The following is a 57,671-nucleotide window of genomic DNA, read 5'->3' on the forward strand; positions in this document are numbered from 1 at the left end:
CATGATGCGCTGCGTCAAATCGATGCTGTCGAAAATCTCGGCTACTGAATATTTCAGCGGCGCGTAGACGTTACGGTGCCAGTGGAACTCGTCACCGCCCTCATCTGCGGCATCGGCTGCACGCTTCAGTTCACCCGCCACAATGGAGAGCTGCATCGAGAGGCGCAGGGTCGAGAATTCGCGCTGGCGAATGTAGTAGTCGGTAATGCCGATGCCCAGTGGCGTCAGACGATAGATGGCATTCCCTTCTGCCAGCTCGCTGGTAAAGCGGTTCAGCAGACGTTGACGCACCATATCGTTAATCGCGTTATTGGCACGCACATTAATGGTTTCGCTGGTTTGCTCAAACGCATCACTGACATGGCGGAACGCATCCACCAGTTCGCCCTCGCTCATTTCTCCATCCAGCCGTTCGCTGTTCAGCGTGGCGACCGCCAGCAGAAAAGAGAGTCTGTCTACCGGCAGCGAGAGGGAGAAATCGTTTTTTCGGGCCCAGGCAACCAGCTCGGGGACTGTCTGGGAAAATTCACTCATAAGTTATCCTTGCTCTGCGGCTTGCGCGCGGTGACGTGAATGTAGCGACCAAGGCTAATATAAGGCTCCTGGCGGCAGTACCGCGTCTCTAATTCTGTCAGGGCGTCAAAGCACTCATGCTGCTTCTGTTTATCGCGCAGATAATCATGAAACACCCTGATGCCGGTTTTCCCGGTAATCTGCCAACCGGAGGTTTCCAGCCAGCCATAAACCTGCTGCGGGTCGCGCGGAAAGTCCGGTGACAGCGTACGGCGTTTCTTCTTGTACATGCCCTGCTGTACATAACCGAAATTCCCCACCAGCACGTTACGCATTAACAGGCCGTTAGCGTTGTAAAACATCAGCGACAGCGCGCCGCCGGGGCGCAGTATCGACCAGAGCGTCTTCAGCAGCGCCTGGGGTTCGGCTACCCATTCCAGCACCGCATGAGACAATATCAGATCAACCGGGCTTTCCAAATGTTGAGCGATCTCCTGAGCGGCACAATGTATAAATTGCATGTTATCGCTCACATCTTTCTCCACCGCGGCACTTTCAGCGCGGGCGATCATTTCAGCAGAGAGATCGCAAAGGATAACGTGGTGCCCACGCTCAGCCATTTTTATCGCCGTCTGGCCTTCACCGCCGCCAGCGTCGAGGACACGCAGTTTCTTGTCGCCAAATCCGGCCAACAGGATGTCCAGATCCTGCCAGAGGATCGTCTGCCGTAGACGGCCTTTGGTCGTGCCGTAAATATTGCGGGCAAACTTTTCCGCGATGTCATCAAAATTGCGATCCCGCATTGGGAGAGCTCCACCCACTCACAACAAAACCGCTATTTTGTCACAGCCGGGCGGAGAATGAACCTCTCTGGTGTAATATCGCTGACAATCATCAGCTATATGGTCAAAAAAGGAGCCAGAAAGGATGCTTTTTACTCTAAAAAAATATATTGGCGGCATGATGCTTCCCCTCCCTCTTCTTCTGCTGTGTATCGCGCTGGGCCTGGGGTTGCTGTGGTTCAGCCGCCATCAGAAAAGCGGCAAAATTTTGGTTACGGCAGGCTGGCTGGCGCTGACGCTGCTGAGCCTGCAGCCGGTTGCGGATGGGCTGTTACGTCCGGTCGAAGACAAATACCCCACCTGGCAGGGAAATGAGAAGGTTAAGTACATCGTGGTGCTCGGCGGGGGCTACACCTGGGATCCACAATGGGCTCCCAGCTCCAATCTGATCAACAACAGCCTGCCGCGCCTCAATGAAGGCATGCGGCTGTGGCTGGCGAATCCCGGGTCGAAGATGATCTTCACCGGGGCGGCAGCACAAAGTAATCCGGTGAGTACCGCCGAAGCGGGCGCGCGCGTGGCGCAGTCTTTGGGCGTGCCGCGCGAGGCGATCATCACTCTCGACAGTCCAAAGGATACCGAAGAGGAAGCCGCCGCGGTGAAGCAGGCGATAGGCGATGCGCCCTTCCTGCTGGTGACCTCAGCCTCCCATCTGCCGCGGGCGATGATCTTCTTTGAACGCCAGGGTCTGCATCCTCTACCCGCGCCCGCGAACCAGCTGGCGATTAGCGCCCCGCTTAACCCCTGGGAACGGATCATTCCGTCCCCGGTATGGCTGATGCACAGCGATCGCGTGGGCTATGAAACGCTTGGGCGCGTCTGGCAGTGGCTGAAGGGCCTGTCAGGCGAGCCAGGGGAGCAGTGATTTCGAGGCCAGATCGAAGTTGGCGCGGCTAAAATGCCCGGTATTCACCAACTGCGCCACTTCGTCCCACAGCGTATAGAGCCAGCGCCGCCAGAGGAACGACTCTGAGACCGGCGCGCGCCGCAGGTAGTGCCAGAGTAAATCCTCCGCCTGCCCGCTCTGGCTCAGGCGAAACAGTTCATACTCCCGGGGGGCCCACAGCATCACGCCGGGCCCGACCATCGCCAGCAGCTGATCGCTGCGGGGATCCTTGAGCATACTGCGCAGCGTAAAATTGCCGTGGATCAGCACGCTGTTGTCATTGAATCCTTCAAACAGGGTGGGCAGGCACTCGCGGGTACGAAACAGGATCCGTTTATCCTGCATGGTCAGGCCGGTGTTGTGATACTGGTTTAGCGTCCCCCACAGCACCTCAACCCGCTGGCGGTACCAGAGTGGCCAGAGATTTTCCTGGGTGCTGTCCACCGAGCCGACCAGCCCTCCGCTGTCCAGCCGGTGCCAGGCCAGCAGCGCTTCAACTATCTGATCTTTTAGCTGCTCCCAGCGTTCAGGCGTGCGGGCTGGCGCTTCCACCGGGACACCGCGCAGACGCTCAATCAGCAGGACATCCGGGCCCGGATGTTCTTCGTGGGTCATCACGCCATACACGGTCGGCATTCTTACCGTGCCGCTGCGGGCCAGCATGGAGATTTTCCACGCCAGCTGTCGGGCCACATCCGGTGAAGAGAAGCTTCGCGCCAGTAACGGCATGGGGTTTCCCTGGCTGTCGTACAGCGACCATAGCGTGGTATCCGCCTTTTCATGCACGCATTCCACACGGCTCAGTTTTTCACCCAGCAGATGGCTGAGTTCGGCTCGCAGCTGTTCCATTTGAGATTACCCCCATTAAGACTACTGCTTTTATAATGAGCGTGTGGCGGGCGGATGTCACTCTTATGAGAAGATTCTGTAGCAGAAATTCAGAAAAATGAGACAAAAAAATCCCCTCAAAAGAGGGGATGGCGGGGATTAGCGAAGTTCAGCGCGAACGCGGGCCAGATCTTCTGGCGTATCGACGCCTGTACCCGGAACCTCGTGCGCGACGGCGACGTGGATCTTTTCGCCGTACCACAGCACACGCAGCTGCTCGAGCATTTCGATGTTCTCCAGCGGGCTCGGCTGCCAGTTGACGTAACGGCGGATAAAGCCTGCACGATAGCCATAAATGCCCAGATGACGCAGGATGCTATCACCAATGTTATCCCGGGATTCGGCAAAGCGATCGCGATCCCAGGGGATAGTGGCGCGGGAGAAATAGAGCGCATAGCCTTCAGCGTCCAGTACCACCTTCACCGCATTCGGGTTGAATGCCTCTTCTGCGCTATGAACCGGCACGGCCAGGGTCGCCATACCCACCTGACGCTGGGCCAGGTTTTCCGCCACCTGACGAATAATGACCGCCGGGATCATCGGCTCATCGCCCTGCACGTTAACAATCACCGTGTCGTCGCTGAAACCGCATTTTTCCACCACTTCGGCCAGACGCTCAGTGCCGGACTGGTGATCGGCGCGGGTCATGCAGACTTCGCCGCCCGCCGCTTCAACTGCACGCGCCACCTCTTCATGATCGGTGGCGACAATGATCCGCTCCGCGCCGGACTCACGGGCACGTTCGAGCACATGCACGATCATCGGCTTGCCGTTGATATCCACCAGCGGTTTGCCCGGCAGACGCGTGGAGGCAAAGCGCGCCGGAATAATGACAACAAAACTCATGGTTTGCTCTCTTCAGGCGCCAGGGCGCGGGCTTCGGTTTCCAGCAGGACGGGAATGCCGTCGCGCAGAGGGAAGGCAAGGCTATCCACTTTGCAAATCAGCTCCTGCTTATCCTGGCTGTAGTAGAGTTTGCCGTTGCACACCGGGCAGGCAATAATTTCCAGTAAACGGTGATCCATAGTTCCTCCGTATCAATAATCGGTAAAGTTTACCATATTCCTTTTTCAGACCGCGTCTATTTCCCAGCCCGTTCGACAGGTGTGAAAAAGTCCGTCAGGAAGATGGCCCAGCGCGATGCGTGTCGCTCCCTGCCAGCCCGCAAAATCGCTGATTGCCGTGGCGAGTCCCTTCTCCAGCGCGACGCTTATCCGAACACCCTCTTCCAGATAAAGGGCGATAACCTGTAGCTCGCCGGTTTTGCGGTGCATTTTGGCATCCATCCGCCCCACCAGCTGCCCTCTATGCAACAGCGGCAGAACGAAATAGCCATACTGACGTTTCGGCGCCGGGGTATAACATTCCAGCCGGTAGCTGAAGTTAAAGAGCTGTTCCGCACGCTTACGATCCCAGACCACCGGATCGAAGGGTGAGAGAACGGCGGTATGGGTTGCGGTGAGTTTCCCTTCCTGCGCTTCGTTAAGCAACGGCAGCAGATCGGCATGCAGCCACATCTCCCCCAGCGTCTCCACCTCGACGCGGACCACCTGCTGCTGCGCCTGCCAGCGCTCAAGCAAGGGGGCCAGCGCGGGCTGACGCAGGCGGTAATAGTCGGCCAACCACTGGGGGCGGAAAATGCCTAAGCTGCGGGCGCTGTTTTCCAGCATTATGGCTTCTGCCGCCGCCTGGGTCAGCATATCCCGGCTGTCATCCCACTCCGGCATCACCCGATGTGTGAGATCGTAAACGCGCTGAAAGTTATGCCGTTCCACCACCATCACCTTGCCAGCGGTGAACAATCCCTCAAGATGGCGTTTATGCGGCTTCCACTCCCACCACCCGCTCGTTCCTTTGTGGGGATGTTCAAAATCGGCGGAACGGACAGGGCCTTTCTCCTGAATATGGGCGATAAGCTCCTCTATTTCATCCGCATGTTCCTGCATCCAGGCCTGGCGGTATTTCCAGCCCATTTTATCGGGCGCGAGCATTCTGTGACGCACCAGCGCAAAGTCGCTGCGCGGCAGGAAACACGCCTCGTGCGCCCAGTATTCCATCAGCTCTCCCTGACGCAGGGCGTTATCCAGCCAGTCGGGCGAATAGGGGCCGAGACGGCTGAACAGCACCAGGTAAGGGCTGCGGGCAACAATATTAATGGTGTCGATCTGGAGCAGCGACATGCGCTTGATGGTGGTAAGAATATCGGTGGGTCGGGCGCGACGACGGGGCTTTTTTAAAAGCCCCTGGGCGGCAAGATGCAGATGACGTGCGGCTGAAAGCGTGAGTTGCGGTAAAGCCATGCCTTGTCCTGTCAGTTAGTGCGCGGGTGAGGCCTCTCCTGCCAGGGCAATCAGTTCCTGGAGCAGTTGTTCAGGCTGTTCGCCCTGCAGTTGGGCATCAACCGGTAAATACCACCAGTTATCCCGGGCAAAGGCGCGGCATTTCACCGCATCTTTTTCGGTCATGATCAACGTCTGACCAGGCGCAGTAAACGCCGCAACCTGCTCCAGGCTCAGCGCCTGGTGGTCGGCCAGCGGCACGCTACGCTGAAGTTTGGCGCCGCAGGCTTCTAGGGTGGAGAAAAAGCGCGGAGGATGACCGATACCGGCCATCGCCACCAGATGGTTAAGCTCAGCAACGTCGCGCCGTTCGCCGGTCAGCAGATTCACGGCAAGTCCTGGTTGCAGCTGCATCGGGATCTCCCCCGCCTGCGCCGTACCACCGTTGACGATAACCGCATCCACGGACCGCAAACGCGACGCGCGCTCGCGCATCGGTCCGGCAGGTAACCACCAGCCGTTACCAAAGCGGCGAACGCCATCAATCACCACGATCTCTTTATCCCGGGCCAGCGCGTAGTGCTGCAGGCCGTCGTCAGTGATCACAATCTGGACATTCGCCTGCGTCAGCAGTGCCTGCACCGCCTCGCTGCGCACCGGCGAAACCGCTACCGGCGCACCGGTACGCTGAAAGATCAGCACCGGCTCATCACCCGCTTGCGCCGTGGTGGTTTGCGCGGTCAGCAGCAGCGGATAGCGCTCCGCCTTGCCGCCGTATCCCCGGGAGACAACCCCCACGCGAATCCCGCGTTTTGTCAGCTGTTCCACCAGCCAGATCACCACCGGCGTTTTACCGTTGCCGCCAGCGGTAAGGTTGCCCACCACCACCACCGGCACCGGCGCGCGCCAGGCCCGTTTGAGCCCCACTTTATAACTCAGGCGGATCAGGCCGCTGACCAGGCCATACAGCCAGGAGAGCGGCAACAGCAACAGCCAGAGCGGAGACTCACCGGACCAGATGCGAGCGATCATTCGCCAAACTGCATTTTATGAAGCTGGGCATACACACCCTGGTGCGCCAGCAGGTCGGCATGGCTGCCCCGCTCGACGATGTAGCCATCTTCCACCACCACGATTTCGTCGGCTTTTTCAATCGTCGACAGGCGGTGGGCAATCACCAGTGAGGTACGGTTCTTCTGCAGCTCATCCAGCGCAGACTGGATAGCGCGTTCGGACTCGGTATCCAGCGCCGAGGTAGCTTCATCGAGGATCAGGATTGGGCTGTCACGCAGCAGCGCGCGCGCAATAGCAATACGCTGGCGCTGACCGCCGGAGAGCAGGACACCGTTTTCACCGATAATGGTATCCAGCCCGTTATCCATCTTATTGATGAAGTCCATGGCGTAGGCCATCCGCGCCGCCGCTTCGATCTGCTCGCGGCTGTACTCTTCATTACGGGCATAGGCGATGTTATTAGCCACAGTGTCGTTGAACAGGTGCACATTCTGAGAGACCAGCGCGACCTGATTACGCAGCGACCGCAGGGTGTACTCGCGCAGATCGTGGCCATCAATCAGGATCTCACCCTCATCAATATCGTAGAAGCGGGTGATCAGGCTGGCGATGGTTGATTTACCCGAGCCAGAGCGGCCCACCAGGGCTACAGTCTTGCCTGCCGGAATTTTCAGATTGATATTGCGCAGAGCAGGCGTATCGCGACCCGGATAGGTAAAGGTCACATTGCGGAACTCCACGTCGCCGGTTGAGCGCTCAATCACGCGTTTGCCTTCGTCTTTTTCCTGTTCGGAATCAAGGATCGCAAACAGCGTCTGGCAGGCTGCCATCCCGCGCTGGAACTGGGCATTAACGTTGGTTAACGATTTCAGCGGGCGCATCAGGGCAATCATCGACGAGAAGACCACGGTGATGGTACCGGCGGTGAGGGTTTCCATCACGCTCGGGAAGCTGGCGGCATAGAGCACAAACGCCAGCGCCAGGGAGGCGATGAGCTGAATGATCGGATCGGAGATGGAAGAAGCAGACACCATCTTCATCCCCTGCAGACGCATCTTATTGCTGACCTTATCGAAGCGCTTGGTTTCGAGTTCCTGGCCGCCAAAAATCAGCACCTCTTTGTGGCCTTTCAGCATCTGCTCGGCGCTGGTAGTCACCTGCCCCATCGTGTTCTGCATGTTCTTACTGATGCTGCGGAAACGCTTCGAGACGACGCGGATCGCAATCGACACAATCGGCGCCAGCACAATCAGGATCAGCGACAGCTGCCAGCTGTACCAGAACATCAGGGCGAACAGACCAATAATCGACGCCCCTTCACGCACAACGGTAATCAGCGCGCTGGAGGAGGAGGAAGCCACCTGCTCGGAGTCGTAAGTAATGCGCGACAGCAGGGTGCCGGTCGACTGCTTGTCAAAAAACGCGACCGGCATGCCCATCATATGGCTGAACAGGCGGCGGCGCATGGTCATTACCACTTTGCCCGAAACCCAGGAGAGGCAGTAGCTGGAGATATAGCTGGTGATGCCGCGTAAAATCATCAGGCCGATAACCACCAGCGGCATCCATAGCAACACTGAGCGATCCGTTTTACCAAAACCGTCGTCCAGTAACGGTTTGAGGAGCGATAACATGAAGGTATCGCTGGCTGCGTTGAGGATTAACGCTACGCCCGCCACGATTAGGCCCGTTCTGAAGGGTGCAATCACCGGCCAGAGTCGGCGGAAGGTCTGCCACGTGGAGAGATCTTTGTCGTTATGCATTCAAAAAACCAGCATTTGTTGAAATAGCCGCATATTCTACCCGTTATCTCCGGGCGCGCCAAACCACTGATGATACCAACGGGGCAAAATTTGATCCCGTAAGCTATGGATTTGCCAGCCATGTTGCGAAAATGAAACCGTGATTTGTCCAGATCGGGGTGTTGTTAGCCAGCGATACCCCTCCTTTCGGTAGCGGCGAGCTACTTTGATCGAAGGCAGTCGCCACGCGTTATAGCGGGAGGCAGACACCAGGGCGATCTGCCCACCCACGCGCTGCACCAGAGGGAGTGACGAGGAGGTATTACTGCCATGGTGCGGCACCTGGATAAGTGTAGACGCAAGATATTGCCAGTGACGACTGAGCATCGTTTTTTCTCCCTTCGCTTCAATATCGCCAGTTAACAACACGCTATGGGTACCGTCCTCAACTTTAACCACGCAGGAACCGTTGTTGCCGCGCTGCGGTTTGTTGGCGAGGGGCCAGTGCGCACTGAAGGTCAGCCCTCGCCACTGCCAGTGCTCCCCGCGCGCACAAGGGTCATGCCCGGCCCAGCGCAGCGGGCTTCTAATCCACATAGTCGGCCACGCCTTACGTAGTGACAACAACCCGCCGATATGATCGAGATGTTCGTGGCTGATAATCACCCCCTCCGGGCGTAAATGGTGCCACCGTAACCATGGAATGATCAGCTGTTGCGCACTGTCCCCGCCCGGCCAGGCGGGGCCGGTGTCATAAAGGATCGCTCTCCCCTGCCGCTCGATCACCATTGCCAGCCCCTGTCCGACATCCAGCATATGCACGGCCCAGCCCTCGGTTTTATCAGCCCGCCATAGTGGATTGGTTGCCAGCACCAGTGCCGAGACACAGACCACCGGACAGGTACGCGCCCCGCGCAGCCGCCAGGCGACGATGGCGGCCCAGGGCAGCAGGGTCAGCCACAGCCAGCGTTTATCGACCGGGATCCAACCGTCAGGGAGCGCGGTTAAAAATCTGAACAGCAGCGACAGTGAGCCATCCGCAAACGTCCAGACCATATTTTCCGCCGCCGGCCACATCCAGAGGTGCAGCCCCATCCCCAGTAAAATCAAAGGCACCGAAATAAAGGTCACCAGCGGCACCGCCACCAGATTCGCGATCAGTGAAGAGAGGCTGAAACCATGGAAGACGACAATCTGTATCGGCAGCAACAGCAACAGCATGCCTAGTTGCAGGTGCAGCAAGCTAACCACAGCCCTGACGACCCAGGGGCCGGAAAAGCGCGGAGCAGGCACCCACTGATACCAGAAAATCAGCACCGCCACGGCAAAAGCGGACAGTAAAAGACTGTGCGACAGCACGGCCAGCGGATCGGCCAGCAAAATGGCAGCAATGCAGACTCGCCATACCTGCCAGGGTGACCAGAGACGACCGCTTAATTGCAACGCCAGACAAGCGCCCAGTGAGACGACGGTGCGCAACGCAGGAGGTTGCATTCCGGTAAGCCAGGCGTAAAAGGCGGCAAAGCAGAAACCTGCCACCAGCGGGGCTCGCCAGCTTACCCAACGCCCCGGGATGAAAAACTGTATGCCCCGCACCAGCAGCCAGACAACCGACGCCGCCAGGGCTATGTGCAAACCTGAGATCGCCATCAGATGCCCGGTGCCGGTTTCCCGCATCAGATTTTTTATCTCTGACGTTACCGCCAGCCGCTCCCCCATGCCCAGCCCCAGCAGAACCGGCCCCCAGGTATAGGTAGAAAGTGTGGCCGTCAGCGAGGTGAGATAGCGGGCGCGTAAGCTACAGCGATCATCTGTTACATCGGCATGGGTAAAACGCCCGGTCAGGGGTTGATGCTGTGCCAGGGCATAGCGCTGGGAATCGAACCCGCCATCGTTGAGTTGCCCGTGAACGGCACGTAATGACAAGGTCATCGCCCAGCGCTGCCCGGCGCAGCCCGGTTGCGGCAGAGTGTTGCCATACAGCGTGACGCCTACTGCTGGCACCATCGCTTTGCCGTTGAGCTGGATGATGCGGGCCCGATAGGCCGCCTCGTTTTCAACCGCTACGATCTCTATCTTCGCTTTCTGCGGACCCCGGGTCAGATTCTGCATTGGCCAGACCGCACTTTGCGCGGCCAGCACTCCCCAGGCAAAGAAGAGCAGCCAGAAACCACTGTAGCGGGCCACGTTATGACGAATTAAGGCGAGCAGAAATCCGGCACACGCTATGGCCTGGATAACCGGCAGCGCTGGCAGAGCGGGCAGCCAAAGAAGTGGCAGGATAGCCAGAATCAGACATGTCGCTAACGACGTTAAACGCATTTACACCTCCCTGTGTCAGGGCAGTGTGCGTTCAGACATTCAGTCTGTCAGGTGCGAAATTGTGCGGTTGCGACGCAGGCTGGCATAAATCAACGGCGTGCAGCAAAGGGCCGGGAAATTTGCGGCGCAGCTTCCGGATAAAAAGGAGAAAAACAAAAAAAGCACCCGCAGGTGCTTTTCTTGTGGTCACTCAGTTTTGCCCGCAGGCTAAACTCAGTTGCCGTAAATATTGGCGCGATCGCGCAGCTCTTTACCCGGCTTAAAGTGCGGAACGTATTTACCTTCCAGCTCTACTTTGTCGCCAGTCTTCGGGTTACGCCCGGTACGTGGAGCACGATAGTGCAGAGAAAAACTACCGAAACCGCGGATTTCAATGCGCTCGCCCTGTGCAAGAGTGGTAGCCATATGCTCCAGCATCTCTTTTACGGCGTCTTCCACTGCTTTCGCAGGTATATGCGATTGCTGGCTGGCAAGTCTTTCAATCAATTCTGACTTGGTCATGATTCCTCCGGTTCCTTCAAACCAATTAGCTAAACAGCTTAAACAAGGGCGGCCGTAGCCGCCCTTTGTTATTGATTACAGGACGAATCCTGCAATCTGTCAAGTCACTCTACGAGTAACTTATTCGCCTTTAGCTGCTTTGAAAGCTTCAGCCATTGCGTTGTTAGAGAAGTTTGCATCTTCCTGTTTGTTAACAGTTGCGATTGCATCTTTCTCATCAGCTTCGTCTTTAGCACGAACAGACAGGCTGATTGCACGGTTCTTACGATCAACGCCGGTGAATTTAGCTTCAACGTCGTCGCCTACGCTCAGAACCAGAGTTGCATCTTCAACGCGGTCACGTGAAGCTTCAGAAGCGCGCAGGTAACCTTCAACGCCGTCAGCCAGTTCTACGGTTGCGCCTTTCGCGTCAACTGCAGTCACTTTACCGTTTACGATTGCGCCTTTCTTGTTCAGTGCAACCCAGTTGTTGAACGGATCTTCTGCGAGCTGTTTAACGCCCAGGGAGATACGCTCACGCTCTGCGTCAACCTGCAGAACAACTGCTGCGATTTCGTCGCCTTTTTTGTATTCACGTACTGCTTCTTCGCCTGCAACGTTCCAGGAGATGTCAGACAGGTGAACCAGGCCGTCGATGCCGCCGTCCAGGCCGATGAAGATACCGAAGTCAGTGATAGACTTGATTTTACCTTCAACACGGTCGCCCTTGTTGTGGGTTTCCGCGAACTGCTGCCATGGGTTGTTTTTGCACTGCTTCAGGCCCAGGGAGATACGACGACGTTCTTCGTCGATATCCAGAACCATAACTTCCACTACATCACCAACGTTAACAACTTTGGATGGGTGGATGTTTTTGTTGGTCCAGTCCATTTCGGAAACGTGCACCAGGCCTTCAACGCCTTCTTCGATTTCAACGAAGCAGCCGTAGTCGGTCAGGTTGGTAACGCGACCAGTCAGTTTAGTACCTTCTGGGTAACGTTTAGCGATAGCTACCCATGGATCTTCGCCCAGCTGTTTCAGGCCGAGGGATACACGAGTACGCTCGCGGTCGAACTTCAGCACTTTAACAGTGATTTCGTCGCCCACGTTCACGATTTCGCTTGGGTGCTTAACGCGTTTCCACGCCATGTCGGTGATGTGCAGCAGGCCATCAACGCCGCCCAGGTCAACGAATGCGCCGTAGTCAGTGAGGTTCTTAACGATACCTTTGACTTCCATGCCTTCCTGCAGGTTTTCCAGCAGCTGATCGCGTTCTGCGCTGTTTTCGGATTCGATAACGGCACGACGGGAAACAACAACGTTGTTACGCTTCTGGTCCAGCTTGATTACTTTGAACTCAAGCTCTTTGCCTTCCAGGTGCAGGGTGTCACGAACTGGACGAACGTCTACCAGTGAACCTGGCAGGAACGCACGAATACCATTCAGCTCAACAGTGAAGCCACCTTTAACTTTGCCGTTGATAACACCGACCACAGTTTCAGCTTCTTCGTAAGCTTTCTCCAGCGTGATCCATGCTTCGTGACGTTTCGCTTTTTCACGAGACAGCAGGGTTTCGCCGAAGCCGTCTTCTACTGCGTCCAGAGCAACGTCAACTTCGTCACCAACCTGGATTTCCAGCTCGCCCTGAGCGTTTTTGAACTGCTCTGCCGGAATGGCAGACTCAGATTTCAGACCGGCGTCAACCAGTACGATATCTTTGTCGATAGCAACAACAACGCCACGAACGATGGAACCCGGACGGGTTTCGATTTCTTTTAAGGATTCTTCAAACAGTTGAGCAAAAGATTCAGTCATGTTTAATCTTCAGGTTAATATTAACGTCCACCTGGCTCCGTGCCGGATGGGGTTGTTTCACATACCCGCCGTCAATCCATTGCAGCGGGGGTACTGCTAAATCGGTCGCGATTACGCGAGAGCCAATTTCTGGCGCGCATATTGTAGCGCTTTTTCAATCACTTGCTCAATAGTTAAACTGGTAGAATCCAGAACTAATGCATCATCTGCGGGAACAAGCGGTGCAACGGCGCGATTACGGTCGCGATCGTCACGCTCTTTTATCTCAGACAAAAGACGTTCAAAGTTAACACTAAAGCCCTTTTCCTGCAACTGCAGCATACGGCGCTGCGCGCGCTCCTCCGAGGAAGCGTCAAGGAAAATTTTCACCGGCGCATCAGGGAAGACCACGGTTCCCATGTCGCGTCCGTCGGCGATCAGGCCCGGGGCGTCACGGAACGCGCGCTGGCGACGTAAAAGCGCCTCGCGAACGCGCGGAAACGCCGCGACCTGAGAGGCGGCGTTCGCCACTTCCTGAGTGCGGATCTCAGCGCTGACATCTTCCCCTTCGAGGATCACTTCCAGGTTGCCGTTGGTGGAGATGAAACGTACATCCAGATGGGCGGCCAGCGGCACCAGTGCCTCTTCAGAGGCGACATCGACATGATGATGCAATGCAGCCAGCGCCAGCACACGATAGATTGCGCCCGAATCTAAAAGATGCCATTGCAGTGCTTCCGCCATGGCTTTGCATAGCGTGCCTTTACCTGCGCCACTCGGCCCGTCAATGGTGATTACCGGGGCAATTGCCGTCATCTTTTTCTCCTTAAATTAGGCATACCGTTGTGTAAACGCCGCGCATTATACGCGCCAATGTGCACAACTGTTACCTTTGCGTGCAAATTACGGAATGATTGAAGCTGAGTGTAGAAGAAATGGACGATGATGACGTCAGGAAGCGTAAGGAAACGCCGCATCAGGTGATGCGGCGCAGCAATATCATGCAGGAGTGCTAATACGCGCCAGCTGCTCGAAGTAGTCGGGGAAGGTTTTCGCGGTACATTTCGGGTCAAGGATGGTGACCGGCGTATCGGAGAGCGCCACCAGCGAGAAGCACATCGCCATACGGTGGTCGTTGTAGGTGCCAATTTCCGCCGCCTGGAGCCTGGCCGGTGGCGTTACGCGGATATAGTCCTCGCCCTCTTCCACTTCGGCACCAACTTTACGCAGCTCGGTCGCCATGGCAAACAGGCGATCGGTCTCTTTCACGCGCCAGTTATAGATGTTGCGCAGCGTGGTGGTGCCTTTGGCAAACAGCGCCGCCGTGGCAATGGTCATCGCCGCGTCGGGAATGTGGTTCATGTCCATATCAATGGCGTTCAGCTCCCCGCGGGTGCAGGAGATGTAGTCATCGCCCCAGGTCACCACGGCGCCCATCTTCTCCAGCACATCAGCAAAGCGAATGTCGCCCTGCACGCTGTTGCGACCAATACCGGTCACTTTAACGGTACCGCCTTTAATGGCGCCCGCTGCCAGGAAGTAAGAGGCCGACGAGGCATCGCCTTCTACCAGGTAGTTGCCCGGTGTCTGGTACTGCTGCCCGCCGCGCACCACGAAACGCTGGTAGCTGTGGTTTTCCACCTCAACGCCAAAGGTCTTCATCAGGTGCAGCGTGATATCGATATAGGGTTTGGAAACCAGCTCGCCTTTAATGGTGATAGTGGTGTTTTGCGGCGCCAGCGGTGCGGTCATCAACAAGGCGGTCAGGAACTGGCTGGATACGCTGCCGTCCACCGCCACTTCACCGCCGGTAAAACCTCCACGCAGACGCAGCGGCGGATAGTTTTCCTGCTCCAGATAGTCAATCTGCGCGCCGCCCTGACGCAGCGCATCAACCAGATGGCCAATCGGACGCTCTTTCATGCGCGGCTCGCCCGTCAGCACGATGTCATTGCTGCCCAGGCAGAGGGCTGCCGCCAGCGGGCGCATAGCCGTGCCGGCGTTGCCGAGGAAGAGCTCCAGCGCGTCGGCGGAGTGCAGCGCACCCGCATTGCCCGTCACTTCACAACGGGTACGATCCGCAGACAGGGTGTAGTGGACTCCCAACGCTTTCAGCGCATTAAGCATATGGCGAACGTCATCGCTGTCCAGCAGGTTAGTGAGAACAGTGGTGCCGTTTGCCAGCGCAGCCAGCAGCAAGGCGCGGTTCGAGACACTTTTTGAACCAGGCAGATTGATGGTGCCATCTACCCGCGCGATAGGGTGTAACGTCAGGGATTCCATGAAATTTAAGTCTCAACTCAACATAATAAAAACCCCGCAGCCAGGCTACGGGGGAATAAACACGAGCGCAATTAACCGTGGCGACGTTCGAAGTCAGTCATGAAGTCGGTCAACGCCTTAACGCCTTCGATCGGCATGGCGTTATAGATGGACGCACGCATTCCGCCAACCACGCGGTGGCCTTTCAGCGCATGCAGGCCAGCAGCGAAGGACTCTTCGAGGAACAGCTTATCGAGGTTGCTGTCAGCCAGCTGGAACGGCACGTTCATGCGGGAGCGGTTCGCTTTGGCGACGTCGTTGCGATAGAAGTCGCTGCCATCGATCACGCTGTAGAGCAGCTCAGATTTCTGCTGGTTGATCTTATCCATCTGCGCCACGCCGCCGTTGTTTCTCAGCCATTTAAAGACCAGGCCAGAGAGATACCAGGCAAAGGTCGGCGGGGTGTTGAACATGGAGTCGTTATCGTTCAGCACGCTGTAATCCAGAATCGACGGGCAGGATTTGTGGGCTTTACCCAGCAGATCTTCGCGCACGATCACCAGAGTCAGACCGGCCGGGCCGATGTTTTTCTGCGCGCCAGCGTAGATCACGCCGTAGCGGCTGACATCCAGCGGCGCAGAAAGAATGGTGGAGGAGAAGTCCGCCGTGACGACCACATCCTCGCCAAAGTTTGGCTCTTCGTGGATGGCGATGCCGTCGATGGTTTCATTTGGGCAGTAGTGCAGATAGGCCGCATCGCGGGAGAGCTGCCATTCGCTCATCGGTTTTACCGCGCGTAAGCCGTCAACGGTGACTTTGGCATCAATCACGTTCGGGGAGCAGTATTTGTGCGCTTCTTTTACCGCGCTGGCAGCCCAGTAACCGGCATCAACATAGTCAGCGGTGGTTTTGTCGCCCAGCAGGTTCAGCGGAATACCCGCAAACTGACCGCGTCCGCCGCCGTGACAGAATAATACTTTGTAATTTGAGGGGATATTCAGCAGGAAACGAAAATCTGCTTCTGCCTCTTCCGCCACCTGAATAAACTCTTTACCACGGTGGCTGACTTCCATCACCGACGTGCCAAGACCGTTCCAGTCGCACAGCTCCTGTTGAGCCTGTTTGAGCACATCCGCCGGTAACATTGCCGGACCTGAACTAAAATTAAAGACCTGAGCCATTTCCCCTCACCACGCTAAAAGCCATAAGTTATAACTGTGGCTATCGGTTTTATCATTCAGTGACACGCGCCGCAATGTCTAAAACTTATGACCCGGGAAATGTGCCCGCCGTCACACAATACATTCTGCCAGCGGGCTGTCACAAAACCGACAAAATCGCTGTCAGGTGATGCGTTTGGCCCGGCTAACCTTCGTCCATTCCGGATTCGTGCAGCGTGGACATAATTGATGCGCCCCGGCCTGCAGAGACTCAACATGGCCACAGCGTCGGCAGGCGTAGTCACCGACTTCCGGTATCGTCATAAAACGTTCTACAAATTCATCCGGCAATATGCACAATCCGGGTTTAACCTGGTCATCATCGTAAAAATAGACGCTTATCTGCCCGTTGGTCTCCATAATGGCAAGCTTAACCTGCCCAAGCTGCTCGACGCCGCTCACCCGCAGTTCCATAAAGAACTCAAACTCGGTCATATTGGCGCGCTTTACTTTTTCCCAAGCCAGTTTGCCCTCTTCGACAATGGCGACCGGTTTGCCCTCAAGCAGATCTTCCAGCTTTTCACTTTTCGACATCAGCCACATCACCAGCCGGTAGAGCAACGCCAGGGTGATGAAAACAACAAAGACGGGAATCATCGGCACATCGTCATAAAACGCCACGTCCCCCGCCGCCGACCCTAGGGTCAAAATGATTAACACTTCGAAGAGCGACATCTGACGCACGCCGCGTCGTCCGGTAAGTTTGAGGAACAGGAAAACCAGTACAAAGGTATAGAGACTTCGCAGCGCTACCTCGCCTAAAAACTCAACGGGTACTTTATCAAAGGCCATTCGTTGAAGATCGAATGCTTTCATTTTTATATTCCTTTACAGTAGGTTACTGGATATAAGCATAGCCCAGCCTTTTATTTTCGCCGAAACCGCCGGGAAGATAGCGCCTGTCATGCAAAACCCGTATCATTGCGCGCTTTCCGTACGATATAAGTGATCGCCATGACTCAAACGTTTATCCCCGGCAAAGACGCCGCCCTGGAAGATTCCATCGCTCGCTTCCAGCAAAAACTGACCGACCTGGGTTTTAACATCGAAGAAGCCTCCTGGCTCAACCCGGTTCCCCACGTCTGGTCCGTGCATATTCGCGATAAAGAGTGCGCGCTGTGCTTTACCAACGGTAAAGGCGCGACCAAAAAAGCGGCGCTGGCCTCTGCGCTGGGTGAGTATTTTGAGCGTCTGTCTACCAACTATTTCTTTGCTGATTTCTGGCTGGGCGAGACCGTGGCGAATGGCCCGTTTGTTCACTATCCGAATGAAAAATGGTTCCCGCTGACCGAAGATGACGAACTGCCGGAAGGGATCCTCGACGATCGCCTGCGCGCGTTCTACGATCTGGACAATCAGCTGACCGCCAGCATGCTGATCGATCTGCAGTCAGGTAATGAAGATCGCGGTATCTGCGCCCTGCCGTTTACCCGTCAGTCTGACGAGCAAACCGTCTACATTCCGATGAACATCGTTGGTAACCTCTATGTCTCCAACGGCATGTCCGCGGGTAACACCCGCAACGAAGCGCGCGTACAAGGCCTGTCCGAGGTCTTTGAGCGCCATATCAAAAACCGCATTATTGCGGAATCCATCAGCCTGCCGGAGATCCCGGCTGACGTGCTGGCCCGCTACCCGGGCGTGGTGGAGTCCATTGCCAAACTGGAAGCCGAAGGTTTCCCAATCTTTGCCTATGACGGCTCTCTGGGCGGTAAATACCCGGTGATCTGCGTAGTGCTGTTCAACCCGGCGAACGGTACCTGCTTCGCCTCCTTCGGCGCGCACCCGGACTTTGGCGTGGCGCTGGAGCGTACCGTTACCGAGCTGCTGCAGGGTCGCAGCCTGAAAGATCTCGACGTCTTTACCCCGCCAACCTTCGATGATGAAGAAGTGGCTGAGCATGCCAACCTGGAGACGCACTTCATCGACTCCAGCGGCTCTATCTCCTGGGATATGTTCAAGCAGGACGCGGATTATCCGTTTGTTGACTGGAGCTTCTCCGGGACCACGGAAGAAGAGTTCGCCACGCTGATGGCTATCTTCACTGCCGAAGGGCAGGAAGTGTACATCGCCGATTATGAACACCTGGGCGTCTACGCCTGCCGTATTCTGGTGCCGGGTATGTCCGACATCTATCCGGTGGAAGATCTGTGGCTGGCCAATAACAGCATGGGTAGCCACCTGCGCGAAACCCTGCTGGCGCTGCCAGAGAGCGCATGGGAGAAAGAGGACTACCTGAACCTCATTACTCAGCTGGACGACGAAGGCCACGATGACTTTACCCGCGTACGCGAGCTGCTGGGCCTGGCAACGGGTAAAGACAATGGCTGGTACACCCTGCGTATTGGCGAGCTGAAGGCGATGCTGGCGCTGGCAGGCGGCGATCTGGAACAGGCACTGATCTGGACCGAATGGACCATCGAATTCAACGCCTCGGTATACAGCGCAGAGCGTGCGAACTACTACCGTTGCCTGCAGACGCTGCTGTTGCTGGCGCAGGAAGAAGATCGTCAGCCGCTGCAGTATCTCAACGCCTTCACCCGTATGTACGGTGCCGAAGCGGTAGAGAACGCCAGCGCGGCCCTGAGCGGCGAAGCGCCGTTCTATGGCCTGCAGGCCGTGGACAGCGATCTGAAAGCCTTCCCTGCTCACCAGTCCTTGCTGAAGGCCTATGAGAAACTGCAGAAAGCCAAAAGCGCGTACTGGGCTAAATAACGTTACATACCATTACAAACAGTAGGCGAATACAATCGCCTACGTTATATTACGGGGCAATTTTATTGCCCCGTTTTTTATTTGCGCGGTAATAAATTTTAGTTGTAATAATAAAGTTAAATATTGGTAGCTATAATAATTCCAGCTTGCCGAGTATTGTTACTATTTATATGAAATACTCCATTTTAATTAACTGTCCGGGAGAGGGTCAGGAGAAAAAAATCAACTCATTTTGTAACTTTTAAAATTTATTTTTATCAGGATAATCAAGAACTTAATCCGCATTTGCTATAAAACCACGCAGTTTGCGGGCCTATAAGCCAGGCGAGATATGATCTACATCAATTTCTCTTCTATAATGCTTTGTTAGTATCTCGTCGCCGACTTAATAAAGAGAGAGTTAGTGTGAAAGCTGACAACCCTTTTGATCTTTTACTCCCAGCTGCGATGGCAAAAGTTGCCGAAGAAGCGGGTGTCTATAAAGCAACAAAACAACCGATGACGACGTTCTTCCTGGCGATTACCGCTGGCGTGTTCATCTCCATCGCTTTTGTTTTCTATATCACTGCCACTACCGGTACCGCCGCAATGCCTTTCGGTATTGCCAAGCTGATTGGTGGCATCTGTTTCTCGCTGGGTCTGATTCTCTGCGTCATCTGCGGCGCCGATCTTTTTACCTCGACGGTACTCATCGTCGTGGCGAAAGCCAGCGGCAGAATCACCTGGGGTCAACTGGCCAAAAACTGGATTAACGTTTATATCGGTAACCTGATTGGATGTTTACTGTTTGTCCTGTTGATGTGGTTGTCCGGGGAGTATATGACAGCCAACGGCGGCTGGGGTCTGAATGTCCTGCAAACCGCCGACCATAAAATGCACCACACATTTATTGAAGCCGTTGCCCTTGGCATCCTGGCGAACCTGATGGTCTGCCTGGCCGTCTGGATGAGTTACTCCGGCCGCAGCCTGATGGACAAAGCCATGATTATGGTACTGCCCGTCGCCATGTTCGTCGCCAGCGGCTTTGAACACAGCATTGCAAACATGTTTATGATTCCTTTCGGTATCGTAATCCGTGACTTTGCCAGCCCGGAGTTCTGGACCGCTGTTGGTTCAAGCCCGGAGAATTTCTCTCACCTGACCGTTATGAACTTCATTACTGATAACCTGATCCCAGTCACAATCGGGAACATTATCGGCGGTGGTCTGCTGGTTGGGTTGACATACTGGGTCATTTACCTGCGTGGCGATAACCATCATTAACGGTTGTCTCAGGCAGTAAATAAAAAATCCACTTAAGAAGGTAGGTGTTACATGTCCGAACTTAATGAAAAGTTAGCCACAGCATGGGAAGGTTTTGCCAAAGGTGATTGGCAGAATGAAGTCAACGTTCGTGACTTCATCCAGAAAAACTACACCCCATATGAAGGTGACGAATCCTTCCTGGCCGGTGCCACCGACGCAACCACTGCCCTGTGGGATAGCGTTATGGAAGGCGTTAAGCAGGAAAACCGCACTCACGCGCCTGTTGATTTCGACACCTCCATCGCGTCCACCATCACTTCTCACGACGCGGGTTATATCAACAAGTCCCTCGAGAAGATTGTTGGTCTGCAAACTGAAGCGCCACTGAAACGTGCGATTATCCCGTTCGGTGGTATCAAAATGGTTGAAGGTTCCTGCAAAGCGTACAATCGCGAGCTGGACCCAATGCTGAAAAAAATCTTCACCGAATACCGCAAAACCCACAACCAAGGCGTGTTTGACGTATACACCAAAGACATCCTGAACTGCCGTAAATCTGGCGTCCTGACCGGCCTGCCAGATGCGTATGGCCGTGGCCGTATCATCGGTGACTACCGTCGCGTTGCGCTGTACGGTATCGACTTCCTGATGAAAGACAAATACGCCCAGTTCCAGTCTCTGCAGTCTGACCTGGAGAATGGCGTAAACCTGGAAGCCACTATCCGTCTGCGTGAAGAAATCGCTGAACAGCACCGTGCGCTGGGTCAGATCAAAGAGATGGCAGCGAAATACGGTTGCGATATCTCCGGCCCTGCAACCAACGCTCAGGAAGCGATCCAGTGGACCTACTTCGGTTACCTGGCTGCTGTTAAGTCTCAGAACGGTGCAGCAATGTCCTTCGGTCGTGTATCCACCTTCCTGGATGCGTACATCGAACGTGACCTGAAAGCAGGCAAAATCACTGAACAAGACGCTCAGGAAATGATTGACCACCTGGTCATGAAACTGCGTATGGTTCGCTTCCTGCGTACCCCAGAATATGATGAGCTGTTCTCTGGTGACCCAATCTGGGCAACGGAATCCATCGGTGGTATGGGCGTAGATGGCCGTACTCTGGTAACCAAAAACAGCTTCCGCTTCCTGAACACCCTGTACACCATGGGTCCTTCTCCGGAGCCGAACATCACCGTTCTGTGGTCTGAAAAACTGCCACTGAACTTCAAGAAATTTGCCGCTAAAGTCTCCATCGATACCTCTTCTCTGCAGTATGAGAACGATGACCTGATGCGTCCTGACTTCAACAACGATGACTACGCTATCGCTTGCTGCGTAAGCCCAATGGTTGTTGGTAAACAAATGCAGTTCTTCGGTGCGCGTGCAAACCTGGCGAAAACCATGCTGTACGCAATCAACGGCGGCGTTGATGAAAAACTGAAAATGCAGGTTGGTCCTAAATCTGAGCCGATCAAAGGCGACGTGCTGAACTATGACGAAGTCATGGATCGCATGGATCACTTCATGGACTGGCTGGCTAAACAGTACGTCACCGCGCTGAACGTTATTCACTATATGCACGACAAGTACAGCTACGAAGCCTCTCTGATGGCGCTGCACGACCGTGACGTAGTGCGCACCATGGCATGTGGTATCGCAGGTCTGTCCGTTGCGGCTGACTCCCTGTCTGCTATCAAATATGCGAAAGTTAAACCAATTCGTGACGAAGATGGTCTGGCTATCGACTTCGAAATCGAAGGCGAATACCCGCAGTTTGGTAACAACGACGCTCGCGTTGATGACATGGCGGTTGACCTGGTAGAACGTTTCATGAAGAAAATTCAGAAACTCACTACCTACCGTAACGCTATCCCGACTCAGTCTGTTCTGACCATCACCTCTAACGTTGTGTATGGTAAGAAAACCGGTAACACCCCAGACGGACGTCGTGCTGGCGCGCCATTCGGACCAGGTGCTAACCCAATGCACGGCCGTGACCAGAAAGGTGCTGTTGCCTCTCTGACCTCCGTAGCAAAACTGCCGTTTGCTTACGCTAAAGATGGTATCTCTTACACCTTCTCTATCGTTCCAAATGCGCTGGGTAAAGATGACGAAGTGCGTAAAACCAACCTCGCGGGTCTGATGGACGGTTACTTCCATCATGAAGCGACCATCGAAGGTGGTCAGCACCTGAACGTGAACGTCATGAACCGTGAAATGCTGCTCGACGCGATGGAACACCCTGAGAAATATCCTCAGCTGACCATCCGTGTATCTGGCTACGCAGTACGTTTTAACTCGCTGACTAAAGAGCAGCAGAAAGACGTTATTACCCGTACTTTCACTCAGTCCATGTAAGTGGATTTGACTGAAATCGCGCAGTAAAAGGCGTACAATAAAGGCTCCACGCAAGTGGGGCCTTTTTAACACCTCCCGCTCCGTAGTCTCTTTTGCCCGCTATCTATAATGAATGGATAACAGCCAAAACAGACTCGACACAGCCTCCGAGTTGTGCACATAAACAGGCCCCGGAAGGGCCGAACCTGGAGATATCACCGCAATGTCAACTATTGGTCGCATCCACTCCTTTGAGTCCTGTGGCACCGTCGATGGCCCGGGCATCCGTTTTATTACCTTCTTCCAGGGCTGCCTGATGCGCTGCATGTATTGCCATAACCGCGATACATGGGATACCCACGGCGGCAAAGAGGTCACCGTTGAAGAATTAATGAAAGAAGTGGTGACCTATCGCCACTTTATGAACGCCTCTGGCGGCGGCGTAACCGCATCCGGCGGGGAAGCGATCCTGCAGGCCGAGTTTGTGCGCGACTGGTTCCGCGCCTGCCGTAAAGAGGGTATTCATACCTGTCTGGATACCAACGGCTTTGTTCGTCGCTACGATCCGGTGATCGATGAACTGCTGGAAGTCACCGATCTAGTGATGCTCGACCTTAAGCAGATGAATGATGAAATCCACCAGAACCTGGTGGGGGTCTCCAACCACCGCACTCTGGAGTTCGCAAAATACATCTCCGCCAAAGGCATCAAAACCTGGATCCGTTATGTCGTCGTTCCAGGCTGGTCAGATGATGATGACTCTGCCCACCGCCTGGGTGAGTTCACGCGCGATATGGGTAATGTCGAGAAAATTGAATTGCTGCCGTATCACGAGCTGGGCAAACATAAATGGGTGGCGATGGGCGAAGAATACAAACTTGATGGCGTGAAGCCGCCGAAGAAAGAGACCATGGAACGCGTGAAAGGCATTCTGGAGCAGTACGGTCACAAGGTCATGTATTAACAAAACGCCCGGTCTTTACCGGGCGTTCTATTTATTAGTCAAAGACACCATTAATAATGGTCGTCACAATTGCCGTACTCAGCGCAATTAAGACCAGATCCTTGCCGACTACCCGCCATTCATAACCAGGGTAAGAAGGCAATTGACCTAACATTGAAGCCGGTACGGTCTTTTTCGCAATTCCCGGCGGCAGCGGTTTACCGCGGGCGAGGTTTTTCGCAATCCCCGGCGGCAGTGAGTCATAACCTGTTAAACCATAGTTTAACGCCAGATGACGGGCATGATCGTAACTGACACGTGCATCCACATCCTCTCTTACGCTTTTATTTGATTTGCCGGAAGTGTGGTTACCGTTATTTTGTTTATTACCATGATTATCGGAATTCCCCTTCCCGGAATTTCCGTTCCCATGATTACCGCTATTACCTTGCCCACCGCCATTGCCGTGGCCATTTCCATTCCCATTGCCTGGATTAGCCATAACAGGTGCAGTTGCAAATGATAAAGACAACACTACTGCCAGCGCGGTAGTGGTAAAACGACGAGTAGACATGATCGCTGCCTTTTAGTGGTAGAACGCATCTGAATTATCGCCTGGCATGATAAACAAACAATGCGTAAAACTCTTAGATGTGACAGAGACAAAAAAGCCTGTCATCGACAGGCTTTTATTTGTTCAGGCATGCGCCACTGGCGTCGGGTGTTCGCCCGCTTTGCGCAGCAACATTAAGAGATAAATAAACGACACACTGGCGATCATAATAAACAGCAGATTGTCAGAATAATTCTGCATCAGCATGGCGGTAAAGGTCGGCCCCAGCAAACTGCCGATGGTGTAACTCAGCAGCAGCGCCTGGTTCATCGCCACCAGCTGATGATGCTCCACTTTCTCACAGGCCCAGGCCATCGCCACCGGATAGAGGGTAAAGCCCGCCGCGCCCAGAATAAACAGTGCAGGCGCCATGGCGGCATTACTGAGCATGGCAAAGCACCCCATGATCACCACGAAGACCTGAACGCGCAGCACCAGCAGGCGCCCAAAGCGGTCGGCAAGACGCCCCACCGGCCACTGTCCAACAATCCCGGCGCTAACCATCACCGCCATCCAGAAACCGATACCGGAATCACTCACCCCCTGATGGTTGAGATAGAGCGGCATCAAGCCATACAGCGAGCCCAGTACAATCCCGGAGATGATGCAGCCATTAACGCCCAGACGCGCCTGGCGCAGTCTCAGCATCGGCCAGACGTGGGTCGCTTCCTGGTGCTCGCTGCTCTGATTCACAATGCGCGTAAAGAGCAGCGGCAGAATAGCGGCCAGCACCATACCGGTGACCCACGGCAGGACGCTCATCAGGTCGGTTGGCAGCTTGCTGACCATCAGCTGACCCAGGACTGTCCCGACGTAATAGACCATCATATAGGCCGCCAGCAGACGCCCACGGTTGCGGGAGGTGCCGCTGCACATCAGGGCGCTTTCCACGACCACCCAGATCATGGCGCAGCCTACGCCGGCAATAAAGCGCCAGACCATCCAGCTCCAGAAGCCAACCATCAGCCCCAGCCCGGCACAGCCGGCAGCAAAAATAAGCGACGCCAGATAATAGCTGCGGTTAAAGCCAAAGCGTTTGATCAGGCTTCCCGTCATTAATGTTCCCAGCAGGTTGCCGGTAAAAAAGGACGAGCTGACCATGCCAACCTGCCAGGTCGGTAAATTTTCATGGGCGAGCCACAGCGGGACGAGCGTATTTAACACCGCGATCGCGAGGGTCAGCAAAAGCAGGCCACAGAGCAACAGGAGCACTGGCCGGGTATAGGTCGACATGGATTAAAAACCGTGAGGAAGTTCAGATTTCGTGCGCATCATGCCACTGGCAAAAACAAAGTCAATCCACCCTCTTGAGCCGCAAGCACGATATGATCCTCGTCGATTGAAAAAACTCATCCTGCTAATGGAATGGCGGCTATCAATAATATTTATGTGTTTGTTTTTGTTTATATAGAGACAAAATTGAAGCCAAACGACAGTAGAAAAATTTCATGATCGAAAATAAAAAAAACCGGGCACTAAGTCCCGGCTTTCTATAACAAAGATTAGCGTTAACTGGCGACAGCCATTCCAACAGTCATATGCAGACCGTAGAATACGCCGCGACCCAGTAATTCGCCCGCCAGCACCAGCACAAATGCCAGCGACAACAACGGTAACGCAGGCTGATAGCCTTTAAGCTGCGGCACAATCCAGCAGGCCAGCGCGGCCGCTAACAGCACCACGCGCCAGGCCATCAGCGAGCCGTAATCCGGCACCAGAGCTGACGCCTGCTGAATGGAGCTGCTGATGGTTGCCAGCTCCGCCCCCTGCATCAGGGCAACGAGGGCGCTCACCACCAGCGCCAGCAGGGAGACGGCAGGCAATAAACGCATGGCCCAGCCATCCACACCCGCCACGCGCAGCAGCAGGAAACCGAGCAGCGGCCCGCCGATAAACATCGTCAGGAAGAAGCTCATTGGGGTCCAGACGCTGTACCAGGTAGACACGGTGTCGATTGTGTTATAGACCCGAACCATCATCCAGACGAACACCACACCCAGCACCATCGTGACAATCAGCCACAGGCTACGCAGCCCGGCAGGCAGTTTCTTCATTGCGGCGAGCAGCCAGCCCAGACCACCAACAGCAAAGAAGATCGCCCCGCTGGCGATCTCATTACTGAGTGACGAAGCACCCACGCGGTTGAGGGAGTTGAACGCGCGCATCGGTGAGCCCAGATGCAGCGTAGAGGCGATAAAGCCGATCCCCATCAGCACCCACAGGCCAAACATGCTCAGCACCAGACGTTGCTGTTGTTCAGAATTCAGATCACCTTTTAACAGCGCCAGCGCGAGCACAATAAAACCACCCGCCACACATTGTCCGAAGACGGTAAAAATCATTAACGGCCATTCATGCCATCCGCTTCCCATCTCACACCTCCTTTGGATTGGCCAGATAGCCGGTGGTATCACCCGTTGGTCGGCTGTTGGCATTGGGTTTAATGACGATACTCGGCTTCGTAAAGTGTGCCGACGGCAGCGGCGCGACCGCAGCCAGCTTGCCGTACTTCTGGCGCAGCTCAGCAATCGGACCGAAATCCAGCGCCCGTAGCGGGCAGGATTCAACGCAAATCGGCTTATGGCCTTCAGCCACACGATCATGGCAGCCGTCGCACTTGGTCATATGACCTTTGGCGGCGTTGTACTGCGGCGCGCCGTACGGGCAGGCCATATGGCAATAACGACAGCCGATGCAGACATCTTCATTCACCACGACAAAACCGTCGTCGCGCTTGTGCATCGCGCCGCTCGGGCACACCTTGGTACAAGCGGGATCTTCGCAGTGGTTGCAGGCAATGGAGAGATAGTAAGCAAAGACGTTCTGATGCCAGACGCCGTTATCCTCCTGCCAGTCGCCGCCCGCGTACTCGTAGATACGGCGGAAGCTGACATCTGGCGTCAGATCCTTATAGTCTTTACAGGCCAGCTCGCAGGTTTTACACCCGGTGCAGCGGCTGGAATCAATAAAAAATCCATACTGAGTGGTCATCGGCTACTCCTTACGCCTTTTCAACCTGAACAAGGTTACTGTGAGACGGATTGCCTTTCGCCAGCGGCGACGGGCGTTGCGTGGTGAGCACGTTAATGCAGCCAGCCTGATCGACGCGGTTGGCGTCCGGGTTGTACCAGGCGCCCTCACCTAGCGCGACGACGCCCGGCAGAATACGCGGCGTCACTTTGGCTTCAATGTGTACTTCGCCACGGCTGTTAAAGATCCGTACCCGGTCACCGTTGGCGATCCCGCGGGCATTAGCATCCAGCGGATTGATCCACATCTCCTGACGACAGGCCGCCTTAAGGACATCAACGTTGCCATAGGTAGAGTGCGTACGTGCTTTGTAGTGGAAGCCGGTCAACTGCAGCGGGAAGGTTTTGACCTGCGGATCGTCGTAGTTTTCGAAACCCGGGCTGTAAACCGGGAGTGGATCGATCACATCGTCTTTCTCGAGCTCCCACGTCGCGGCGATCTGCGCCAGTTCAGCGGAGTAGATCTCAATTTTGCCTGACGGGGTGGTCAGCGGATTGGCAACAGGATCGGCACGGAAGGCTTTATACGCCACGTGATGCCCTTCCGGGTCACGCTTTTTGAACATGCCTTGCTGGCGGAGTTCATCAAATGAAGGCAATTCCGGAATGGCTTCGCGGGACTGCTCGTACAGGTGGCGCATCCACCCTTCCTGGGTGCGCCCCTCGGTGAACTGTTGCTCAACGCCCATACGTTTCGCCAGCTCTGTGGTCATCTCATAGATGGTTTTGCAGCCGAAGCGCGGTTTGATCGCCTGGTCCGCAAAAATCACGTACGACATATTGCCGCAGGAGGCATCAAGGGCGAAGTCCATCTGTTCCGAGGCGGTACAGTCTGGCAGCAGGATATCGGCATACTTCGCCGAAGAGGTCATATGGCAGTCCACCACCACAATCAACTCGCATTTTTTGTCATCCTGCAGGATCTCATGGGTACGGTTGATCTGCGAATGCTGGTTGATCAGGCAGTTCCCGGCGTAGTTCCAGACCATCTTAATTGGCACGTCGAGTTTATCTTTGCCGCGTACCCCATCACGGGTGGCGGTCATTTCCGGGCCGCGCTCGATGGCATCGGTCCACATAAACATTGAGATGCTGGTCTTAACCGGGTTTTCCAGGGTCGGCATGCGTACAAACGGCAGTGAATATGAGCCTTCACGCGCGCCGCTGTTGCCACCGTTAATCCCCACGTTGCCGGTTAAAATTGCCAGCATGGCGATAGCGCGGGAGACCAGTTCACCATTCGCATGACGCTGCGGCCCCCAACCCTGAGAGATAAACGCGGGCTTCGCCCCGGCGATTTCACGTGCCAGTTTGATGATTCGCGCCTCAGGAATACCGGTGATGGCCGCAGCCCAGGCCGGAGTTTTGGCGATGCCGTCATTGCCCTGGCCGAGAATATAGGCTTTATAGTGGCCGTTCGCCGGTGCCCCTTCAGGAAGCGTTTTTTCGTCGTAGCCGACGCAATATTTATCGAGGAAAGGCTGGTCGACGAGGTTTTCAGTGATCATGACCCACGCCAGGGCAGAGATCAGCGCTGCATCGGTGCCGGGACGGATGGGGATCCACTCATCTTCGCGCCCTGCCCCGGTGTCGGTATAGCGCGGGTCAATGACGATCATCCGGGCTTGCGACTTTTCCCGGGCCTGTTCAACGTAGTACGTCACCCCGCCGCCGCTCATGCGCGTTTCGCCAGGGTTATTGCCGAACAGCACTACCAGCTTGCTGTTTTCGATATCCGACGGGCTGTTGCCATCTGCCCAGCCGCCGTAGGTGTAGTTCAGGCCAGCGGCAATCTGTGCGGTTGAGTAGTCACCGTAATGATTAAGATACCCCCCGCAGCAGTTCATCAGACGGGCGATCAGGGTTTTTCCCGGCGGCCAGGAGCGGGTCATGGTGCCGCCGAGGGTGCCGGTGCCGTAGTTCAGATAGATGGATTCGTTACCGTAATCCTTAATCAGACGCTGCATCGTACCGGCGATGGTATCAAAGGCCTCTTCCCAGCTGATGGGTTCGAATTTGCCTTCTCCGCGTTTACCCACGCGCTTCATCGGCTGCTTCAGGCGATCCGGATTGTAGACGCGGCGGCGCATCGAGCGGCCACGCAGGCAGGCGCGAACCTGATGTAATCCTTCGTAGTTATCATCCCCGGTATTGTCGGTTTCAACGTATTTAATTTCACCGTCAACGACATGCATGCGCAGCGGACAGCGGCTGCCGCAGTTCACCGTGCAGGCGCTCCAGACCACTTTCTCATCAGGTTTAACGGTCTCAGTGGCTTGTGCAGCCGATGCCAGACGTGAAAAAGGCAATGTGAATGCGCTACTGGCAACAGCCAGGCCGCCAATCGCCGTGGTTTTCATCAATCCACGTCGACTCACCTCAGCAGCCAGCAGAGCTTCAGGCGTTTTTATTTTCATAGATTCTCACTTTGGTTGCTCACAAAGTTCAAAGGTGCGGCAGTCACCGCTATATAGTTTTTTATGTAAGGATAGCGTGCGTTAGCAGACGTTTACGCTAACCAACTGTTTGGCAAGTATTACTACTTTAGAGGGAGGGGTTATTGCCTGACATCAAAAGCGGGGCATAAAAAAAGCGCCCGCAGGCGCTTTTTACTTAAAAACAAATCAACCGATGTACTGCTGGCCTTTCATGTACGGACGCAGCACTTCAGGGATTTCGATACGGCCATCGGCCTGCTGGTAGTTTTCCAGCACCGCGACCAGCGTGCGCCCCACTGCCAGGCCGGAGCCGTTCAGGGTGTGCACCAGGCGGGTTTTCTTGTCGGATTTACTGCGGCAGCGAGCCTGCATGCGGCGCGCCTGGAAATCACCTACGTTAGAGCAGGAGGAGATCTCACGGTAGGTGCCCTGCGCCGGTACCCATACTTCGAGGTCGAAGGTTTTGCAGGCGCCAAAGCCCATATCACCCGTACAGAGCGCCACGCGGCGGTACGGCAGACCCAGCAGCTCCAGCACTTTTTCCGCGTGACCGGTCATCTCTTCCAGCGCCGCCATGGACTCTTCCGGACGCACGATCTGTACCATCTCAACTTTGTCGAACTGGTGCATACGGATCAGACCGCGGGTATCACGGCCATAAGAGCCCGCTTCAGAACGGAAGCACGGAGAGTGTGCCGTCAGTTTGATCGGCAGGTCATCTTCGTCGAGGATTTCGTCACGCACGAGGTTGGTCAGCGGCACTTCTGCCGTTGGGATCAGCGCGTAGTTGCTGCTGTCTGCTTCTTCATCCAGCGGACGAGTATGGAACAGATCGCCGGCAAATTTCGGCAGCTGGCCGGTGCCGTACAGCGTATCGTGGTTAACCAGATACGGTACGTAGGTTTCGCTGTAGCCGTGCTGCTCGGTGTGCAGATCCAGCATGAACTGCGCCAGCGCGCGGTGCAGATGGGCGATCTGCCCTTTCATTACCACAAAGCGGGAACCGGTCAGCTTAACGGCAGCGGCAAAATCGAGCCCTGCATGCATTTCGCCCAGCGTAACGTGATCGCGAACTTCGAAGTCGAACTCGCGAGGCGTACCCCAGCGTTTCACTTCGACGTTGTCGTTTTCGTCTTTGCCGACAGGTACGCTGTCGTCAGGGATATTCGGGATCGCCAGCGCGATATCACGAATTTCGGCCTGAAGAAGATCCAGCTCAGCTTTCGCCTGATCCAGTTCTTCACCCAGCTTGTTCACTTCCAGGCGTAATGGCTCAATGTCTTCCCCGCGCGCTTTCGCCTGGCCGATGGATTTCGATCGAGAGTTACGCTCTGCCTGCAAGTTTTCGGTTTGTACCTGCAGAACTTTACGACGCTCTTCAAGAGCGCGCAGCTTATCTACATCCAGTTTAAAGCCCCGGCGTGCCAGTTTTTCAGCGACTGCGTCTGGCTCGTTACGCAGCAGATTGGGATCGAGCATGCTTATCCTGTGCTTATCGAATTAAAATAGGAAATGTGACCACAGCCTGCGGTCACGAAGATACAATTGCAAACATTACCGCAACGATAGCCCTAACGGTAGCGTTTTATAGGGCTATTTTGATCCTGTCCGGCAAGCCAGGCGAGCTTTTCGCCAATCTTACCCTCAAGGCCTCTGTTTGTCGGGTGATAGTAGCGTGTTTGTGCCATTTCCTGCGGGAAATACTCCTCCCCGGCAGCGTAGGCGTTGGGCTCGTCGTGGGCATAACGATACTCCTGACCGTAGCCCATCTCTTTCATCAGTTTGGTCGGCGCGTTGCGCAGGTGGACTGGAACATCGTAATCAGGACGTTCGCGGGCATCGGACATCGCCGCTTTGAAGGCGGTATAGACGGCATTACTTTTGGGTGCGCAGGCCAGATAGACAATGGCCTGGGCAATGGCGCGCTCGCCTTCAGCAGGCCCGACCCGGGTGAAGCAGTCCCAGGCGGAGAGTGCCACCTGCATGGCGCGCGGGTCGGCGTTACCGACATCTTCGGAGGCAATCGCCAGACAGCGGCGGGCAACGTACAGCGGGTCGCCCCCGGCAGTGATAATGCGCGCATACCAGTAAAGCGCGGCATCGGGCGCACTGCCGCGCACCGATTTGTGCAGCGCCGAGATCAGGTCGTAAAAACGATCGCCTTTATTATCGAAACGCGCGCTACGTTCACCGGCGATTTCGGTCAGCAGCGCCGGGAGTAAGACCCGTTTGCCGCTGTCGTCGGCTTCGGCCATATCGGCCATCATCTCCAGGGTATTCAGCGCCCGGCGCGCATCGCCATTAACCAGCTCGGCAATGGCGCGACGGGTCTCGTCAGGTAGGACGATATCCTGGCCGCCGTAGCCCCGGGCCTTGTCAGTCATCGCCTGGGTCAGCACCTGCTCAATATCTTCGGTGGTTAACGATTTCAGCAGATAGACGCGGGCGCGGGACAACAGCGCGGAGTTGAGTTCAAACGAGGGATTTTCCGTGGTGGCGCCGATAAAGGTAATGGTGCCGTCTTCAATATGCGGCAGGAAGGCATCCTGCTGGCTTTTGTTGAAGCGGTGGACTTCGTCAACAAACAGGATTGTGCGGCGACCGGCGTTACGGTTCTGCCGGGCACGCTCGATGGCTTCACGGATCTCTTTCACGCCGGAGGTAACGGCGGAGATGCGCTCGACATCTGCATCAGCATAGCGGGCGATCACTTCCGCCAGGGTCGTTTTACCGGTGCCCGGTGGCCCCCAGAGGATCATCGAGTGCAGATGCCCGGCTTCAATGGCGCGCGGCAAGGGCTTGCCCGCGGCCAGCAGATGCTGCTGGCCGATATACTGCGCTAAATTTTCTGGCCGCATACGGGCGGCCAGAGGTTGAAACGCATTATCTGAAAAATCGAGCGACAGGTTGCTCACTCACGCCTCTTACTTATTACGTTGATCGTCCACCGTTACGCCCTTCGGCGGGGTAAAGGTAAATTTCGATGCATCGACCGCACCGTTCTGCTGGGATTTCAGCTGATAGCTGCTGCGCTGATCGTCCTGCTCAACGGCGCTGAATTGGTTAATGGTACCGTTGCTGCTCACGTTGATGGTGAACTGCTTCAGGTTGCCAGTGCTGCCTTTCGGCGTCAGCACGAACTCATCGCCGGTCTGTTTGATGTTGTACTGCTGCCAGTCGCTGGACTGGTTACGGGCAATCAGCATAAACGGCGTGTTGCTGGTCGCATCTTTCAGCCAGGTGGCGGTGGCCTGCTCAACAAACGGGTTAAAGAACCACAGGGTTTTGCCGTCAGAGACAAGGATACTTTCGTCCGGCTGGGTCATATGCCAGTTGAACAGATTCGGACGTTTAACCCACAAGTCACCCTGGCCTTCCTGCACCGCGTTGCCGCTGCCGTCGGTCACTTTCTGCGTGAAGCTGGCATGGAAACTGCTCACTTTATCCAGGCGGCTCTTCAGGTCGCTGGCGGCATCAGCCCAGACGCTGCTTGCCACAAAGCCAGTGAGTAATGCACAGGTGATTGCGATTTTTTTCATTGTTCATCCTTACAAAGCGTCTTCCCGAAATGGGGGTTTCTGTCACTATTCTGGACCTGCCCGCAGGCAGGCGACAGAAGAAAATGCTTAATTTTTGCTGCTTTACCCATCTTTGCAATCGAGGCCGTTACTCAAACGGTGGCGGGGCCAGCACTTCACGGTTGCCGTTATGTCCCTGCTCGCTAACGATGCCCTGCGCTTCCATCTGCTCGATAATGCGCGCCGCGCGGTTATAGCCGATGCGGAACTGGCGCTGTACGCCGGAGATGGAGGCTTTACGTTTCTCGGTAACGAAGTTAACCGCCTGATCGAACAATGGATCCAGCTCTTCGCCGCCGTCAAAGCCGCCACCGCCGCCGCCTTCGCTTTCGCTGTCAGAGGTGATGCCTTCGACATATTGCGGACGACCGCGCGCTTTCCAGTCCTGCACCACGGCATGCACTTCCTGGTCACGAACAAACGCGCCGTGGACACGTACCGGGGAAGTCGAGTTCGGCCCCGAATAGAGCATATCCCCCATGCCGAGCAGCGATTCCGCGCCCCCCTGGTCAAGGATGGTACGGGAGTCGATTTTGCTCGACACGGTAAAGGCGATGCGAGTCGGGATGTTGGCTTTAATCAGGCCGGTGATCACATCCACCGATGGACGCTGGGTCGCCAGCACCAGATGGATCCCTGCCGCACGGGCTTTTTGCGCCAGGCGGGCGATCAGCTCTTCCACTTTCTTACCGACGGTCATCATCAGGTCGGCAAATTCATCCACCAGCACCACGATATACGGCAGCTTTTCCAGTACCGGATGTTCGGCATCCATGCTGTCGCCCGGTTTCCAGTACGGATCCGGAATTGGGCGTCCCATCTTCGCCGCTTCGGCAATGATGTCGTTATAACCGGCGAGGTTACGCACGCCCAGCGCAGACATCAGCTTGTAGCGACGCTCCATCTCGTTGACGCTCCAGCGCAGGGCGTTGGCAGCGTCTTTCATGTCGGTCACGACTTCGGTCAGCAGATGCGGGATGCCTTCATAGACTGACAGCTCCAGCATTTTCGGGTCGATCATGATGAAACGCACATCTTCCGGCTGCGCTTTATAGAGCATGCTGAGGATCATGGCGTTCACGCCGACAGATTTACCGGAACCGGTGGTACCCGCCACCAGCAGGTGCGGCATTTTAGCCAGATCGGCCACAACCGGCTCACCCGCGATGTCTTTACCCAGCACCACGCTCAGTGGCGACGGGTTATCGCGGAACTTGGCGTTATCAAGCACTTCACGCAGGTAAACGGTCTGGCGTTTTTTGTTCGGCAGCTCCAGACCCACATAGGGTTTGCCTGGGATCACCTCAACCACGCGCACAGCCACGGTCGACAGCGAACGCGCCAGGTCACGGGAGAGATTGGAAATACGCGCGGCTTTAACACCCGGCGCCAGGTTCAGCTCGAAGCGGGTGATGACCGGGCCCGGGGAATAGTTCACCACATCCGCTTTAATACGGAAGTCGGCCAGACGCGCTTCAACCAGACGAGCCATCTGCTCCAGGGCAAAGGTATCGACCGGCTCCACTTCCGTTGGTGGCGGCGTTAACAGATCCAGCGACGGCAGCGGCGTAGTAGGCTTTTGCAGTGGGCGGCTGTCGCCATTGCGCATCAACAGCGGATGGATCAGGCTCTGCTGAGGCTGAGCAGCTGGCTGCTGTGGCTGCACTGGTTGCTGCGGTTGTGCATACTGCTGTGGCTGCGCGGGCTGCTGCGGCTGCACGGACTGCTGAGGCTGTGCATACTGCTGCGGCTGAACAGGCTGCTGCGGTTGCGCATACTGCTGCGGCTGAACAGGCTGCTGCGGTTGCGCATACTGCTGCGGCTGAACAGGCTGCTGAGGCTGCGCATACTGCTGCGGCTGAACAGGCTGCTGAGGCTGCGCATACTGCTGCGGCTGAACAGGCTGCTGCGGTTGTGCATACTGCTGCGGCTGTGCAACATGTTGTGGCTGCACGGACTGCTGCGGCTGGGGCGGCGTAACCGGCTGACGCGGTGGCTCGGCTTCCGGCATCACGCCAGGCGTAAACAGCGGTTCACTCGGGGTATCATCCACCAGATCTTTCATTGGCGAGAATTCAAAGTCCGCCAGCGAGAAGGGGTTAGCCCCTGTCGGTTGCTCACCGGAATAACGCTGCTGCTGGGTGGCGGCGAACTGGCGAGCCAGCTCCGCTTCGGCGGCACTATCTTCGTCATCCTGCGTTTCAAAGGACTGTGGCTGGGCCTGATACTCATCACCACCGTACCGCTGCTGTTGCTGCTGAGCGAACTGGCGGGCCAGCTCCTCCTGCTGCTGCATTTCATCGGCATCAGCATCGTCGTCGTAGTGTTCATCATACTGCTGACGTCCGGCTTCACGCGCTTTCTCTTCGGCCATTCGTTGGGAAGGCAGCTTGATACCATACGAGGCCAGTTCACGGCGGGTCGGAACACGTACGCGGTTAGGACGCGGCAACTGCGGACCAATCCCCTCTTTTACCTGCGGACGCGGTGCGCCGCCGGTTGCCAGGCTGAATAACGGCGCGGCAGCGCTGGCCGCAGCGGCGCCTGCGCTTGTTGCCTGCTGTACGCTTGCGGCAACAGGAGCGACGGCGGAAGCGGGTTCCACAGCGGGAACCGGAATTGTCGGGGTTTCAGCGGCTTTAACCGGGGCTGGTTCTTGTGCCTCCTCGGGCACCGGCTGATACCATGCCGCAAGCTGTTCGCGCTCACGGGCACGTTTTTCTTCCACCTCTTCGAAATAGTAAAGCGGCGGACGGGACGGTTTCACCTCTTCAACCGGCGGCTCTTCGACAACCGGCGGGGTGACAACAGGCTCAGGCTGATAGACCGGCTCTGGCTGATAAACGGGTTCAGACTGATAAACAGGTTCAGGCTGATAAACGGGTTCAGACTGATAAACAGGCTGCTGCTGCGGCTCATACTGCGGCTGCGCGTAGACAGGTTCAGGCTGATAAGGCGGTTGCCACTCCTGCTGCGCGGCGGCGACATACTGCTCCGGCTCCGGCGCAGGGATCGGCGATGCAGGCGCAGCAAGTTCCGCTTGCCATTCAACCGCATGTTGCTGCAGCGGCATCTCTGGCACAGAAGGCGTCGGGGTGATCGGTTCAACCGGCGCAGCAAAGGCCTGGGTTGCCGTGGTTGCGGCGGCAGCGGCGGCAAGGGGCTCAGCTACTGAGTGACCGTTGAGCAGCGGATCGAACTCATCATAATCGGACGGCAGCGCACGATTACCGGAGAACAATACATCATCCGGATCGGCGGCAACGCCACGGGCACTATAAGCCACCTCTTCTTCGTCATCCATCCGTTTGCCGGAGAACAATGCCGCATCGGTTTTGCGGCCTAATGGATTGGCGAATTTCTCTGCCACACGCTTACGGCGCGCCAGCGCCCCGCGCATAATGCGGGCACGGCGAGATTCACGACGCTCAGCGCTCGGCTCAGCCTCTTCGTAGTCATCTTCGTACTCTTCGTCGTTAACCCAGGTATCGTCGCGACGGGTACGGTTGCTGGCAAAGGTCAGGATATTGAGGATCACGCTGCCAATTTTCTCGGCGATGGTGACCCAGGACCAGCCGGTAAACAGCGTCAGCCCCGCCCCCCAGACGCAGAGCAGCGCCAGAGTACCACCGCTGCTGTGCAGCATCGGCTGTAGCGCGGTGCTCAGCAGGCTGCCAATCACGCCGCCGGAGGCAAAATACCAGATGTCGTCGGCGTTAATCGCCGCCAGGCCGCAGGAGGTGAGGATCAGGGCAAGCGCACCAATCAGGCGCAGCGAGACAGCAAAATAGTCGATGTAATCATCGTTCTGGCGATGGCGCCAGGCAAACCAGCAGCCGCCAATAATAATGACGGGAAGGGTGTACGCCATTATGCCAAAGATAAAGAACAGCGTGTCCGCCAGCCATGCCCCCGGTACGCCGCCTAAATTATGGATAGGCTCATGCCATGCGGTTTGTGACCAGCTGGGATCGGAGGGATTAAAACTGAGTAAGGCTGCCATCAACCAGACGGCAAAAAGAGCAACAAGGATCAGTAACGCCTCAAGGAGTCGGCGTCCACTGCTGAGCTTGGTTAAATTGACTTCTTTGTCTTCGGTATATTCCTGGCTCAAAACAGGCTCTCCAGGTATCAGGCAATTCCTGCCTGCGTGCTAAACGGACAACAGTGCCGGGAAGCCCGACACTGTTGCTGTATGGATTACCAGGAGTGTAATCAAAGTACGCTGATAATGCACCTGTTCCGTGTTAGCGCGTCTTAATAACCAGACGATTGCTCTGTTTGACTTCTTCCATTACCACGTAGGTACGGGTGTCGTTCACACCAGGCAGTCGCAGCAGGGTTTCACCCAGCAGCTTACGGTAGGCGGACATATCAGGCACGCGGGTTTTCAACAGGTAGTCGAAATCACCGGAAACCAGATGACACTCCTGAATTTCTTCAAGTTTTTGTACGGCGGCATTAAATTGCTCAAACACATCCGGCGCACCACGATTCAGAGTAATCTCAACAAATACCAGAAGTGAGGCATCCAGATAATGCGGGTTCAGCAGCGCTGTATAGCCCTGAATAAAACCCTGTCTTTCCAGTCGGCGCACACGCTCAAGGCATGGCGTCGGGGAAAGTCCCACACGTTTTGAAAGCTCGACGTTGGAAATACGCCCATCCTTTTGCAATTCATTAAGAATGTTACGATCGATGCGGTCGAGATCTTTGCCAGGGCGCTTCTTGCTATCTACCATTATTATTGTCTCTCTGTATTCCTTCCCTAACTCCTGCCAGGACCCTGTGCACTTCACTGTTCAGAGTCTTTCCCCGCGGTTAATCGCATCGCCTGTTTTATAGTTTGCGCGATCCGATTGGGGTTATGTGGTATGAAGACCGTTGCCCAGAGGCGGCCATCAACATCACGTATGGCATCTGTCCACACCATGCGTAGATTTCGCTGACCCGGTAAAAATGGTGATTTTGTGCATGACTATGCGTTACACAAAGACCATTTTTTTTCTTCCTTGAATGTTTTCGCAAAAGCGCAGGGGATTGTCAAAGCAAAACATCGATTTTTAGTACAACATGTCGGATATTCATTACGTCCGGCGATTAATCCTCATTTTATCGCCGTCGTTTCGACCGATTACCCATGATTATTGTTATAAAATCACCTTTTCTTTCCTCTCGTTGATTGGCCCTTTCTATCACACACATCGTTAACAAAATCGCTGCGCCCTTTTTTTACGCCAACAAATTCCCTACAATCCGGGAAAATGTCTGCCAACAACAATGAGGATCTCATGGGCACGGCCAAACACAGTAAGCTGCTAATTCTTGGTTCTGGACCTGCGGGATACACCGCAGCGGTCTACGCTGCACGCGCTAACCTGCAACCGGTACTGATTACGGGCATGGAAAAAGGCGGTCAGCTGACCACCACCACCGAAGTTGAAAACTGGCCAGGCGATCCTGAAGGCCTGACCGGGCCGCTGCTGATGGAGCGCATGCACGAGCATGCCGCCAAATTTGATACCGAAATCATTTTTGACCACATCAACAAGGTCGATCTGCAAAACCGTCCGTTCCGCCTGACCGGTGACAACGCGGAGTACACCTGCGACGCGCTGATCATCGCCACCGGCGCCTCTGCCCGCTATCTGGGTCTGCCTTCTGAAGAGGAATTTAAAGGTCGCGGCGTATCTGCCTGCGCAACCTGCGACGGTTTCTTCTATCGCAACCAGAAGGTCGCGGTCATCGGCGGCGGCAATACCGCGGTTGAAGAGGCACTCTATCTGGCGAATATCGCCTCTGAAGTGCACCTCATTCACCGCCGTGATACTTTCCGCGCGGAAAAGATCCTGATCAAACGTCTGATGGACAAAGTGGCCAGCGGCAATATCGTGCTGCACACCCACCGCACGCTGGAAGAAGTGACCGGCGATCAGATGGGCGTGGCGGGCCTGCGCATCCGTGACACCCAGAACACCGACAACGTTGAAACGCTGGAAGTGGCAGGTCTGTTTGTTGCCATCGGCCACAGCCCGAACACGGCTATCTTCGACGGCCAGCTTGAGCTGGAGAACGGCTACATCAAGGTGCAGTCAGGTATTCATGGTAATGCTACCCAGACCAGCATCCCGGGCGTGTTCGCTGCGGGCGACGTGATGGACCACATTTATCGTCAGGCGATCACCTCTGCGGGCACCGGTTGTATGGCGGCGCTGGATGCAGAACGATATCTCGACGGACTGGCCGATCAGAGCAAATAATTTTTACAAATCAGCAACAAACGTAAATAAGGCGGCGATAAGTCGCCTTTATCGTCTCTGCGTTGTAACATTGCCGTGCCCAATACCTAATAACATCACCTGCAAAGCACGCAATGGAAAAAACCCGTCAACAAGAGTTAACTCGCTGGCTTAAAAAGCAAAGCGTTATTTCCCGCCGCTGGCTGAATATTTCCCGTCTTTTGGGGTTTATCAGCGGACTGTTGATTGTCGGCCAGGCATGGCTTCTGGCCCGCATTCTTAACCATATGATTATGGAAAATATCCCGCGCGAGGCGCTGTTACTGCCTTTCATTGTGTTGATTCTGGTCTTTGTTCTGCGTGCCTGGGTGGTCTGGTTGCGTGAGCGCGTGGGCTTCCACGCCGGGCAGAACATTCGCTATGAAATTCGCCGCCAGGTGCTGGACAGGCTACAGGAGGCCGGGCCTGCCTGGATCCAGGGCAAGCCCGCCGGAAGCTGGGCGACGCTGATCCTCGAACAGATCGATGATATGCATGACTACTACGCCCGCTATCTGCCCCAGATGGCGCTGGCCGCTTTCGTTCCCCTGCTGATCGTGCTCGCGATTTTTCCTTACAACTGGGTCGCCGCGCTGATCCTGCTGGGCACCGCCCCGCTGATCCCGCTCTTTATGGCGATGGTCGGTATGGGTGCTGCCGACGCCAACCGCCGCAACTTCCTGGCGCTCGGACGTCTCAGCGGCCACTTCCTTGACCGTCTGCGCGGCATGGAAACGCTGCGTATTTTTGGTCGCGGTAAAGCCGAAACCGACAACATCCGCCACGCCTCCCAGGATTTCCGTCAGCGCACCATGGAAGTGTTACGCCTGGCATTTTTATCCTCCGGGGTGCTGGAGTTCTTCACCTCCCTGTCGATTGCGCTGGTTGCCGTCTATTTCGGTTTCTCCTATCTGGGCGCCCTTGATTTCGGTCATTACGGTACCGCCGTGACCCTTTTTGCAGGCTTTCTGGCGTTAATTCTGGCGCCGGAATTTTTCCAGCCGCTGCGCGATCTGGGCACTTTCTATCATGCGAAAGCGCAGGCGGTGGGTGCCGCCGACAGCCTGAAAACCTTCCTTGAAACGCCGCTGGCTCATCCGCAGCGTGGCGACGTGACCCTGAACACCACCAGACCGGTCAGCATTGAAGCGGAAGATTTTTGCGTGCTCTCGCCGGAAGGTAAAGTCCTTGCCGGCCCTCTGAACTTTACCCTCGCGGCAGGTCAGCGCGTGGTGCTGGTTGGCACCAGCGGCTCCGGTAAAAGCTCCCTGCTGAATGCGTTATCCGGTTTTATGGCCTACAGCGGCTCGCTGCGCATCAACCAGGCCGAGCTCTCAGCGCTCGATCCTGACGAGTGGCGCACCCATTTAAGCTGGGTAGGACAGAACCCGCAGCTTCCGGCGGCCACGCTGCGGGAAAACGTGCTTCTGGCTCGTCCGGATGCCAGCGAAGAAGAGTTACAGTCAGTCCTCGACCGCGCCTGGGTCAGCGAGTTCCTGCCCCTGCTGCCGAACGGCGTGGATACGGTAGTGGGCGATCAGTCGGCGGGGCTTTCCGTCGGCCAGGCGCAGCGCATTGCCGTAGCCCGCGCCCTGCTTAACCCGTGTCAGCTTTTATTGCTGGATGAACCCGCCGCCAGCCTGGATGCGCACAGTGAACAGCGTGTGATGATGGCCCTTGATGCCGCCTCGCAGCAGCAAACCACGCTGATGGTAACCCACCAGCTGGAGGGCATCTCCCGGTGGGATCAGATCTGGGTCATGGACAATGGTCAGCTTGTTGAGCAGGGTGATTACGCCACGCTCGCGGCGGCACAGGGGCCGTTTGCGGCCCTGCTGGCAAACCGTCAGGAGGAGATTTGATGCGCGCTTTACTGCCTTATCTGGCGCTTTATATGCGCCACAAATGGATGCTGACGCTGGGCGTGGTGCTGGCGATTGTCACCCTGCTGGCCAGTATCGGCCTGTTGACGCTCTCCGGCTGGTTCCTCTCTGCCTCCGCGGTCGCCGGTTTTGCCGGGCTCTACAGCTTCAACTATATGCTCCCCGCCGCCGGGGTGCGCGGCACGGCCATCACCCGCACCGCCGGGCGCTACTTCGAGCGTCTGGTCAGCCATGACGCGACCTTCCGCGTGTTGCAGCACCTGCGCGTTACCACCTTCAGTAAGCTGCTCCCCCTCTCCCCCGCCGGACTGGCACGCTATCGCCAGGGGGAATTGCTTAACCGCGTCGTCGCCGACGTGGATACCCTCGATCACCTCTATTTGCGCGTTATCTCTCCGCTGGTAGGCGCCCTGGTGGTGATTGCGGTGGTCACCCTTGGGCTGTGCCTGCTGGACGTTCACATTGCGCTGGTGCTCGGCGGGATCATGCTCGCAACGCTCTTTATCTTACCCCCGCTGTTTTACCGCGCCGGAAAACCGACTGGTGAAAAGCTGACGCGTCTGCGGGGCGAGTATCGCCAGCAGTTGACGGGCTGGCTACAGGGTCAGGCGGAGCTGACCATCTTTGGTGCCAGCCGCCGCTACCGTGCGCAGATGGAAAATACCGAGCTGAACTGGCACGAAGCCCAGCGCAAGCAGTCGGAACTCACGGCCCTCTCCCAGGCGCTGATGCTGCTAATTGGCGGAGGCGCAGTCATGGCGATGCTGTGGATGGCTTCCGGCGGCGTGGGTGATAACGCGCAGCCAGGCCCATTAATCGCCCTGTTTGTCTTCTGTGCGCTGGCGGCGTTTGAAGCCCTGGCGCCGGTGACCGGTGCCTTTCAGCACCTGGGCCAGGTGGTGGCCTCCGCGCTGCGGATCACCCAGATTACCGGCCAGCAGCCGGAAGTGCAGTTCAGTACGACCGCATCAGCGGTCCCTGAGCAGCTGGCCCTGCGCCTTTCGGATGTGAGTTTTGCCTACGAAGGTCAGGCGCAGCCCGCGCTGGACCACATTAATCTGACGATCCCCGCGGGCGCCCATGTGGCGGTGCTGGGTCGCACAGGCTGCGGTAAATCGACACTGCTGCAGTTGCTGACCAGAGCATGGGACCCGGCGCAGGGTCAGATCCTGTTTAACGATATGCCTCTGGTGCAGATGAGCGAGACTGCGCTGCGCAAAACGGTAAGCGTGGTGCCCCAGCGGGTTCATCTTTTCAGCGCCACCCTGCGCGATAACCTGCTGTTAGCTGCGCCCGGTGCTGCCGATGAGGTGTTACGCGGGATGCTGGAAAAAGTGGGTCTGCAGAAGCTGCTGGAAGATGAAGGGCTCAACAGCTGGCTTGGCGAAGGCGGCCGTCAGCTATCTGGCGGCGAGCTGCGTCGCCTGGCCATTGCGCGCGCGCTGCTTCATAATGCGCCGCTGATGCTACTGGATGAGCCAACCGAAGGGCTGGACGCGACTACCGAGCGGCAAATCCTTGATTTACTGAAAAAAGAGATGCAGGACAAAACCGTGCTGATGGTGACGCACCGTCTGCGCGGTCTGGCGGATTTCGATCAAATTATTGTGATGGACAACGGACAAATTATTGAGCAAGGTAATCACGCTGAACTGTTGGCAAAACAGGGCCGCTACTACCACTTTAAACAACGTCTGTAGTCTATATTTGAACCGATCCCCACTTTGCGTACTGGAGTTTTGTTGTCATGCGCCTGGTCCAGCTCTCTCGTCATTCTCTTGCGTTCCCTTCTCCGGAAGGGGCGCTGCGTGAACCTAATGGTTTGCTGGCCCTGGGCGGCGATCTGAGTCCGTCGCGTTTATTGATGGCTTACCAGCGGGGGATTTTTCCGTGGTTCTCTCCCGGCGATCCCATCTTATGGTGGTCGCCCGATCCCCGCGCCGTTCTGTGGCCCGCGGAGTTTCATATCAGCCGCAGCATGAAGCGTTTTCACGCCCGCTCCCCTTATCGCGTCACCCTCAACCATGCGTTTGGTCAGGTGATCGAGGGCTGCGCCAGCGATCGCTTTGAAGGAACCTGGATCACACCCGAGGTGATCGTCGCCTACCATCGCCTGCACGAGCTGGGCTACGCCCATTCGATTGAGGTATGGGATGATAAGGATGAACTGGTGGGCGGCATGTACGGCGTGGCGCAGGGCACGCTGTTTTGCGGCGAGTCGATGTTCAGCCGCGCGGTTAACGCCTCCAAAACCGCGCTGCTGGTCTTCTGCGAACGCTTCGCACGCAGCGGCGGCAAGTTAGTTGACTGCCAGGTGCTGAACGAACATACCGCCTCGTTGGGTGTGGTGGAGATCTCGCGCCATGAATATCTGGCGCAGCTGGCGACCCTGCGCATGCAAAAATTACCGCAAAATTTCTGGGTGCCAACGACGTTATTTACGCCTCAGGGATAAATGTTTTCCGCATATTTTTCCTCAAGGTGCTATAATTCTGCCGCAGAGTAGGTTCTGCCTGTTGCCCCGCCGCCGTTTGGGAATAGTTCGCATCCGATAACGCCCTATCGTTTATCCTGCCACCTCCCCTTTACGTATGCGCTTTTCGTACGGTTGAACCGTGACGTCCGGGCAATACGCTGAAAACTGCTTTGTTGCGTTTTAAACGCGCAAATCTTTACTTAATTGATGAATTTCGGCATTATCTTGCCGGTTCAAAACTTGGTAGTGATACCCCAGAGGATTAGATGGCCAAAGAAGACAATATTGAAATGCAGGGTACCGTTCTGGAAACGTTGCCTAACACCATGTTTCGCGTAGAACTGGAAAACGGTCACGTCGTTACCGCGCATATCTCCGGTAAAATGCGTAAGAACTATATCCGTATTCTGACGGGCGACAAAGTGACTGTTGAGCTGACCCCGTACGACCTGAGCAAAGGCCGCATTGTCTTCCGTAGTCGCTAAGAGTATTTCGCCTGCAATGGCGTATAAAGAATAATAAAGGCCGGGTTATCCCGGCCTTTTTTTATGCCCCGCCCGTATCAGTGGATACGCACTACGGTCAGATCCGCCAGCATGGTATGCGCAATATCATGTAGCAGCCCGGTAAGGTGCGGGAGCATCTCGCGGTCGAAATGCGACACCAGCAGTACATGGTTTAAGGCCCGGCAGTAATTGCACTGGGCTTCGGTGCTGTCCAGCAGCCACTCCTGTTTATGCGAGGGCGGAATTTCGTCTTCATCCAGTATGCGAAAATCGGTCATGGATTTTGCCAGCTCAGCGCTGAATGCATCGAGATAGGCCGCCAGGCAGCGGCAGACAGGCTGCGTTTGCGGCAGCGAGTCGCAATCGACAAGGATTTCGGTAAGCAGGTTGCAGCGCGCAGCGAGCGTGGAGAGATCGTGGGCACAGACTTCAAGTTCGCTATAAAGCTGGGGAATAGGGTTTTCATTGGTCATAAAGAGTCCTTTATGCACGGCAAATTATCATTGTGCGCGCTTTCAGGATGCCAATCCTGGCACCTGATTTTGCAGGTGCATCGCCATTCTAATACTGTAATTTTATCCAGCAATTTTCTCGTTTAAATTCTGGATAACGCCTCGCAAAATTTTGATGTGGTGTAAGGTGAATATGCGGCTTACGTGGTCGTTCCGTTCACCTTACGTTCCTTGCTTCTCTGATACGCCGGAACCGGTGAACGTGCCAGGGGGCTCGCCGCCTCCCCCCTGGCAACCCCGGCTCCCGGCAAAGAAAATCGCCGCTTCGCGGTGCCCTCAGCTTATTCCTTCAGGCTTTCGGGTCGGGCACCAGCCTGCATCCCTGCAGGCTATGCCCTCTCGGCGCGTCCATGCGCCTCGCCCCGGCCTTACGGAAACGCTTCGGCGATTTTCAGCCGGACCTGGTCATCGCTGTAACTCTCAATTCACCTTTAATGACTTTATCGCTTCAGGTATTCAAAATTACCAACCCGGCCACATCCATGAAAAAACCATAAAAAAACCGGGCTTTCGCCCGGTTTTTACCATCACGCAACAGCGTTAGTGAGCCGCCTCCGGCTTATGCTTCGCCGCACTCTGGAAATCATACGTCAGCTCGTTCTTCGCCTGATCCAGCGCCACCGTCACCTGGCCCCCATCGACAAGCGAACCAAACAGCAGCTCGTTAGCCAACGGTTTCTTCAGGTTATCCTGAATCACACGCGCCATCGGACGGGCACCCATCGCACGATCGTAGCCTTTCTCAGCCAGCCAGTTGCGGGCCTCCTGGCTCACTTCCAGCGACACGCCTTTCTGATCCAGCTGAACCTGCAGCTCGACGATGAACTTATCCACTACCTGATGGATCACCTCGGTAGAGAGATGTTCGAACCAGATAATGTTGTCCAGACGGTTACGGAACTCCGGCGTGAAGATCTTCTTGATCTCTTCCATCGCATCGGTGCTGTTATCCTGGTGGATCAGGCCGATGGATTTACGCTCGGTTTCACGCACCCCGGCGTTGGTGGTCATCACCAGCACCACGTTGCGGAAGTCCGCCTTGCGCCCGTTGTTATCGGTCAGCGTCCCGTTATCCATCACCTGCAGCAGGATGTTGAACACGTCCGGGTGCGCTTTCTCGATCTCATCGAGCAGCAGTACCGCGTGCGGATGCTTGATCACCGCGTCGGTGAGCAGGCCGCCCTGGTCAAAGCCCACATAGCCCGGAGGCGCACCAATCAGTCGGCTGACGGTGTGGCGCTCCATATACTCGGACATATCAAAGCGCAGCAGCTCAATGCCCAGCGCTTTGGAGAGCTGAACCGTCACCTCGGTTTTCCCCACCCCGGTCGGGCCGGCGAACAGGAAAGAACCGACAGGTTTGTGCTCATGCCCCAGTCCGGCACGGGCCATCTTAATGGCCTCGGTTAAGGCCTCAATGGCTTTATCCTGTCCAAAGACCAGCATTTTCAGGCGATCGCCGAGGTTTTTCAGCGTATCGCGGTCGCTCTGAGAAACGCTCTTCTCAGGGATACGCGCGATGCGGGCCACCACGGATTCGATATCCGCCACGTTGACCGTTTTCTTACGCTTGCTGACCGGCATCAGACGCGCACGCGCGCCCGCTTCGTCGATCACATCAATCGCTTTATCCGGCAGGTGGCGATCGTTGATGTATTTCACCGCCAGCTCCACCGCCGCACGCACCGCTTTTGCGGTATAACGCACGTCATGGTGCGCTTCGTACTTCGGCTTCAGGCCGTTGATGATCTGCACCGTTTCTTCAACCGACGGTTCAGTAATATCGATTTTCTGGAAGCGACGCGCCAAAGCACGGTCTTTTTCGAAAATATTGCTGAACTCCTGATAGGTGGTTGAGCCGATCACCCGGATCTTGCCGCTGGAGAGCAGCGGTTTAATCAGGTTGGCGGCATCCACCTGACCACCCGATGCCGCACCGGCGCCAATGATGGTATGGATCTCGTCGATAAACAGGATGCTGTTGGTATCCTGCTCCAGCTGTTTCAGCAGCGCTTTGAAACGTTTTTCAAAATCGCCGCGGTATTTGGTTCCGGCCAACAGGGAACCGATATCCAGCGAATAGATGGTGCAGTCGGCAATCACTTCCGGAACGTCGCCCTGCACGATGCGCCAGGCCAGCCCTTCGGCAATGGCGGTTTTACCGACGCCAGACTCCCCCACCAGCAGTGGGTTATTCTTGCGGCGGCGGCACAGCACCTGAATCGCCCGTTCCAGCTCTTTATCGCGGCCTATCAGCGGGTCGATACCGCCAACACGGGCAAGCTGGTTAAGATTGGTGGTGAAGTTTTCCATACGTTCCTCCCCGCCTGCCTGCTCTTCGCTGTTGACCTGATGGCTGGAATCCGAAGACGGATTCGATTCGTCTTTTCGCGTTCCGTGAGAGATAAAGTTCACCACATCGAGGCGGCTGACTTCGTGTTTGCGCAGCAGGTAGGCGGCTTGCGACTCCTGCTCGCTGAAGATGGCAACCAGCACGTTGGCACCGGTGACTTCGCTACGTCCGGAGGACTGGACGTGAAATACCGCACGCTGGAGTACACGCTGGAAGCTGAGCGTCGGTTGCGTGTCGCGCTCCTCTTCACTGACGGGCAGTACAGGTGTGGTCTGTTCGATGAAGGCTTCAAGTTCCTGACGCAGCGCCACCAGATCCACGGAGCAGGCTTCAAGCGCTTCGCGGGCGGATGGGTTACTGAGCAGTGCAAGCAGCAGGTGCTCGACCGTCATAAACTCATGTCGGTGCTCACGCGCTCTGGCGAAAGCCATGTTTAAACTGAGTTCCAGTTCTTGATTGAGCATAGGCACCTCCCCCAATTTTCATTGCCTTATTCAGGCTTTTTCCAGCGTACACAGCAACGGATGCTCATTCTCCCTTGCATACTGGTTCACCATTGCCACCTTGGTTTCGGCGACTTCTGCGGTAAACACTCCACAGATGGCTTTGCCATGATAGTGAACCGTAAGCATCAGTTGCGTTGCACGTTCAACATCATAAGAAAAGAACTTTTGTAGCACGTCAATAACAAATTCCATCGGCGTGTAATCATCGTTCATTAACATAACTTTATACATAGATGGCGGTTTTAGCGCGTCACGCACTTCATCTTCCGCCAGCTTGTCGAAATCGAGCCAGTCGTTCGTCTTACCCATTGTCAGTCGTCATCTTCGTTTACGGTCTCCGGTCGCGTGTTCTGATGCTGACGGGAGGCTATACATAACCTGAATCTACCTTAGATGTCAGATAACCTACATCTATTATTGCCATCCGCGATGTCTGTCACAATACCGTTCAATAGCGTTAACTGCTTCAAATTTTGACTCATTTTTACCCGTCCTTGCCCGGCAAATGCTTGACGATCCCTTTGGTTTATCTAAATTGTACAAGCGTGAGTTGGCGAGGTTTTGAACAGCTCCCACTCCACCACCGGTTCATTACATCTAACTCAATAAGATTTACGAAGGATGTCGAAGCATGGAAACGGGTACAGTTAAGTGGTTCAACAACGCCAAAGGGTTTGGTTTTATCTGCCCTGAAGGCGGCGGCGAAGACATTTTCGCACATTACTCCACCATTCAGATGGATGGATACAGAACGCTGAAAGCCGGGCAGGCCGTCCGGTTCGATGTACACCTTGGGCCAAAAGGCAATCATGCCAGCGTTATTGTGCCCATCGAAGCAGAAGTGGTGGCATAGCCCTCTGTTTCATTGTGTACACCCCGCACTCAAAATGCCAGCCCGATGCGCTGGCATTTTTATTTGTGTGCGGTGATGCGACCTGATGCCCGACGACGCTGCGCTTGCGCAGGCCTACGGATTTCGTAGGCCGGGTAAGGCGTAGCCGCCACCCGGCAACAGGTTCACTCCCGGGCTAACGCATCCACCGGATCTAATCGCGCGGCGTTGCGTGCCGGCAACCAACCAAACAGTACCCCGGTAAAGGTAGAACACAGGAAGGCAGTTAGCAGCGCCATCGGTGAAAAACCAATTTCCCAGCCGGGTAAAAACAGCTGCAGCGTAAAGGCGATGAGCAGCGAGAGCGTAATCCCCAGCGCACCGCCCACCAGACAGACCAGCACCGCTTCAATCAAAAACTGCTGCAGCACATCGCCGGCCCGGGCGCCCACCGCCATTCTGATGCCGATTTCACGCGTCCGCTCCGTCACCGACACCAGCATGATATTCATCACCCCGATCCCCCCGACCAGCAGGGAGATGATCGCCACCAGCGTGAGGAAGAGCTGAAGAGTACGTGTGGTCTTTTCCGCCGTTTTCAAGAGCCCATCCATGTTCCAGGTGAAGAAATCTTTCTTCCCGTGGCGCAGGGTTAACAGGCGTTCAAGCTGTTGCTCTGCCTGGGCGCTGTCGTAGCCATCTTTCACCCGGACAGTAATGGAGTTGAGCCACGACTGCCCCATAATGCGCCCGGAGATGGTGGTATAAGGCAGCCAGACGCGCAAAATCTTGCTGCTGCCAAACATCGACTGCTTCTCCTCTGCCACGCCAATCACCGTCGCGGGCATGTTCCCCACCAGCACGATCTCGCCCACCACCTTCGCTTTATTGGGAAACAGCTGTCGCCGGGCGTTGCTGTCGAGCACCACCACCTGCGCCCGCCCTGTCAGCTGCTCTGCATTGAAGGTGCCCCCTTCGCTGAAGGTCATGCCGTAGACGTTAAAGTAGTCGCCGCTGACGCCGTTGGCGCTGGCCGCCACATCGATATTGGCATAGCGCAGACGCAGGCTCTGGGACACCGCCGGGGTGGCGGAGTTAACCCATGGCTGCTTCTGAATGGCCGTGAGATCGTCATACTTCAGCGCCTGCTGGTACTGCGGCTCGTCATCGCCAAAATCTTTGCCGGGATAGACGTCAATGGTATTGGTGCCGATGGAGCGGATATCCGACAGCACCAGCTGTTTGGCCGCGTCGCCCACCACCACAATCGACACCACCGAGGCGATGCCGATGATGATCCCAAGCATGGTCAACAGGGTGCGCATCTTGTTGGCGGCCATCGCCAGCCAGGCCATGGTCAGCGCTTCACGAAAGCTGCTGGCAAACTGCCGCCAGCCCGACGGCGGCGGTAAGGATACCTCCTGGCGCCGGGTGGCATTGAGGCCAGGCGGCGGATTGCTGACCAGCTCGCCATCGCGGATCTCAACGATGCGTCCTGCCTGGGAGGCCACCTCCGGATCGTGGGTGACGATAATCACCGTGTGCCCCTGATCCCTCAGCTGGTGCAGGATCGCCATCACCTCTTCCCCGGAGTGGCTATCCAGCGCCCCGGTCGGTTCATCGGCAAGGATCACCTGCCCGCCGTTCATCAGCGCCCGGGCGATACTCACCCGCTGCTGCTGGCCGCCGGAAAGCTGCGACGGCTGATAATCGACCCGCTTCCCCAGCCCCAGCCGGGTAAGCAGCGCCTGCGCCCGCTCAAGGCGTTTTTTGCGCTCCACGCCAGCATAAACCGCGGGTACCTCGACGTTTTGCGCCGCGCTCAGATGCGAGAGCAGATGGTAACGCTGGAAGATAAAGCCGAAATGTTCCCGGCGCAGTTTAGCCAGCGCGTCGCTGTCCAGCGTGGCGACGTCGGTGCCCGCCACACGATAGGTGCCGCTGGTGGGTTTATCCAGACAGCCGAGAATATTCATCAGCGTCGATTTACCGGAGCCTGATGCCCCGACAATCGCCACCATCTCCCCCGCCTCTACCCGCAGGGTGATGCCCTTCAGCACCTCCACCGGCCCGTCGCCGGAGGGGTAGCTGCGGCGGATATCATTCAGCTCCAGCAGGGCGGTCATTTCGCCGCCCCCGGCTGGCTCTCGCTGATGACCACCTCTTCACCCTCTTCCAGCCCTTTCACCACCACCACATCGGTGTCGTTGCGCGAGCCGAGGCTCACCTCACGCTCGCGGATTTCACCGTTACGCAGCACCTTCACGTTATAGCGGTTATCTCCTACCGGTTGGCCCAGCGCCGCCAGCGGAATGGTCAGCACGTTTTTCACCCCGGAGAGCTGAATATGCACCTGGGCGGTCATGTCCAGGCGCAGCACCCCCTGCGGGTTGGGGACTTCAAACCGGGCGTGATAGAAAATGGCGTCGTTGACCTTCTCCGGCGTCGGGAGAATATCCTTCAGCACCCCTTCATAGCGGGTTTGCGGGTCCCCCAGCACGGTAAACCAGGCTTTTTGCCCCGGCTTCAGGTGGATCACATCCGCTTCCGAGACCTGGGCTTTCACCAGCATGGTACCCATATCCGCGAGGGTCAGGATGTTCGGCGCCTGCTGGGCGGCGATAACCGTCTGTCCCTGCAGGGTCGTAATCTGCGTCACTTCCCCGGCCATCGGCGCAACGATGCGGGTGTACTCGAGGTTAGTTTTGGCACTGTCCAGCGAGGCCTGGTTGCGTTTGATCTGCGCATCGATGGTGCCAATCTGCGCCTGCTTCACCGCCAGCTCGGTGGTCGAGGTATCCAGATCCTGCTGCGAGATCGCCTGGGTGGTCGCCAGCTGCCGCTGACGGTTCAGGGTCACCTGGGCGAGCTTACGCTCCGCTTCCGCCTGGCTGCGCTGGGCGCGCAGCTCCATCAGCGTCGCCTCCACCTCTTTGATCTGGTTTTCGGCCTGCTCCGGGTCGATAACCCCCAGCAGTTGCCCTTTTTTCACCTTGTCGCCAATCTCCACCGACAGCGTCTTCAGCTGGCCGCTGACCTGGGCACCCACGTCAACCTTGCGTAGCGCGTCCAGTTTGCCGGTCGCCAGCACGCTCTGCTGCAGCTCGCCCGGTCGTACAATCAATGTCTGATATTGCGGCACCGGTGCGTTTAGCACCCGCCACAGCCAGAATCCACCCACCAGTACAATCAGCACCAGCAGCAGAAACAGCTTCCTGCGCTTTCCCTTTAAGTTCATAAATATTCCAAATAGCTATTCCGGCTTACGTAACTGTTGATTCTAACTAAACCGCGCCTCAACGAAACCCCTGCTTTTCGTGGCGCGTAAACATTGTTGAGGAGAGGTTGATAAAACCCCTGCTGAAATAAAGGCCTGGCAACAAGACCGGGATCTATTATGTCCTCCATCGCAGAGTCATCTTATTCACAGCAGCCGCAACCTAAATCAGCCTGGCAGCTATTTCAGCATCTGGCATCCGGAACATTAACTCCCGGCCTTGCCTGGCGTAATCCGGCCTATCGCCGCAAGTTTATGCTGCGCTCGCTGATGACGCCGTTCAGCACCGCACGTCTGCTGGCAAGCCTGACAAAACAGCCGCAACTCCTGCAACTGTTACAGGTCCAGCCGGGGCTGCCCTGCCGCCTGCATCGCCCGTGGCTCTCGGTGGCAATGAATCGCCAGCAAACGCTCCAGGCGCTGAACTGGCACTATCAGACCCTGCAGCGCCAGCTCCCGGCCGCGCTGATGAACGGCTATCTCTCCCGGGAGGGGGTCACGTTACTGACCCTGACCGGCAAAGACGATCGCGCCTTTACCCTGCGTCTGTGCGCCGATGCCTTCCTCGATAAAGAGGGCGAAGCGACGCTGGCGTTTTGCGACGAGCAGCAGACGGTGCTGGCGGAGATGACCTTTACGCTGTGTCAGGTTAACGGCACCCCGACGCTGTTTATCGGCGGGATGCAGGGGGCAAAAGCCTTTGTGCCGCACGAGGCGATCCAGAGCGCCACCAAAGCCTGTCACGGCCTGTTCCCGAAACGCCTGCTGGTGGAAGCCGCCATGACGCTCGGCAGCGCCCTGGCCGTGGAGCAGATTATCGCCGTCAGCAACAGCACCCATATTTATCGCAGCTGGCGCTATCGCAAGAAAAAAGAGGGGAAACTGCTGGCCGACTACGACAGTTTCTGGCTGTCGCTGGGCGGGGAGCGCGACAGCGAGGGCAACTTCAGGCTGCCGCTCGCCATGCCGCGCAAACCGATGGAGGAGATCGCCAGCAAAAAACGCGCTGAGTATCGCTGCCGGTTTACCCTGCTGGACAGCCTGATCGATCAGGTCAACCAGGCGACCCGCCGCTAGTCCGCCCTCCCGCGTGCCAGCCACAGCACGCGGGAGAACATCTTCCGCAACAGCGTGGGCACCGCCTCCACGCCGCGACGACCGGCCTCCATCGCCACCTCAATCGCCAGATCGGGTTTCGACGAACGGTGAATGGCCTTCATGATCACCCGCCGCATATTCATCGGGATATCCTCCGGGATCATCGCCACCCGGTGAAAGACATCGGAAAAGCCCTGCCGGTACATGAAGTGCTCCATGTCCATGGCGGGCAGCGCCGTCAGGTGCTCGCGCTCCTCTTCCCGGTCGTTATTGATCAGCCCGCGCACGGTCGCGGCATACTTCTTACCCGCCTCGTCACCGTCCACCAGCACATGCCATTCGATGCCCATCCGCCGGGCAAATTTAATCAGCGGTTTCAGCCCCGACTGGGCAAACTCAATCACTTTGATGCCCTCGGCATCAAAGTGGTGCCCACACTGACGGGCCAGCTCGTTAATCACCCAGGTTTCGGTCTCCCCTTCCACCAGCAGCCAGCAGCGGGCAAACAGCGAGGAGGCTCGGTTGAAGCGAATATGGAAGGCGATACGGCGGCTGTCTTCTGCATTCATGCCCCCCGGCCCCAGGCGATAAGCCGAGACGCGCGACGACTCACGCACCAGACGGCAGACGTGCTCGACCGGGGTCAGCGACAGCAATTCGCCGGAGTTGGTGGTGGTGATGCGCTGCAACGGCAGCAGATTCAACAGGTGCCAGGCCACCGAGAGCATGATCGGGTGCAGGCGCGTCTCGGGATCTTCCACCAGCAGCAGCGGGCGGGCATCCCGGTCCAGCCGGACGGTGCCTTTGGCCTGCAACAACGTGGAGAAGAGCCCCAGCAGGATCACCCGGTGCGAGCGGCCGCCGGGACGGTCGATCATCCGGTTGATGATGTCGAGATAACGCCAGCTGCGCTGCTCGTCATGGGAGCGCCGTCGCATCAGCCGGTTGCGCACCGGGGAGGTGCCCTGTTCGGAGAAGTAGTGCTCCAGCAGTTGTACCATTGCCGACAGCCCCTGGCGGATCTGGCCGTCGGTCAGGTTTTGCGGACGGGCGACCAGTTCCCGGGCCAGATAGTCCAGCTCCCGGGCGGTGACCTCCACATCAGGCATGTCGGGGACGGTACCGTTGCGGATGCGGCGCATAAAGCGGGCATCACGCAGGCGCAGCACCGGCATCAGACGGACCAGATGGCGCGCCCGCTCGTCGATATCCTCCAGCGGCAGAGCCTGGCCGTCAGTATCGAGAAAACCGCGCAGGGTCAGCACACTGTCATCGCTGGCAAGCTCACCCTCCAGACGATAAAAAATGCGCCGATAGCCATCATCACAGGGCACCCAGCAATCGGCAAGAGGACGATAGCGGCGAACGCGATGGCGCCCCGGCTCGCTTTCACGAAAGGTAAGGATAATATGCAGATGGTGTTCACGCCCCAGCATATCCCCGGGGGGGAACCAGAAATCTTCCCGGACAAAATGGTACAAACTGGATTCCGGCGATAGTAGCAGCGTCAGGGCATCCAGCAGGCTCGATTTACCCCAGGCGTTTTCTCCGATCAGCACGTTGTTGTGCTCAAGCATCAGCGACAGACGGTTAATGCCGCGAAACCCCACGATTTCCACACGCTCTAGCAACATGTACCCTCCGGGAGAGATGAACTTTTTCCTTTAAGTTATCAGGAGTATAACGCCAGCGGGCCCGGACGGACACTCCATCGTTGGCGGAATAATGCCAGCCAGAAGTGAAAATTAAGAATTTGGTAATGCTGCCAACTTACTGATTTAGTGTATGATGGTGATTTTAAGGTGCTTGCGTGGCTTCCATTTCCATCAGATGTCCTTCCTGCTCCGCTACTGAAGGCGTGGTGCGTAACGGCAAAAGCACTGCCGGACATCAGCGCTATCTCTGCTCTCATTGCCGTAAAACATGGCAACTACAGTTCACTTACACCGCCTCTCAGCCCGGTACGCACCAGAAAATCATTGATATGGCCATGAATGGCGTCGGATGTCGCGCCAGTGCACGCATTATGGGCATTGGCCTCAACACGGTTTTACGTCACTTAAAAAACTCAGGCCGCAGTCGGTAACCTCGCGCATACAACCGGGCAGTGATGTGATTGTCTGCGCTGAAATGGACGAACAGTGGGGCTACGTCGGTGCTAAATCACGTCAGCGCTGGCTGTTTTACGCGTATGACAGGATACGGAGGACGGTTGTGGCGCACGTCTTCGGTGAACGCACTCTGGCCACACTGGAGCGTCTTCTGAGCCTGCTGTCGGCTTTTGAGGTCGTGGTATGGATGACGGATGGCTGGCCGCTGTACGAATCACGCCTGAAGGGAAAGCTGCACGTTATCAGCAAGCGTTACACTCAGCGCATTGAGCGACATAACCTGAATCTGAGACAACATCTGGCAAGGCTGGGACGGAAGTCACTGTCGTTCTCAAAATCGGTGGAGCTGCATGACAAGGTCATCGGGCATTATCTGAACATAAAACACTATCAGTAAGTTGGAGTCATTACCTAAGAATTTAACCAGACAGTTTCATTTGTAATAACGATTTCCGCCGCATACTCTTGCTGCCGAAAATGCAACTCTGCTTTACTCGCCTTAATTTAGCAAGGAAGCGCAACACATTGCCCTACATCAAACTTACCGTATTTATTTAACTGGTGAGGGGGAATATTCATTTTTAGAATAGTGGCGTTTTAAAACTCGTCGCTTATTTTGGCGATAAATAACAATGGCGCAGGATTGCGCTCATTTTTTCTTTGAGGTGGTTATGTTCAGAAAATTAGCAGCGGAATGTTTTGGTACATTCTGGTTGGTATTTGGTGGCTGCGGTAGTGCCGTCCTGGCAGCAGGATTCCCGGAGCTGGGAATTGGTTTCGTTGGTGTTTCGCTGGCCTTCGGCTTAAAGGTTTTAACGATGGCATATGCCGTGGGGCATATTTCCGGTGGTCATTTTAACCCGGCGGTAACATTAGGATTGTGGGCCGGCGGTCGTTTTCCGGCAAAAGAGGTTCTTGGCTATATTATTGCCCAGGTCATTGGCGGAATTATTGCTGCCGCTATTCTGTATGTCATTGCCAGCGGTAAAGCGGGCTTTGATGCTGCGGCCAGCGGCTTTGCCTCAAACGGCTTTGGCGAACACTCCCCTGGCGGTTTCTCCATGCTCTCTGCCATCGTGATTGAAATTGTACTGACTGCAGGCTTCCTGCTGGTGATCCACGGCGCAACGGACAAGCACGCCCCGGCCGGTTTCGCGCCGATTGCGATTGGCCTGGCGCTGACCCTGATCCACCTGATCAGCATTCCGGTGACCAACACCTCTGTTAACCCGGCGCGCAGCACAGCGGTAGCCATCTTCCAGGGCGGCTGGGCGCTGGAGCAGCTGTGGCTGTTCTGGGTGATGCCGATTATCGGCGGTATTATTGGCGGCGTGCTGTACCGCACCCTGCTGGAAAAACGCGATTAAGCGTGCGCGCGTTGTGGTGCCGGGTGGCGGCTTCGCCTTACCCGGCCTACGGGACAGCATTTCGTAGGCCGGGCAAGCGAAGCGCCGCCCGGCACTGTTTTCACCTTTACTGAATCGTCTGAATTGGGTAGTGTCTCAGCGCCACTCAAATACAGGACCGGTTGTTCATGTTTTCAGGACTCTTAATCATTCTGCTCCCACTGATCGTGGGCTATCTCATTCCTCTTCATCAGCTGTCAGCGTTAAAACTGATCAATCGTCTTTTGAGCGGAATTGTCTACGTCATTCTCTTTTTTATGGGGATCAGCCTCGCCTTCCTCGATAATCTTGCCACCAATCTGCTCTCTATCCTGCACTACTCCATTATTACGATGACCGTTATTTTGCTCTGCAATATCGCGGCCCTGTTCTGGCTGGAGCGCGCTATTCCGTGGAAAAACCATCACCATCAGGAAAAATTGCCTTCGCGTATTGCCATGGCGCTGGAGTCATTAAAATTATGCGGCGTGGTGGTGCTCGGTTTTCTGCTGGGGCTGACGGGATTCTCTTTTTTGCAGCACGCCACCGAGGCCAGTGAATATACGCTGATCTTCCTGCTGTTCCTTATTGGTATTCAGCTGCGAAATAATGGCATGACCTTAAAACAGATCGTTCTCAACCGTCGCGGCATGATAGTGGCGGTGATCGTGGTGGGCAGTTCGCTGATTGGCGGGGTGCTTAACGCCTTTATTCTCGACCTGCCGCTGAATACCGCCCTGGCAATGGCCTCCGGTTTTGGCTGGTATTCGCTTTCCGGCATTCTGTTAACCGAGTCTTTCGGCCCGGTCATTGGCAGCGCCGCCTTCTTTAACGATCTGGGGCGCGAGCTGATCGCCATCATGCTGATTCCGGGTCTGGTGCGCCGCAGTCGCTCCACGGCGCTGGGGCTGTGCGGTGCGACCTCAATGGACTTCACCCTGCTGGTGCTCCAACGCTCGGGCGGGCTGGAGATGGTACCTGCCGCCATCGTTCACGGCTTTATTTTAAGCCTGCTGGTGCCCGTCATGATGGCATTCTTCTCAGCCTGATACTTCTTTGGCGGTAGCCTGCTGCCGCCAAAATTGCGCTAAATCAATAACCCTCTATTTTGTAGCAGAAAGCCCTTTTCACCGTATCGCCGCAGGCATAATCTTAAACATGTATATCAAATATAACTTTAACAGGTGTGATTATGTTTTGTGTGCAATGTGAACAAACCATCCGTACCCCAGCTGGCAACGGCTGCTCTTACGCACAGGGCATGTGCGGTAAAACCGCAGAAACCTCCGATCTGCAGGATTTACTGATCGCCTCCCTGCA

General features: G+C 56.2%; 47 protein-coding genes and 1 pseudogene (2 of these 48 cut by a window edge). 17 read left to right on the forward strand and 31 right to left on the reverse strand.

Features of this window, described 5'->3' with window-relative positions; translation table 11 throughout:
- Positions 1 to 534, reverse strand: the start of a protein-coding gene (mukF, locus tag DVA44_RS15965) for a chromosome partition protein MukF (RefSeq protein ID WP_103823368.1). The gene continues 789 nt to the left of window position 1, outside the view; only the first 534 of its 1,323 coding nucleotides appear in the window; it begins with the start codon at positions 532 to 534; its stop codon lies off the left edge, out of view.
- Positions 531 to 1,316, reverse strand: a complete 786-nt coding sequence (cmoM, locus tag DVA44_RS15970) for a tRNA uridine 5-oxyacetic acid(34) methyltransferase CmoM (protein WP_114315442.1) — start codon at positions 1,314 to 1,316, stop codon at positions 531 to 533. The genes mukF and cmoM overlap by 4 nt, the downstream gene beginning before the upstream one ends.
- A gap of 124 nt (positions 1,317 to 1,440) precedes the next feature.
- On the opposite strand from cmoM, the gene elyC reads away from it, so the two are divergent.
- A complete protein-coding gene (gene elyC / locus DVA44_RS15975; protein WP_114315443.1) occupies positions 1,441 to 2,220 on the forward strand; it encodes an envelope biogenesis factor ElyC in 780 nt (259 codons plus the stop codon).
- On the opposite strand, the gene DVA44_RS15980 is transcribed toward elyC, so the two are convergent.
- The 13 genes from DVA44_RS15980 to DVA44_RS16040 form a co-directional block, all read right to left on the reverse strand.
- A complete protein-coding gene (locus DVA44_RS15980; RefSeq protein WP_114387521.1) occupies positions 2,197 to 3,090 on the reverse strand; it encodes a YcbJ family phosphotransferase in 894 nt (297 codons plus the stop codon). The two genes, elyC and DVA44_RS15980, sit on opposite strands and share 24 nt — an antisense overlap.
- A 138-nt stretch (positions 3,091 to 3,228) precedes the next feature.
- A complete protein-coding gene (gene kdsB, locus DVA44_RS15985) occupies positions 3,229 to 3,975 on the reverse strand; it encodes a 3-deoxy-manno-octulosonate cytidylyltransferase (RefSeq protein ID WP_103823372.1) in 747 nt (248 codons plus the stop codon).
- Positions 3,972 to 4,154 (reverse strand): protein YcaR, encoded by a 183-nt coding sequence (gene ycaR, locus DVA44_RS15990; RefSeq protein WP_103178926.1) that lies wholly within the window; start codon positions 4,152 to 4,154, stop codon positions 3,972 to 3,974. The genes kdsB and ycaR overlap by 4 nt, the downstream gene beginning before the upstream one ends.
- A 45-nt stretch (positions 4,155 to 4,199) precedes the next feature.
- Positions 4,200 to 5,429 carry a winged helix-turn-helix domain-containing protein gene (locus DVA44_RS15995; RefSeq protein WP_114387522.1) on the reverse strand — a complete coding sequence of 410 codons (1,230 nt, stop codon included), beginning with the start codon at positions 5,427 to 5,429 and terminating at the stop codon, positions 4,200 to 4,202.
- Positions 5,430 to 5,444: 15 nt separating this feature from the next.
- Positions 5,445 to 6,440 (reverse strand): tetraacyldisaccharide 4'-kinase, encoded by a 996-nt coding sequence (lpxK, locus tag DVA44_RS16000; RefSeq protein WP_114387523.1) that lies wholly within the window; start codon positions 6,438 to 6,440, stop codon positions 5,445 to 5,447.
- Positions 6,437 to 8,185 carry a lipid A ABC transporter ATP-binding protein/permease MsbA gene (gene msbA, locus DVA44_RS16005; RefSeq protein ID WP_103178923.1) on the reverse strand — a complete coding sequence of 583 codons (1,749 nt, stop codon included), beginning with the start codon at positions 8,183 to 8,185 and terminating at the stop codon, positions 6,437 to 6,439. The genes lpxK and msbA overlap by 4 nt, the downstream gene beginning before the upstream one ends.
- Before the next feature lie 36 nt (positions 8,186 to 8,221).
- Complete coding sequence (locus DVA44_RS16010) at positions 8,222 to 10,486, reverse strand: ComEC family protein (protein ID WP_114387524.1); 2,265 nt, start codon at positions 10,484 to 10,486, stop codon at positions 8,222 to 8,224.
- 213 nt (positions 10,487 to 10,699) lie between these two features.
- On the reverse strand, positions 10,700 to 10,987 hold the full coding sequence (gene ihfB, locus DVA44_RS16015; protein WP_039029484.1) for an integration host factor subunit beta: 288 nt from the start codon (positions 10,985 to 10,987) through the stop codon (positions 10,700 to 10,702).
- A gap of 120 nt (positions 10,988 to 11,107) precedes the next feature.
- Positions 11,108 to 12,781 (reverse strand): 30S ribosomal protein S1, encoded by a 1,674-nt coding sequence (gene rpsA, locus DVA44_RS16020; RefSeq protein WP_032617357.1) that lies wholly within the window; start codon positions 12,779 to 12,781, stop codon positions 11,108 to 11,110.
- Between the two features lie 111 nt (positions 12,782 to 12,892).
- Positions 12,893 to 13,576 carry a (d)CMP kinase gene (gene cmk / locus DVA44_RS16025; RefSeq protein ID WP_103178921.1) on the reverse strand — a complete coding sequence of 228 codons (684 nt, stop codon included), beginning with the start codon at positions 13,574 to 13,576 and terminating at the stop codon, positions 12,893 to 12,895.
- A gap of 183 nt (positions 13,577 to 13,759) precedes the next feature.
- Positions 13,760 to 15,043, reverse strand: coding sequence for a 3-phosphoshikimate 1-carboxyvinyltransferase (gene aroA / locus DVA44_RS16030; RefSeq protein ID WP_114387525.1), 1,284 nt, complete (start codon positions 15,041 to 15,043; stop codon positions 13,760 to 13,762).
- Between the two features lie 71 nt (positions 15,044 to 15,114).
- A complete protein-coding gene (gene serC, locus DVA44_RS16035; RefSeq protein ID WP_103823378.1) occupies positions 15,115 to 16,203 on the reverse strand; it encodes a 3-phosphoserine/phosphohydroxythreonine transaminase in 1,089 nt (362 codons plus the stop codon).
- Between the two features lie 162 nt (positions 16,204 to 16,365).
- A complete protein-coding gene (locus DVA44_RS16040; RefSeq protein WP_114387526.1) occupies positions 16,366 to 17,058 on the reverse strand; it encodes a DUF421 domain-containing protein in 693 nt (230 codons plus the stop codon).
- A 138-nt stretch (positions 17,059 to 17,196) separates the two neighbouring features.
- Here DVA44_RS16040 and ycaO point away from each other — a divergent pair, with 138 nt between their 5' ends.
- The 4 genes from ycaO (at position 17,197) to pflA (ending at position 23,497) form a co-directional block, all read left to right on the forward strand.
- Positions 17,197 to 18,957 (forward strand): 30S ribosomal protein S12 methylthiotransferase accessory factor YcaO, encoded by a 1,761-nt coding sequence (gene ycaO / locus DVA44_RS16045; protein WP_114387527.1) that lies wholly within the window; start codon positions 17,197 to 17,199, stop codon positions 18,955 to 18,957.
- Positions 18,958 to 19,362: 405 nt separating this feature from the next.
- Positions 19,363 to 20,220 carry a formate transporter FocA gene (gene focA, locus DVA44_RS16050; protein WP_139157106.1) on the forward strand — a complete coding sequence of 286 codons (858 nt, stop codon included), beginning with the start codon at positions 19,363 to 19,365 and terminating at the stop codon, positions 20,218 to 20,220.
- 51 nt (positions 20,221 to 20,271) lie between these two features.
- Positions 20,272 to 22,554 carry a formate C-acetyltransferase gene (gene pflB, locus DVA44_RS16055; RefSeq protein WP_103823382.1) on the forward strand — a complete coding sequence of 761 codons (2,283 nt, stop codon included), beginning with the start codon at positions 20,272 to 20,274 and terminating at the stop codon, positions 22,552 to 22,554.
- Positions 22,555 to 22,756: 202 nt separating this feature from the next.
- Positions 22,757 to 23,497: a pyruvate formate lyase 1-activating protein gene (pflA, locus tag DVA44_RS16060; protein ID WP_114315454.1), complete on the forward strand. Its 741-nt coding sequence runs from the start codon at positions 22,757 to 22,759 to the stop codon at positions 23,495 to 23,497.
- A 34-nt stretch (positions 23,498 to 23,531) separates the two neighbouring features.
- On the opposite strand, the gene DVA44_RS16065 is transcribed toward pflA, so the two are convergent.
- From DVA44_RS16065 to lrp, 10 genes are all read right to left on the reverse strand, one after another.
- Complete coding sequence (locus DVA44_RS16065) at positions 23,532 to 24,050, reverse strand: anti-virulence regulator CigR family protein (protein WP_114315455.1); 519 nt, start codon at positions 24,048 to 24,050, stop codon at positions 23,532 to 23,534.
- A 123-nt stretch (positions 24,051 to 24,173) separates the two neighbouring features.
- A complete protein-coding gene (locus DVA44_RS16070; RefSeq protein ID WP_103178912.1) occupies positions 24,174 to 25,322 on the reverse strand; it encodes an MFS transporter in 1,149 nt (382 codons plus the stop codon).
- 275 nt (positions 25,323 to 25,597) lie between these two features.
- Positions 25,598 to 26,461 carry a dimethyl sulfoxide reductase anchor subunit family protein gene (locus tag DVA44_RS16075; protein WP_114387528.1) on the reverse strand — a complete coding sequence of 288 codons (864 nt, stop codon included), beginning with the start codon at positions 26,459 to 26,461 and terminating at the stop codon, positions 25,598 to 25,600.
- 1 nt (position 26,462) lies between these two features.
- Complete coding sequence (locus DVA44_RS16080; RefSeq protein WP_039029496.1) at positions 26,463 to 27,080, reverse strand: DMSO/selenate family reductase complex B subunit; 618 nt, start codon at positions 27,078 to 27,080, stop codon at positions 26,463 to 26,465.
- Positions 27,081 to 27,090: 10 nt separating this feature from the next.
- Positions 27,091 to 29,535 (reverse strand): dimethylsulfoxide reductase subunit A, encoded by a 2,445-nt coding sequence (dmsA, locus tag DVA44_RS16085; RefSeq protein WP_114387529.1) that lies wholly within the window; start codon positions 29,533 to 29,535, stop codon positions 27,091 to 27,093.
- A 207-nt stretch (positions 29,536 to 29,742) separates the two neighbouring features.
- Entirely contained in the window at positions 29,743 to 31,035 is a 1,293-nt protein-coding gene (gene serS / locus DVA44_RS16090) for a serine--tRNA ligase (RefSeq protein ID WP_114387530.1), read from the reverse strand.
- A 92-nt stretch (positions 31,036 to 31,127) separates the two neighbouring features.
- Positions 31,128 to 32,471 (reverse strand): replication-associated recombination protein RarA, encoded by a 1,344-nt coding sequence (rarA, locus tag DVA44_RS16095; RefSeq protein WP_114315459.1) that lies wholly within the window; start codon positions 32,469 to 32,471, stop codon positions 31,128 to 31,130.
- A 9-nt stretch (positions 32,472 to 32,480) separates the two neighbouring features.
- Positions 32,481 to 33,095 carry an outer membrane lipoprotein chaperone LolA gene (gene lolA, locus DVA44_RS16100; RefSeq protein WP_103823389.1) on the reverse strand — a complete coding sequence of 205 codons (615 nt, stop codon included), beginning with the start codon at positions 33,093 to 33,095 and terminating at the stop codon, positions 32,481 to 32,483.
- A gap of 127 nt (positions 33,096 to 33,222) precedes the next feature.
- Positions 33,223 to 37,248 (reverse strand): DNA translocase FtsK 4TM domain-containing protein, encoded by a 4,026-nt coding sequence (locus tag DVA44_RS16105; RefSeq protein WP_114387531.1) that lies wholly within the window; start codon positions 37,246 to 37,248, stop codon positions 33,223 to 33,225.
- Between the two features lie 133 nt (positions 37,249 to 37,381).
- Positions 37,382 to 37,876, reverse strand: a complete 495-nt coding sequence (gene lrp, locus DVA44_RS16110) for a leucine-responsive transcriptional regulator Lrp (RefSeq protein ID WP_000228469.1) — start codon at positions 37,874 to 37,876, stop codon at positions 37,382 to 37,384.
- 549 nt (positions 37,877 to 38,425) lie between these two features.
- On the opposite strand from lrp, the gene trxB reads away from it, so the two are divergent.
- The 6 genes and pseudogenes from trxB (at position 38,426) to infA (ending at position 44,256) form a co-directional block, all read left to right on the forward strand.
- The gene (gene trxB / locus DVA44_RS16120) at positions 38,426 to 39,394 is read left to right on the forward strand and encodes a thioredoxin-disulfide reductase (RefSeq protein ID WP_103178905.1); all 969 of its coding nucleotides are present in this window, start codon (positions 38,426 to 38,428) and stop codon (positions 39,392 to 39,394) included.
- A 113-nt stretch (positions 39,395 to 39,507) separates the two neighbouring features.
- Positions 39,508 to 41,274, forward strand: coding sequence for a cysteine/glutathione ABC transporter permease/ATP-binding protein CydD (cydD, locus tag DVA44_RS16125; RefSeq protein ID WP_114387532.1), 1,767 nt, complete (start codon positions 39,508 to 39,510; stop codon positions 41,272 to 41,274).
- Entirely contained in the window at positions 41,274 to 42,995 is a 1,722-nt protein-coding gene (gene cydC, locus DVA44_RS16130; protein WP_114387533.1) for a cysteine/glutathione ABC transporter ATP-binding protein/permease CydC, read from the forward strand. The genes cydD and cydC overlap by 1 nt, the downstream gene beginning before the upstream one ends.
- A 47-nt stretch (positions 42,996 to 43,042) precedes the next feature.
- Complete coding sequence (gene aat / locus DVA44_RS16135) at positions 43,043 to 43,750, forward strand: leucyl/phenylalanyl-tRNA--protein transferase (RefSeq protein WP_103178902.1); 708 nt, start codon at positions 43,043 to 43,045, stop codon at positions 43,748 to 43,750.
- Between the two features lie 186 nt (positions 43,751 to 43,936).
- Positions 43,937 to 44,110: pseudogene (locus DVA44_RS26270) on the forward strand (hypothetical protein); the annotation flags it as partial.
- On the forward strand, positions 44,038 to 44,256 hold the full coding sequence (gene infA / locus DVA44_RS16140) for a translation initiation factor IF-1 (protein WP_001040187.1): 219 nt from the start codon (positions 44,038 to 44,040) through the stop codon (positions 44,254 to 44,256). The pseudogene DVA44_RS26270 and the gene infA, both read left to right, overlap by 73 nt.
- Before the next feature lie 77 nt (positions 44,257 to 44,333).
- Here infA and DVA44_RS16145 read toward each other — a convergent pair whose 3' ends face one another.
- From DVA44_RS16145 to clpS, 3 genes are all read right to left on the reverse strand, one after another.
- The gene (locus tag DVA44_RS16145) at positions 44,334 to 44,750 is read right to left on the reverse strand and encodes a hypothetical protein (protein WP_114387534.1); all 417 of its coding nucleotides are present in this window, start codon (positions 44,748 to 44,750) and stop codon (positions 44,334 to 44,336) included.
- A gap of 579 nt (positions 44,751 to 45,329) precedes the next feature.
- Positions 45,330 to 47,606, reverse strand: coding sequence for an ATP-dependent Clp protease ATP-binding subunit ClpA (gene clpA, locus DVA44_RS16150; RefSeq protein ID WP_114387535.1), 2,277 nt, complete (start codon positions 47,604 to 47,606; stop codon positions 45,330 to 45,332).
- A 30-nt stretch (positions 47,607 to 47,636) separates the two neighbouring features.
- Positions 47,637 to 47,957: an ATP-dependent Clp protease adapter ClpS gene (gene clpS, locus DVA44_RS16155; protein ID WP_103823399.1), complete on the reverse strand. Its 321-nt coding sequence runs from the start codon at positions 47,955 to 47,957 to the stop codon at positions 47,637 to 47,639.
- A 322-nt stretch (positions 47,958 to 48,279) separates the two neighbouring features.
- Between clpS and cspD the strand changes: the two genes are divergently transcribed.
- Complete coding sequence (cspD, locus tag DVA44_RS16160) at positions 48,280 to 48,501, forward strand: cold shock-like protein CspD (protein WP_032617324.1); 222 nt, start codon at positions 48,280 to 48,282, stop codon at positions 48,499 to 48,501.
- Between the two features lie 164 nt (positions 48,502 to 48,665).
- Here the strand turns inward: cspD and macB are convergent, their stop codons facing one another.
- Together macB and macA are read right to left on the reverse strand one after the other, a co-directional pair.
- Positions 48,666 to 50,606 carry a macrolide ABC transporter ATP-binding protein/permease MacB gene (macB, locus tag DVA44_RS16165; protein ID WP_114387536.1) on the reverse strand — a complete coding sequence of 647 codons (1,941 nt, stop codon included), beginning with the start codon at positions 50,604 to 50,606 and terminating at the stop codon, positions 48,666 to 48,668.
- A complete protein-coding gene (macA, locus tag DVA44_RS16170; protein ID WP_103178898.1) occupies positions 50,603 to 51,718 on the reverse strand; it encodes a macrolide transporter subunit MacA in 1,116 nt (371 codons plus the stop codon). Before macA ends, macB begins: the two co-directional genes overlap by 4 nt.
- 159 nt (positions 51,719 to 51,877) lie before the next feature.
- Here macA and DVA44_RS16175 point away from each other — a divergent pair, with 159 nt between their 5' ends.
- Positions 51,878 to 52,834, forward strand: a complete 957-nt coding sequence (locus tag DVA44_RS16175; RefSeq protein WP_114387537.1) for a VirK/YbjX family protein — start codon at positions 51,878 to 51,880, stop codon at positions 52,832 to 52,834.
- On the opposite strand, the gene DVA44_RS16180 is transcribed toward DVA44_RS16175, so the two are convergent.
- Positions 52,831 to 54,489 (reverse strand): ATP-dependent endonuclease, encoded by a 1,659-nt coding sequence (locus DVA44_RS16180; protein WP_114315470.1) that lies wholly within the window; start codon positions 54,487 to 54,489, stop codon positions 52,831 to 52,833. The genes DVA44_RS16175 and DVA44_RS16180 overlap by 4 nt on opposite strands.
- A gap of 176 nt (positions 54,490 to 54,665) precedes the next feature.
- Between DVA44_RS16180 and DVA44_RS16185 the strand changes: the two genes are divergently transcribed.
- From DVA44_RS16185 to hcp, 4 genes are all read left to right on the forward strand, one after another.
- Positions 54,666 to 55,363 (forward strand): IS1 family transposase gene (locus tag DVA44_RS16185; RefSeq protein WP_225321516.1). Its coding sequence is split into 2 segments (ribosomal slippage): positions 54,666 to 54,915 and positions 54,915 to 55,363, totalling 699 coding nucleotides; the frame shifts between segments, so codons are not numbered across the junction.
- Between the two features lie 274 nt (positions 55,364 to 55,637).
- Entirely contained in the window at positions 55,638 to 56,333 is a 696-nt protein-coding gene (aqpZ, locus tag DVA44_RS16190) for an aquaporin Z (RefSeq protein ID WP_114387538.1), read from the forward strand.
- Positions 56,334 to 56,500: 167 nt separating this feature from the next.
- Positions 56,501 to 57,400, forward strand: coding sequence for a lysine exporter LysO family protein (locus DVA44_RS16195; protein ID WP_114387539.1), 900 nt, complete (start codon positions 56,501 to 56,503; stop codon positions 57,398 to 57,400).
- A 143-nt stretch (positions 57,401 to 57,543) separates the two neighbouring features.
- On the forward strand, positions 57,544 to 57,671 hold the 5' end (the start) of the coding sequence (gene hcp, locus DVA44_RS16200) for a hydroxylamine reductase (RefSeq protein WP_114387540.1). The gene runs 1,525 nt beyond the window's last position; the window shows 128 of its 1,653 coding nt (coding positions 1–128); it begins with the start codon at positions 57,544 to 57,546; the stop codon falls past the right edge of the window.

The sequence above is a fragment of the Leclercia sp. W17 genome, from assembly GCF_003336325.1.
In the GTDB taxonomy this organism is placed as follows: domain Bacteria; phylum Pseudomonadota; class Gammaproteobacteria; order Enterobacterales; family Enterobacteriaceae; genus Enterobacter.

Bases quoted from the DNA above. Each gene is read 5' to 3' on its own strand.
- aqpZ (WP_114387538.1), top strand. From the start codon at position 55,638: ATGTTCAGAAAATTAGCAGCGGAATGTTTTGGTACATTCTGGTTGGTA.
- ycaR (WP_103178926.1), bottom strand. From the start codon at position 4,154: ATGGATCACCGTTTACTGGAAATTATTGCCTGCCCGGTGTGCAACGGC.
- pflA (WP_114315454.1), top strand. From the start codon at position 22,757: ATGTCAACTATTGGTCGCATCCACTCCTTTGAGTCCTGTGGCACCGTC.
- aat (WP_103178902.1), top strand. From the start codon at position 43,043: ATGCGCCTGGTCCAGCTCTCTCGTCATTCTCTTGCGTTCCCTTCTCCG.
- cydD (WP_114387532.1), top strand. From the start codon at position 39,508: ATGGAAAAAACCCGTCAACAAGAGTTAACTCGCTGGCTTAAAAAGCAA.
- serS (WP_114387530.1), bottom strand. From the start codon at position 31,035: ATGCTCGATCCCAATCTGCTGCGTAACGAGCCAGACGCAGTCGCTGAA.
- cydC (WP_114387533.1), top strand. From the start codon at position 41,274: ATGCGCGCTTTACTGCCTTATCTGGCGCTTTATATGCGCCACAAATGG.
- rpsA (WP_032617357.1), bottom strand. From the start codon at position 12,781: ATGACTGAATCTTTTGCTCAACTGTTTGAAGAATCCTTAAAAGAAATC.
- DVA44_RS15980 (WP_114387521.1), bottom strand. From the start codon at position 3,090: ATGGAACAGCTGCGAGCCGAACTCAGCCATCTGCTGGGTGAAAAACTG.
- lrp (WP_000228469.1), bottom strand. From the start codon at position 37,876: ATGGTAGATAGCAAGAAGCGCCCTGGCAAAGATCTCGACCGCATCGAT.
- clpA (WP_114387535.1), bottom strand. From the start codon at position 47,606: ATGCTCAATCAAGAACTGGAACTCAGTTTAAACATGGCTTTCGCCAGA.
- elyC (WP_114315443.1), top strand. From the start codon at position 1,441: ATGCTTTTTACTCTAAAAAAATATATTGGCGGCATGATGCTTCCCCTC.
- DVA44_RS16195 (WP_114387539.1), top strand. From the start codon at position 56,501: ATGTTTTCAGGACTCTTAATCATTCTGCTCCCACTGATCGTGGGCTAT.
- DVA44_RS16145 (WP_114387534.1), bottom strand. From the start codon at position 44,750: ATGACCAATGAAAACCCTATTCCCCAGCTTTATAGCGAACTTGAAGTC.
- cmoM (WP_114315442.1), bottom strand. From the start codon at position 1,316: ATGCGGGATCGCAATTTTGATGACATCGCGGAAAAGTTTGCCCGCAAT.
- DVA44_RS16065 (WP_114315455.1), bottom strand. From the start codon at position 24,050: ATGTCTACTCGTCGTTTTACCACTACCGCGCTGGCAGTAGTGTTGTCT.
- DVA44_RS16175 (WP_114387537.1), top strand. From the start codon at position 51,878: ATGTCCTCCATCGCAGAGTCATCTTATTCACAGCAGCCGCAACCTAAA.
- DVA44_RS16070 (WP_103178912.1), bottom strand. From the start codon at position 25,322: ATGTCGACCTATACCCGGCCAGTGCTCCTGTTGCTCTGTGGCCTGCTT.
- DVA44_RS16075 (WP_114387528.1), bottom strand. From the start codon at position 26,461: ATGGGAAGCGGATGGCATGAATGGCCGTTAATGATTTTTACCGTCTTC.
- lpxK (WP_114387523.1), bottom strand. From the start codon at position 6,440: ATGATCGCTCGCATCTGGTCCGGTGAGTCTCCGCTCTGGCTGTTGCTG.
- serC (WP_103823378.1), bottom strand. From the start codon at position 16,203: ATGGCTCAGGTCTTTAATTTTAGTTCAGGTCCGGCAATGTTACCGGCG.
- DVA44_RS15995 (WP_114387522.1), bottom strand. From the start codon at position 5,429: ATGGCTTTACCGCAACTCACGCTTTCAGCCGCACGTCATCTGCATCTT.
- DVA44_RS16010 (WP_114387524.1), bottom strand. From the start codon at position 10,486: ATGCGTTTAACGTCGTTAGCGACATGTCTGATTCTGGCTATCCTGCCA.
- DVA44_RS16180 (WP_114315470.1), bottom strand. From the start codon at position 54,489: ATGTTGCTAGAGCGTGTGGAAATCGTGGGGTTTCGCGGCATTAACCGT.
- DVA44_RS16040 (WP_114387526.1), bottom strand. From the start codon at position 17,058: ATGAAAGCATTCGATCTTCAACGAATGGCCTTTGATAAAGTACCCGTT.
- macA (WP_103178898.1), bottom strand. From the start codon at position 51,718: ATGAACTTAAAGGGAAAGCGCAGGAAGCTGTTTCTGCTGCTGGTGCTG.
- trxB (WP_103178905.1), top strand. From the start codon at position 38,426: ATGGGCACGGCCAAACACAGTAAGCTGCTAATTCTTGGTTCTGGACCT.
- ihfB (WP_039029484.1), bottom strand. From the start codon at position 10,987: ATGACCAAGTCAGAATTGATTGAAAGACTTGCCAGCCAGCAATCGCAT.
- kdsB (WP_103823372.1), bottom strand. From the start codon at position 3,975: ATGAGTTTTGTTGTCATTATTCCGGCGCGCTTTGCCTCCACGCGTCTG.
- dmsA (WP_114387529.1), bottom strand. From the start codon at position 29,535: ATGAAAATAAAAACGCCTGAAGCTCTGCTGGCTGCTGAGGTGAGTCGA.
- infA (WP_001040187.1), top strand. From the start codon at position 44,038: ATGGCCAAAGAAGACAATATTGAAATGCAGGGTACCGTTCTGGAAACG.
- cmk (WP_103178921.1), bottom strand. From the start codon at position 13,576: ATGACGGCAATTGCCCCGGTAATCACCATTGACGGGCCGAGTGGCGCA.
- cspD (WP_032617324.1), top strand. From the start codon at position 48,280: ATGGAAACGGGTACAGTTAAGTGGTTCAACAACGCCAAAGGGTTTGGT.
- lolA (WP_103823389.1), bottom strand. From the start codon at position 33,095: ATGAAAAAAATCGCAATCACCTGTGCATTACTCACTGGCTTTGTGGCA.
- msbA (WP_103178923.1), bottom strand. From the start codon at position 8,185: ATGCATAACGACAAAGATCTCTCCACGTGGCAGACCTTCCGCCGACTC.
- aroA (WP_114387525.1), bottom strand. From the start codon at position 15,043: ATGGAATCCCTGACGTTACACCCTATCGCGCGGGTAGATGGCACCATC.
- clpS (WP_103823399.1), bottom strand. From the start codon at position 47,957: ATGGGTAAGACGAACGACTGGCTCGATTTCGACAAGCTGGCGGAAGAT.
- ycaO (WP_114387527.1), top strand. From the start codon at position 17,197: ATGACTCAAACGTTTATCCCCGGCAAAGACGCCGCCCTGGAAGATTCC.
- DVA44_RS16080 (WP_039029496.1), bottom strand. From the start codon at position 27,080: ATGACCACTCAGTATGGATTTTTTATTGATTCCAGCCGCTGCACCGGG.
- macB (WP_114387536.1), bottom strand. From the start codon at position 50,606: ATGACCGCCCTGCTGGAGCTGAATGATATCCGCCGCAGCTACCCCTCC.
- pflB (WP_103823382.1), top strand. From the start codon at position 20,272: ATGTCCGAACTTAATGAAAAGTTAGCCACAGCATGGGAAGGTTTTGCC.